The organism is Methanobrevibacter sp., from assembly GCF_017447225.1.
In the GTDB taxonomy this organism is placed as follows: Archaea; Methanobacteriota; Methanobacteria; order Methanobacteriales; family Methanobacteriaceae; genus Methanocatella.
The window spans coordinates 1-51,786 of sequence record NZ_JAFSNZ010000081.1; the positions used below are offsets into that span (position 1 = coordinate 1).

A 51,786-nucleotide genomic window follows, 5' to 3' on the forward strand; every position below is an offset into this window, starting at 1 on the left:
TGGTCCAATTATAAAAAGAGTTTCTAAAATTAATGGAAATCAGCTATATTTAACTAGCGACAATACCGATGTTGAATATGACTACATAAACGGTACGATGTATGAAACAAAAGGAATTTCAACATGGGTTGATATTGATGATGTTTATGGAGTGGTCGTACAGTACTAGACTGCACGATCTCCTTCTTCACCAGTTCTTATTCTTATTACATTGTCAATCGGATAGATGAATATTTTACCGTCTCCAATGTTTCCGGTATAGGCGGATTTTTTAATTGCGTCAACAATTAAGTCAACTCCTTCATCTTTTACGACAATTTCTACACGTGTTTTGGGGATTAAATCAATGCAATAACTTGAACCACGGTAAGATTCTCTTATTCCTCTTTGACTTCCTCGACCTTTTACTTCTGATACGTTCATACCTTCACAGCCTACATCAGATAAGGCTTGTTTAACTTCCTGATATTTTTCCTGTCTAATTATTGCAACTACACTTTTCATTTTCGTGGCTCCTAGTTAAAGTTATATGCTGATTCTTCATGGAGATTTGAATCTAATCCACCAATTTCTTGTGATTCGTCAACTCTTATACCATCCATTGCTTTATCAAGTATTTTAGCTAGAACAAAGCTGATTGTAAATGCATATACTATTGTAGCTAATACACTTATGATTTGGATAAGAACCTGTCCTGGATTTCCATAAATCAGTCCTGCTGTTCCGCCGATTGCAGGTACTGCAAATATTCCTGTAGCTATTGCTCCCCACATACCTGACATACCGTGAATTCCCCATACATCCAAAGCATCATCATATCCTAATTTAGCTTTGAGTGTGTAGATTGCAAAGTATGAAACTAACGGAGCAACTGCACCTATTATTAAAGCACCGAATACGTCAACGAAACCTGCTGCCGGAGTAATTGCAACTAAACCTGCTACTCCACCGGATATTGCACCTAAAATTGTAGGTTTTCCAACGATATATGTATCTAAAATACACCACACAACTAATGCTACAGCAGCTGAAACGTTTGAAACAATGATTGCATTAGCTGCCAGTCCGTCTGCCGCAAGACCTGATCCTCCGTTGAATCCCATCCAACCAAACCATAGTAATGCTGCACCGAGTACTGCATAACCTAAGTTATGAGGAATTAAAGCAGTGTTTCTTCTTTTTCCTAGAACTAATGCTACAGCAAGAGCGGAAATACCTGAATTAATGTGAACTACAGTTCCTCCTGCAAAATCAAGAGCATTCATCTGCATTAACCAGCCTCCACCCCATACCCAGTGAGCGATAGGGAGATATACTAGACAAGCCCATATCGGTATGAATATTACCCAAGCTTTGGTTTTCATCCTTCCGACAAGAGCTCCTGAAATCAGCGCTGCAGTAAGGCCTGCAAATGCGCACTGGAACATTACAAAAAGTAATGTTGGTATTGATCCTGTTAAATCATCAAGTCCAATTCCCTGTAAGAAGAAGTTGGACGGGGAACCTATAAAACCATATAGGGACGGTTCACCAAATGCTAGCTGATATCCGAAAATTACCCAGATTATACTTACAATTGAAAATGCTATAAAAGTTAAAAACATTGTGTTTAAGACATTTTTCCTTTTACTTAATCCTCCATAAAAAAATGCTACAGCCGGAATACTCATTAATAATACTAAAAGACTACAAATAAGGACCCAAGCAGTATCACCTGCACTAAAAATAACCATATTATCTTTTCTCTCATTATATATTAAATTTAAATTAATTTTTTTAACTAGTCGGAAGACGGCTTCCTACTTCCGACAAATATATTCTGTTCAAAATACTATTTAAATATTTGGATTTTTCAAAAAAGATTATATAACAGTTAATACAAAAATAGATTACAGTATAGTTTAAAAATCAAATTATACCAAAATAAAAATATCTAAAATCAAAATAAAAAAATGTGTTATTATGAAACAATCAATCAAAGTGAATTTATTAATATTTCTGATTATTGCTGTAATTGCATTTGTTCTAAGCACTGCATTTGCAAGTGTAGTTGTCATCGATAATTCCGATGCCAAAAAAATTACCGCAATAGAAAATGACTCATTCGAACCTCATCAGATTGAAGAGGTGCCTGTAATAATTCCTAAAGTTGAAAATACAACAGATAACACGACATTTGATAATATAACTTCAGACATTATTGAAGTGGCTGATGATACATGGAATAGCCTATTAGGGTGACTAAATTGAGTGAAAAAAGAAAATTCATAAGAGACAGCGTTTATGGAGATATAGAATTATCCGAATTTGAAGTTGAAGTAATGGATATGCCTCAATTCCAACGCATCAGAAGAATCAAACAATTGGGATTGATCAGTCTAATATATCCTGGAGCAAACCACACAAGATTTGAACACTGTGTCGGTACAATGAATTTAGCATCAAAATTGGCTACAAAATTAGATTTAAGTGAGGATGAGATTAATCTGGTCAGAATTTCCGGCCTTCTTCACGACATCGGTCACGGCCCATTTTCACATGTATCCGAAGGAGTGCTGTCATTTCCACATGAAGAACTCAGCAAATACGTGATTGAGAAGACATCAATGCATGATCTGCTTGATGAAAAATTCAATACCGATGATATCATTGACATAGTTAACGGAAAAGGATATTTAGGTCCAATAATATCTGGAGAATTGGACGTTGACAGAATGGACTACCTTCTAAGGGATTCACATAATACTGGAGTCGCTTACGGAGTAATTGATTATGAAAGAATCATATCAAATTTAAAATTAGATGACGGACTGGTTTTAGATATCAAAGGTGTTCAGGCTGCAGAAGGAGCATTGGTATCAAGATACTTCATGTATCCTAGCGTCTATCAGCACCACACCACAAGAATAGTTAATTCAATGTTCAGAAGGGCGCTTAAAAGAGAAATTGATTCAGGAAAAATCAAAGAAACGGACATGTACAAATACGATGATTCAGACATTATTTCCCTGTTCAGACAGAGCGATGATGAAATAGTCAGGGATATGATAAACAGACTAGACAACAGAATTATCCCAAAAAGAGTGAAAACCATAAGGCTGGATAATTTTAAAAATCCTGAAAAATTATATAAAATATCTCAGGAAACATTAAGAAAAGCTGAAGAGGAAATAGCCGAGGATTTCAATATGGATAAAAACTATGTTTTCATAAACATTGCAGAATATCCTCGTTTTGATGAAATGAAAACCCAGGTAAGCGTTGATGACAGACTATATCCTTTAACCGAAATCTCAAACATAATTGGTGCATTAAGCAAAGCAAGATTCAACATACCTGATATCAGCGTTTATGTGCCTGCAGAAGAAAAGGAAAGATTTGAAAAATTGAAACTGAATCATTACCTGGATTTACCTGAAGTGGATAGAGAAAAATTCCATGGAATCCACTATGACCAAATTAAACTGTTTTAGGAGAATAACATGATAGTTGTAGCAATAACCGGAGCGAGTGGAGTAATATATGGAATAAGATTACTTGAAGCTTTAAATGAATTGAAAATTGAAAACAGCCTAATCATAAGCGATGCTGCAAAAACTGTCATCAAATCCGAAACTGACTTTGAAATTGAAGATATTATTGAATTATCTGATAATTATTATGAGTTTAATGACCTGACTGCATCAATAAACAGCGGCTCATTTAAATTTGAAAGTTTAGCGATTGTTCCATGTTCCATGAAAACATTATCCTCAATAGCTAATGGATATGGGGACAATACCATTACAAGAGTTGCGGACGTTAGTCTTAAAGAAAGAAGATGCACAGTTATCGTTCCGAGAGAAACCCCTCTTAGAACGGCACATATAAAAAATATGCTTACCTTATCACAAGAAGGAGCTATAATTTTACCTGCAATGCCAGGATTTTATTCAAATCATGACACTGTAGATGAACAGATAAATTTTGTTGTCGGTAAGATATTAGATTCCTTGAATATAGAAAATAACTTATTTAAAAGGTGGGAATAAATGTTAGATGATATGGATTTTATTAAATCATGCAATGTTCCAGGACCTACAAAAGAAGCAATAAGGGCAATAATACTCTATAAATCAGACGTTAAAGACACAGACAATGTAGTTGATGTGGGATGCGGAACTGGAGGAATTACTTGTGAATTTGCACAAAGGGCAAATACAGTTACTTCTATCGATATAAATCCAGAAGCTATTGAAATGACTCAAAAGAATCTTAAGAAATTCGGACTTGGGCAAAACGTTACATTAATATGTGATGATGGGGCCAATGCAGTAAAGGATATTGACGATATTGATATCGCCATTGTAGGGGGCAGTGGCAGACAATTGGAAAATATTCTGGAATTGATTGACTCAAAATTAAATTCCAACGGCCGAATTATTGTTACTGCAATATTGGTTGACACAAAAGTGGAAGCAGTGAACAAGCTGAAAGAATTGAATTATAATCCTAAAATCATGGAAGTCAACATTTCAAACGGCAGAGTCCTTGACCGGGGGATTATGATGATGAGCGAAAACCCAATAGCCATAATATCAGCTAAAAAAAGATAAATTTGGAGATTATAAAATGGATGACCATAAAAGATGGAAAATCAAATTTTCACTTGTAATGGTTATAGCAATAATAGTTATTTATGGATCCAACATACTGATTTTAAAAGACCCGGAACATGTTGTATCATACATATGGACACATTTAGGATTCATTCCAGTAGATATTCTTGTTGTAGCATTTTTACTTGATGAAATAATAAGCAGAAAAGAAAAAGAAGCAATGATGGAAAAATTAGATATGATTATGTCCACATTCTTCTCAGAACTTGGAAATGACTTGATTAAACAGTTAAGCTCTGTAAATCAGCATAAAGCGGACACCAGTTATTTGGAGTCCATTAAAAACTGGACTGATAAAGATTATGAAAACAGATTAAACGAAATCAAAAATATAAACATTGCTTTTAAAGCAGATGTTGCACCGGAAGACAGGGAAGCATATCTAACTAACATGAGGAATTTACTTGTCAGCAAAAGGGAATTCATCATTGGACTGATAAATAACCCAAATCTTCTTGAAAAAGAAGAGTTTTCCGGATTATTGAATGCAATTCTCCATTTGGATGAGGAATTGGAACACAGGCCTGACTTGAGCAAAGTCACTGATGTCGATTTCAATCACCTGAACGGAGACATGCAAAGAATTTACAACAAGTTAGTTCACGAATGGATTTACTATTTGAAATACTTGAACAAACATTACCCATACATGATAGCATTGATTATACGTACCAATCCATTTGATGAAAAAGCGGACGCATATGTGAAGGAATAAGAAAATGAAATCTGGTATTATTTTATGTGGAGGGCAGAGCAGAAGAATGGGTCGGGATAAAGGATCTTTAATTATTAAAGACAAGCCCATGATTAAATACATACTTTCCACATTGAATAATGAAATAGATGAAGCGATAATTGTTTTAAATGATAGCGAAAGGATTGATAGATATAAAAAATTTATTAATCCTGACGACTATTCATATGACGTGAAATTTGTTGAAGACAAAATCAAAAACAAAGGCCCTATTTCAGGCATTTTAACCGGCCTTGAAAACATATCATCACAACATGCAATTGTATTTCCATGCGACAGCCCAAACATGACAAAAGGCACTATACAGACTCTTTTTAATGAAATAAGTGATGAATATCAGGCAATTGTACCATACCATGACCCGAAAAATAAACTAAAAACATCCGAACCTCTGCATTCAATATACGATAAGAGCATTATTCCATTAATCAATGAACTGATTTTAAATGATTCCCTGCACATCAAAGGAATAATAGAAAAAATAGAAACAAAATTTGTTTTAATAGACAATAAAAAAATATTAAAAAAAGAATTTGAAAATCTTAATCGTCCAGAAGACCTAAAGATATTCGATTAATTCTTTTGTTTTTGAAATTGCGGTATTTACAGCAGAGAATATATCATCTTTAGTTAACGGATGAGCTCCACCTTTTTGCATAGCACAAATTCTACCTTCTTTAGTAACTCCAACATTTAAACGTGCACTTGCAACACGTTCTTCAGATAAAGTTGGGTCTAAAACCATTTTATCACCTATTTTAACGAAAGTGCACATAGCCACTTCATTGTTAATAGGTAAATCAAAGGTATTTTCCTTATCGATTACAACTTCATCATCAACGATAGTTGCGGTTGGTATTTTTGTGCTTTTGAGTGCTGCCATTACAGCAAGCTCTGCAGTGTCAAAGAGATTACCGCAGTTGTCGATTACATGCAAGTCAATGAATAACATCCATACATGTTTACCTTCTTCAACACAGAGTTTATCCAATTCAACCAATTCACTTTCACGGATTCCTCTATCAACTACACGTGCAAGTTCAATAGAGTCATCACCAGGTGGTCCTGGTTCAAAAGTAGGATCAGCCATTGGCAACATTTCACAATTGGTCATTAATACTCCAAGATCCGGGGTGTCCGGGAATGGACTACCTAATTGAGGTTTAACACCAACAATAACTTGGGTTCCACCGATTTTTACTCTTGCAGAACCTTCAGCTTTAGAAATAACATTAGTTTCAATGGAAATATCCCTGTATTCATCAAGGGCTCTTCCATCTTCTCTTTTATCATTAAAAATAAGGTTTGTAATACTTTCTCTTGTAATTTCTGGTACTATATCCATATTAAACACCTATTCTGTAGAGTATTTTTTCATTAATGCTTCTTTTTGAAGCTCACTTACTTTCATACATCCTTCCATAGCTAAATCAATAGCTTTTTGGAATTCTTCTTCAGTTAAATCACCATCACTTTGGAGTAAAGTAATTTCTCCGGTTCTTGGCATGATAGCAATAGGAACATCAGCTTGACCTTCTTTATCTTCCACTTCTGATAAATCAAGCACTACTTCATCATTAACTTTACCTGCAGCACATCCTACAACAATATCTTTCATAGGGACTCCTGCATCAACAAGAGCAACAGAAGCTGCAGTAATACCTGCGCAACGAGTTCCTCCTTCTGCTTCAATTACTTCGATATAAATATCAACCATGGAACGTGGATAGTTTTCCAACATCAAAGCTGGTCTTAATGCATCAGCAGTGATTTTTGAAATTTCTGAAGATCTTCTGTCAGGACCTGGCCTTTTTCTGTCATCTACTGAAAACGGTGCCATATTATATCTGCATCTAATTACACCAGTATTAGGTTCAAGTAACCTTCTAATATATGATTCTCTAGGTCCATAAACAGCAACTAAAATCTTATTTCCACCTACTTCAAGGTAAGCAGAACCGTCAGCACGTTCAAGAACACCTGCTTCAATTTTTATAGGACGTAATTCATTGTACTTCCTACCATCCTCTCTAATCATTTCAGACATATTAATCAACCTCATTAATTGAAATTATCTATTATTTAAAATAAATGAATTATTTTTTGAGTTATCACTGTAGGATAAGTTTTTATCTTTTTTATTTTGGTTTTTCTTTTTTAACTCTTCAATAACATCATAAAAGTTAGGTTTATCCTCAGTTTCTTTTTCTTCTTCAGCTTCATCTTCAACATCATCAGATTCAGATTCTACTTCAATTTCTTCTTCAGCATCCTCTTCAACATCATCAGATTCAGATTCTACTTCAGCTTCCTGAATTTCTTCACTTTCATCTTTGAGTTTAGCTTCAGCTTCAGCTCTTTCTTCTTCTTCCAATTCTTCTTTAAAGTTTTGGAGTTTAGGTTTTTCTAAAACAAATTCTTCTTCTGTTTCTTCAACAGGCAATTCGCCGTCAATAGCTAAGCATAACTTGTTTTTGATTTTATTTGTTAAACCTGAAGTATGAGCTTCGACTTCAATAGTATGGATAATTTCACGGGTAAGTTGTTCCATGTCCTCGTCACCTTTGACCCAAACAAGACCATTCTGACCGACAACGATTTTACAGTTGGTTTTGTTTTTGATCATGTTAATCATAGAACCTTTTTTACCGATTAATCTAGGCACTTTAGTTGGGGAGATATCTACAATGATTCCTCCTTTGAATTTACCTAAACCACGGCCTTTTAAACCAAGTTTGGCTTTTTTAACTTCATCCACATCAATTACTCTTAAGAAAAGTACATCTCCAACATCATATACTTTATTAAGTTCTTTTTTATCCCTACCGAATACTTCAAAAGCAGGTAAAATTCCAGAATATGGAGAATTAATGTCTACATCCCACATTGAGAATCTAACATCATTAATCTTACCGATTACGACATCTCCTTTTTTAGGAACATATTTGCTTTTGAGAGGGATTACTCTAATTTTCTTATTTCTTAGAGAAACCAATCCTATTAAAGAAGAACAGATTTTGCCATCTTCTTTAAAAGTTCCTCTTCCCGGATAATAATCATCATCAGCTAATATTTGTCCAGGAATTACTAAATTTTTATCTTCCACATATATCATAAATATCCCACTCTATGAACATGATTATTTAATAGTTTTTGTCTCTGCTTCACCGCCTGAAATTTCAGCCATCTTAGCAGTGAAAGAGTTTTGAAGACCACCAGGCATTTCAACAATACCTATCCAAGAACCATCCTGTTGCCATTCCTCATTTAAAATTTCACCAAATCCGTGAATAACAGAATAAGCACCACCTGCAGCGGAACCAGGTAAACGAACAGCAACTTTAACTTTTTCAAATTTAATTGGAATAAGTGGTTTGATGGCTTTAAGGGCTGTTTGAACTTGCTGATTTACAGAAATAAATGGATCAAATCTGACTTTAGCCTCATCACATGCATTTTCAATTCTTTGAACAGGATGAGGAAGTCCATTTTGAGGGTTAATAGCTTCCTTAGCAATAGTATTAATAACCAGTTTCCTCTTATCAGCCTGCATCTGTCTTTTCTGATCTGCAGTTAATTGAACAGTTCCTTTCTCAAGGATTATTTTAGAAACTTCAATAGGATCTGTAGTTTCAAAAATTTTATTCATAGCTTCATCAGAAGCTTTATCTCCTTTCTTGGAGTCTTTAAAGATTTCTTCAACAGCTAAAAGATCTTCAATGGCAACATCCTGTCCATCAGGATTCCTAAACTCAGCTGCCAAATCTGGGTCAACCAATATCTCAAAATGTTCACCACTAAATTCATATTTAGCTATTATTGCTTCATCTACATTAACCATTGAAATATCTCCTAACTACGAAATTAAAAAATATTATTCTTCATCACTTTCTTCAGAATCTTCAATGTCTGCTTCATCTTCGACTTCTTCCTCTTCCTCTTCTTCAGCAAGAACGTCTTCAATGTAAGAAGCAACATCATCTTTGGAAAGTTTTACGTATTTACCATCTTCTTTTTTGATGACAGCTATTTCAACATTGTCTGAAGTAGTATCATGTTCAGTAGATTCGTTGATAGCTCTGATAGCTAAAGCAATAGCATCATCGATTGATAAATCATCTTTGTATTCTTCTTCGAAAATTTCCATTGCGGAGGATCTTCCAGAACCTATAGCGGTTGCTTTGTATTCTATTAATGCTCCACTAGGATCAGTTTCGAACAATTTACATTTATCATTATATACTCCACCAATGATTAAAGCAGAACCGAATGGCCTTACTCCACCATTTTGGGTATATAACTGTAACATGTCACATAATTTTTTAGATAAACTGTCTACCCTGATTGGTTCGCTGTAAGTAATTTTATTAATTTGAGCTTCCACTCTTGCTCTTTCGACCAATGCTCTTGCATCAGCTACAAGACCAGAGGTTGCAGCACCAATGTGTTCATCTATTTTGAATAATTTTTCAATAGATGAGGATTCTACTAAGGTAGAAGTAGTTCTTTTATCCACTGCTAAAACAATACCGTCAGGACATTTAATTCCTATAGAAGTGGTACCTCTTTTAACAGCTTCTCTTGCATATTCCACTTGGAAAAGTCTTCCATCTGGGCTAAATACAGTAATAGCCCTATCATATCCAGCATTTTGTAAAGGTTGCATAATATTACCTCACATTTAATAAATATTTATAAATATCAAATCTAATTCAACTACTAAAAAATACAAAATTAAAACCAAATCTCCATGAAAAGGTACTTTTAATTTTAATCATGAAATATAATTAAAATATTTTTTTCTTTTTTCCATAAATCCAATTGTTATTTATATATTTAATATATTAATAAAGTTTTCTATTTTAAAATAACAAAAAGTAATTAAATGAATTTTGAACATCCTTTTATGGTGCCTGAAATACCAATGCATGAAATTGAAATCTGTCTTCTGTTGAAGTTGTTAACAAGAGCCAGACTGGATCTTACCTCATCTTCAAAATCCCTTTGACATCTCAGAATTGCCTTATAGCCTTTATAAAAAGAAATTTCGGAATTTTCAATTAGTTCAATTGTCCATAAGTTAAAATTAGCGGTGTTATTTTCCCCCTGAAAACGCACACAGGCTTCCCATGCAATGGAAGTGAAATCATTTTTAGTCAGCTCCTCTTCAGACTTGATATCAAGCACAAGATAATGATTATGTTTTCTTTGTGATTTTGGAAGAACCTTGAGTTTCATTGTCCAACCACCTTAACTCCTGATAATATCAAGTTTTTTCTGTCCTTACTGAAAGCCAATATGTTTTTCGCCACATCAAAAGAATTAATTACCTCTGATGATGACAAACCGGTCTGTTCAAATACTGATTGAAAATCCTTTACCGTCCTAATGTCAAAAACAGATTCTGCTCCTGAGGACAATATTAAAGGAAATCCGTATTTTCTGTGTAAAGCGTATATGTCCCTGAAATTCGCAAGCACTTTTGACCTGTGGGACAAATAGGATTTGAGGATATCTGTAAAAAACAGCTCGATTGCAACATTGTTTTCCTTGGCTTCACGGGCCAGAATATGATTCAGACCTGAATCGTATCTTTTCAGATATGGCCTTGACAAAACATCAATCTGATTATTTTCAAGAGATGTTCTGTTTATCTTCAGATTTCCGCCTAAAACAGATATGCATGAAGATCTGTCCCTGTATTTACGGACAGTCTTTCTAATTTCTGAAGGATTATTTGATTCAATATATAAAGTGCAGTCAATGTCAATCAACTCTTTTAGCTCCTCTTTCAAATCATTCATGAATGTTAAAGCATCATCATATTCATTTTGATTATATGAAAAATTGATATGTCTCCAACCATAGTTGTGAGCCTGAACAGCCAGTTTTAAATTCATATCATAACTGCTGCCTTTAATATTTAAATCAAACATATTATCATTTTAATATTTCATATTTAATTAATCTTACTAAAAAAAAGAAGATGTGATTTGATTGAAATCACAAAAATTTTAACTATTGATATCTATAGAATTCAACTTGCCAGCTGACGGTTTCATAGTAATCTATAGTAAATGTCTGCGGAGATGAGGATGAATAAGACAGGGAATTGGATCTTGTTTCAACAGCACTTGTTGAACCCCAATCAACACCTGCAGACTCACCATTAGAACCAGTAACATACAAATGATTTGTCGCATAGTTCTTAATTGGATAAGCAGACAGTTTAATCATTATTTCACCTGCCGGAACACTAATAGATTGACTACCACTTCCCGAACCGGAATAAGAACCAATCAATTCCCAATCCTTTGTTTCACTTTCAGTTTTTGATATGGATTGGGTTGTAGCACCCTGGGAATCACCACTTTCACCAGCTGAAACTGAAGTATTATCAGAACTTGTGGAAGCCTGAAGCTGTGAATCACCACTCTGCATATTATTTAGTGCAAAATAACCTATAGATCCTGCTAAAATAACAATTACTATGATTAATGCAGCTATAATTAATTTAGAGTTTGAACTTCCCTCTTTTGGTGGAACATATTCTAAACTTTGACCGCATTTACTGCAAAATTTAGCAGATTCCTTATTTTCAAAACCACAATTATTACATTTCATGAAAATCATTCAAAATAATTCATTGTTAATTATACATTCTATTTTCTATAAATTATATATTTCTATAATCATCTTATCAATGTTTGAATTTAGTTATATACAAAATATGTACAAAATAACATATATGTAAAAAATATGTCTTTATTGTGTTTAAAAAATTATTTAAACATTTTTCTAATTATAAATTTAAAAAATTAAACAAAATAATAAAAATTTTAAAAATAACTAAAAATATAAGAAATAATGAGCATCTTTAACACAAGCAATATACATAATTAGTATATTAATTTAAAGTACATAATTAGACATTAATGTACAAAAATTTACATCAATCAAGTAAAAAATATGCTAAAATTCTAAAATCTTTTATATTAGAAACTATAAATTAACAACTATGAGTAAAGAAAATGACGAGCTTTTGAAATTAACGTCTTATGTTCAAATCTCAAAATACAGAGAAAAAACATTAAAATCAATTGGCGAAGATGTAAAAATACCTACCAACATCGCAAAGGACAGCGGTATTAGAACTAATCATATTTCAAAAGTACTTAGTGAACTTAAGAATAAGGAAATTGTAGAATGCATAAATGAAGAAGCTCGTAAAGGAAGACTTTACAGATTAACCGATACTGGAAAAGAAGTTTTAGATACTATTAAAGATAAAGAAGAAGATTAACTAAAATTTTCAAATTTTTTCTTTATATACTCTACTTCCTCTCTTGCTTCTTTATTATTAAATAAGAAATAGAAGTATGAAACAAACCATTCAATAAATATGCTATTTTTCTTATCATCATCCAGAACAGACTTATCGTAACCGTGAATAACATCCCTATTTACATCAGGAGTGTCCTTTCTGAATTGAAGTAGAATCAGTTCTCTTAAATTATCATCAATATACTTTTCTAAATTTTCAACAACATCATATGCATATGAATTACCAACCTGAATAAACTGATTCAACTGTTCAAAATCAATATCTCCTATTTCATGAAGACATTTATTGAAAGAAGAGAAATTCTGATAATCCAATGGAATAAAACGATTTTCTACAGTATGTGCATAATATTCATTCATTATCTTGATATCCGAAATAGTCAATACAAATTCCACAAAAGCCTTTAGGGCAGGAGATTCCTTAACATTTAAAATGTTAGATAAGAATCTTACACTTAATTCAAACAATAGAAAGTGAGCCAATTCATGAACAATAGCTCCAATTTGCAGAGAATCCTCTAAACGATCATCAAATAATATGAAAACATTAGCACTTTCGCCATGAGCTATACCGCTTGATTTGGGAATGACTGGAGTGAATCTGGTGACTATCTGCAATATCTTTTCTTTAGGAGTGATTCCTGTAATTTCAACATAATCCAACTTCTTAAAAATTCCCTCCAATATGTCCCTATATTCAATACCTGAAATTTTAGCATTTAACATCAATGCCAAATTACCCTCAGTGAATAAATCATCAAAATCAGCAATAGCTAAAGGAAAAATCTCATTATGGCATTTATCACAGCAATTACTGGAATCCGAATTTTTATGACCACAATACGGACAGATATTTTCCTCAACGAGATAACATCCGCAATGTGTGCAATAATTGTTTTTCTTAAAGTTAAATGTTCCGCAAACATCACATCTTTTCATTTAAACACCATTCAAGAAATTTTTAACAGAATTCACAGTATGTGAAAATGTCTTTTTGCGACTAAGGGTCCTTTTAATATTTTTTCCACAATTCGGACAGAATTCACAGCCATAATCGACAATTTTACCGCAGCTGCATACAAGCCTATTTTTTATGCTGCGATCAGGATTTAATCTTTTTCCACATGAAGAACATATTTTTTCCCCAATAGGATTTCTAGTACCGCAAACACATATTAGTTGAGTAATCTCTTCATTCAAACTATTTCCGCAGTCCACACAAAAATCAGCCACTAGATCATTTAAAACAGAACAGACACATCGTTTTTTCATTCCGTCAATATTCACATACCTATCTAAAGGAAGACCGCAATTATCACAAAATAGACTATCTTCATCATTTTCCTTACCACAATTGCAGAAGACTGAATTTTCATATTCCCTGTGGAAATTTATGTCAAAATCATCTTCTTCCTCTTCTTCATGCAATTTACGGCCACACATATCGCAGAATTCACTGTCTGGAGAATTATAGGCACCACATTTGCAGAGAATATCTTCTGTAATAAAATCGTTAATGTTGAATTTTGGCTTTTTGGTTCTTTTAATGAAACGGCCAACACCCTTTTTAATGCGTTTAACCCCACAATGATGGCAGAACTCATTATTGATTTCATTCAAATATCCACAGGAACATATGTCATATTTAAAATCAGAACCAATATTAATGGTTGGTGAAAAATCTATATTAAAATTAAAAAAGCCTATATTATGAATTGGGGGAGTGAATATGTAATTATCATTACTATCTTCAGAAAGTGTTTTAGCACCGCAATCAGGACAATGCTCATCATTTGGAGCTAATCTCTTTCCACATTCAGGACAATAATTCCAAAACCCCATAATATCATAATTTATAATTTGGATAAGGATTTAACCTCATTAACTATTTCTGATAATATCTCTTCACCCAATCCCTCAATATATTTTACAGAACCGGCACATTCATGTCCTCCACCATCTACACCTGCTGAAGGTACTTTAACGGCTAAATTTGAAACTATATCATTTACATTAAATCCGAACTCTGCATTAACCGCATCAGTGGCTCTGAATACACCGAAATCAGGGCCATGCCCTAAAGTCACAATTGGTTTATCCTCTCCGATTTCATGCAGCATCCTGTCATGGACAAAACCGCATGTTTTTCCAGGGGCAGGGAAAGTGAACTTATGAGCATATTTTTCAACATCAATAATATTGAAGTAAATTCCGTTTTCAAACTGTGTGCTTTTAATGTTCGGAAGCACCGCCTTAAGCTGAGTGTCAATTCTTTTCTCATATTCTTTATATAAAGCATCAATCATCTTATAATGCTTATCGAAATTATCTACCGCCAGAATTGTGTCCATGATTCCTCTACCATTCATGAATCTTAGGAAATATGATTCAAAGTCTATACATTCTGCAACTTTTGCCAAATGCTCTTTAGTGAAGTCTTTCTCATAAGCAAGTTCCAGATATTGGTAAACTTCACCACATTCGGCACGGTCTCCCAATGCAGCAATGGCAGGCAAATGCTGAATCAGCTGCTTAACATCAGGATTGATGATGTGAGCAACCTCTGTTGCCAATGCACCTGCAGTCAGCTGTGAGTCTCCTCCGACAAGATACGGATTAACATGAGTATCAACGTATTCATCTACAGCAACAGTTGCATTCATAATTTCACCGTCTTCCTCTTCAACTGTCAATAAATCTCCAGGAGAGTGGTGATCGATTACAACAACTTCAATATCATAGATTTTGGCCTGCATAAGTGCAACAATATCCTCTTCTGTGGAACCGTTATCCAATAAGACAATTAAAGGTAATTTCTGACCGTGTCTTTCCTGGTCTTCCAAAGCAAATGATAAATCTTTTACAACATCTTCAAGTTCGTAAAACGGAGCTTTGGATGGAGAACGTTTGAAATAATAGTATTGCGCATCATTGCTTGGATTAATTTCTTCAATCAATGGAACAACTGCTTTTTCCATTGCAACTCCAGCACATATTCCGTCAGCGTCATTGTGATGTCTGAGCAAAATTGTTCGCCCGTCAAGAATTGCCCTTCTGATTTTACGTGCAGCTTCCCTCATCTTAGGTTTAAGTTTGTTTAAAATATCACTTTTGACCAAGAAATCAACATCTTCAGGTTCAGCTTTCTCATTTAATGCATCGTCAATTAACTTATGTAATTGCTCTTTTTTAGAACCGTCAAGTTTTACCATTGAAGATGACTCGATTTGTGTCTTTCCACCGTGCTGATTAACGTCACCAATGATTTCAACGGCATCACCTTCAGCAATGTCAGGATATGCCCGGACTCCAGCTTCATCAAAAGCAGCGACTTCAGTAACCCCGCTTTCATCAGTGATTGTGAAAATTGTCGGACCGGAAGTCTGCTGAACCTGTAGAACCTCACCGTCAATTCGAACCATCTTACCCATCTTGCTTTCCAAATTATCGATAACAGTTCTTTTAATAGATTTTGTTAATTTAATGAGCCTGTGATTTCTGACATATGCCGGAGCAAAGTCAATTTTGCCTTCCCTTGACTTGATGGATGTGATAAATACAATTACCTCTTCACCTACAGAATATCCTGAGACTTCGCCTCTCATCAATCCCCAGACATTATTGTTCAGGCTGATGAAGGCACCATACTTTTCAATTCTTGTGATTTTACCTTTGTATAGCTTATCACGATCCATATCCCTCATTTCACATAAAGGATCCAATACATAGACATCTTTTACTTCATTTTCACGGGCACGACGTTTTTCTTCTGCTTCTTTTTTCTCTTTACGTTTTGCTCCGCATTCAGCACAGATATCATATTTTTCATCTAAAGGCTTGCCGCAGTCACGACAGACATTAACCTGGCCTGTACCTCCACAATATTGGCAATCCTCATAAACTTCAACCTGACCTTTTCCATTACATGCTTCACATGGAATATCCTGTTCTGCACCTAAATCAAATTTAGCTCTAGCGTTATTATTTACTCCTTTAAAATGATTTCCAACATCAAAAGAATCTTCTTCATAACCTGTTCCTCCACAGCTAGAGCATTCCTTGTAATCTACAACAACAGATCCAGAACCATTACACTTTGGACAATTTTTTTTCAATTTAAAAACCTCATTTAAATAAATCCGGATTATCTTTAACCAAGTCATTTCTGACTTTTTGGAATTCTAAAGCGTCATTCATTAATTCATTAGCTTCATATGCATAACTGTTACCTGTACCATTCTGATAGCTTTCAAAATAATCTATTGATTCCAACAGGTAATCCGTAGCGTTCATTTTAAGCTTCAACTCTTCCAACAAAGTATTTACATAACTCTTATAAACATCATCAGTAGTTGACGTGAAATTCTCCTTAATGCTGGTCAACTGAGAAATACTTTTATTAAAATTGTTTGACGCCGAAATAGCTTTATTCCTTGATTCATCATAATTTTTATCATTTAACAAGTCAACAGCTTCATTATAATCTGAATCTCCCGCAGCAATACTTTCACTGATATCCGGCATGATTTTATTGACAGAGCTTTCAGTATTATATAAATAAATAACGGAAGCTGAAAAAACAATTAAAATAACTATAAAAATTATTACTTTAGTATAATTTGACACATTATACTATCTATAAAAAGATATTATTAAAAGTTTTTATGAGAAAAAAAGTTAAATAAAAAAAGAAAATTTTAAGAAATAAATCTTAAAATCTATTCGCTGGACCAGAGTCCGTGCAAGTTACAGAATGCGTATGCAACTATACCATCAGTTGAGTTAACAGTGAAGGTTGCTTCTGCAACATCTCCTGGTTTGAAGCATTTTGCGTATTGTTCAGCACCTGCTTCAACAACAACAAACTGAATGTAGTGGTCATCATCCATTGGGTGAGCTGCTTCACCGACTTTTACGGTTACTTTGTCACCGTCGATTTCTACTACAGGTTTGTGTTTAGGTGATTTTTCACCTTCAGTTTGAACAGGGAATTCAAACATGTGATCGTTACATACGTTTTCATCGCCTTCAGCTAAAACTTGGATAATACTTCCGCATTCGTTACATTTTAATATTTTTGCCATAATAAACATCTCCTTATTTATTATAGTAATGTATAACTTTAAAAGTATTTAACTCTGATGGGTTTCGTAATAGTTTTCAATAGCTGCCTGAAGACCATCAGCCGCAAGGTTTGAACAGTGCATTTTGACTGGTGGGAGCCCATCCAACTCTTCAGCTACATCATTACGGGAAATCTGTAAAGCTTCATCCAATGTTTTTCCAACGGCAATTTCAGTAATCATACTGCTGGTAGCAATAGCTGCCCCACAGCCGAATGTCTGGAAAGAAATGTCTGCAATCTTATCATCTTCAACTTTGATGTAAATTGTCATTAAATCCCCACAGGTCGGGTTTCCGACTTGACCGACACCGTCAGCATCTTCCATTGGCCTACAGTTTCTTGGGTTTGCAAAATGATCCATTACTTTATCACTATAATCCATATTAACCACTCCTATTTTCTTCCTACAATAGCATTATAATCTAATTCATTATTCCATAAAGGTGACATTTTCCTTAATCTTTCAACAGACTGAGCAATAGCTTCAACAAATTCATCCACATCAAAAACATCACTTTCAGGAGCAAGTGATATTCTTAAAGAACCGTGAACATCTACAGGGTCAAGTCCCAAAGCAGTTAATACAGGGGATGCTTCAAGAGTTTTTGATGAACAGGCGGAACCTGTAGAAGTCTGATATCCTTTTGAATCTAAAAGAAGTATTAATGATTCACCTTCAATAGCTTTAAATCTGAAATTGATTACGTTAGGTAATCTTTGGTCTCTGTCACCGTTCAAATAGGATTCAGGAATAGTGTCTAAAACTTTTTCAATGATTTCATCCCTGATTTTGGATAATTTCTCCGCATGTTCGTCTAATTGACTACAAGCAAGTTCAGCAGCTTTTCCAAATCCGACAATTCCTGCAACATTTTCGGTACCTGATCTGATTCCTCTTTCCTGGCCTCCACCGTGGATGAGAGGAACTAATCTGACACCTTTTTTGATATATATTGCACCAACACCTTTTGGACCATTGATTTTGTGTGAAGATACGGACAGTAAATCGATATTCTGTTTTTCAACATCAACTTCCACTTTTCCAAAAGTCTGAACTGCATCTGTGTGGAATAATATATTATTCTCATGAGCAATTTTACCAATTTCTTCAATAGGCTGTAAAGTACCTATTTCATTGTTTCCGTGCATAATGGTAATCAATATTGTTTCAGGAGTTATTGCTTCTTTCAAGTCCTCGATTTTAATGATACCGTTATCATATACAGGCAAATAGGTTACTTTGAAATCTAAAGATTCTAAAAAGTGCAATGTCTCTTTAACAGCAGGATGTTCAATTTCTGAAGAAATGATGTGTTTTCCTTTTTTCTGTAATTTGAATGCTACTCCTTTAATAGCCAAATTATCAGATTCGGATCCGCCGCTGGTAAAGATTATTTCATCTTTTTTTGCATTGATGGAATCAGCTATTCTTTGTCTGGCTTGTTCCAATGCTTTTTTAGATTCACGACCAACTGAATATAATGTAGAAGGGTTACCGAATTCATCTTTTAAATATGGTAACATCTCTTCCAAAACTTCTGAACTAATTTTAGTTGTTGCTGAATTATCTAAATACATCCATATCTCCCCATTTTATATATTATTTTTAAATTTTATCTAAAGCTTGAGTTAAATCATCAATTAAATCATCAGCATCTTCCAAACCAATGGATAATCTGATGAAATCAGGTGTAACTCCAGTAGCTGCTTGTTCTTCAGGAGTTAATTGTTGATGAGTTGTACTTGCAGGGTGAATTGCTAAACTTTTAGCGTCACCGATGTTTGCAAGGATTGAGAATAAATTCAAGTTTTCAATTACTTTTCTTCCTGCTTCTTCTCCGCCTTCTACACCGAATCCTAAAATACCTGCAAAGTGATTTTTCAAGTATTTTTTATTGGTTTCGTAAGTAGGGTGTGATTCCAAACCAGGATAGTTTACCCAATTAACTTTCGGATGGGATTCCAGGAATTTTGCTACTTTCAATGCGTTTTCGGAATGTCTTTTCACACGTACATCTAAACTTTCAAGACCCTGTAAGAATATGAAACTGTGTACTGGTGCTTGAGTAGCTCCTAAATCCCTTAATAATCTTGCTCTTGCTCTTACAGTGAAAGCTAAGTTTCCGAGTTCAGGCACGTCTCCGAATGCATCCCAGAATACTAATCCGTGATAACTTGGATCTGGTTCGGAGAAATTAGGGAATTTACCGTTACCCCAGTTAAATTTACCGGAATCTACAATGTATCCTCCAACAGCTGTTCCGTGTCCGCCAACGTATTTTGTTGCGGATGCTGCAATGACATCAGCACCATGAGCTAAAGGTTGTACTAAACCTACACCGATGGTATTGTCCACGATTAATGGAATATCATGACTATGTGCAATTTCTGCTAATGCTTCGAAGTCAGGAACATCTAATTTTGGGTTACCGATTGATTCGCAGTATATTGCTTTGGTTTTTTCATCAATTGCATCTTCAAATGCCTGTAAATCCTGAGAATCAACAAATTTTACTTCTCTTGCCAAATCTTTGAATGTGTAATCAAATAATTGATATGTTCCACCGTAAAGATTGTCAGCTGACACTATGTTATCACCAGGTTGGGTAATATTTAAGATTGCGTATGAGATAGCAGCAAGACCACTTGATGTTGATAAACCGGAATGTCCACCTTCGATAGCAGCAATCCTAGCTTCAAATACATCACTAGTTGGGTTTGTAAGTCTGGAGTAAATTTGACCAAACTCTTGAAGGGCGAATCTTCTTGCAGCTTCGTCTGAATCTTTAAATACGTATGAAGTCGTCTGATAAATAGGTACAGCTTGAGCTCCAGTTGCCGGATCTGGTTCTTGACCAGCACGAACACCTAAAGTCGCTAATTTATAATTCTTTTCGTTACTCATTAAATTTCACCTTAATTATAATTTTTTTAAAAATATGTCATATGTTATATGACTAATATAACAATAGTTATTTTTAATATATAAATGTTTTGATTAACCTAAATATCAGGTTAAAAAAATAAATAAACACTGTTATATTACAATATAACATAAGTTATTTAATGTATATAAACATTGTTATATTTTTTAGAAAAATGAAACGAAAAATTCAAAAGTCAAAAGAAAAAAAGAAATAGAGATTTTAAATCTCTGAGTTTAGTCGTTTATTTCATAACCTAAACCGATTAGGTCATCACGTATTTTATCGGACAGGTCATACTGTTTGGCTGCCCTTAACTGGGATCTGACATCAGTGATTAAATCAAGCAATTCATCAGAGCCTGCTGAAACCTCTTCCAGATTAAAGTCAATTCCCAAAATATAGGATACATCATCCAAAAATGATTTGATAGCTATTTTATCGTTTTCGGACAATTCAATATTTTTGCAGTCGTTAATCAATACGAATATTGAAGCGATAGCCTTTGGAGTGTTGAAGTCATCATCCATACTTCCAAAGAATTCATTCTTAGCAGCTTTTAAGGATTCCAAATCAGAATCCGCATCACCTGATTCGACATCCAAAGAGGAATAGAATTTCTTAATTTTTTCCAGACTTTTTTCAGACTGGTGAAGTGAATCCTTAGAAAAGTCAATAGGACTTCTGTAATGGGTGGACAATACAAAGAATCTGAATGTGTCCGCATCCCAATCCTCTAACAGTTCACGGATTGTGATGAAGTTATGCAATGATTTTGACATTTTTTCTCCGTTAACATTCAAAAATCCGGTATGCAGCCAGTATCTCACCATTGGAGATTTTCCGCTTACAGCTTCCATCTGTGTGATTTCTGCCTCGTGATGAGGGAATATTAAATCCAAACCTCCTCCGTGAACGTCATACTGTTCGCCGAAGTAGTATTCGGTTATTGCTGTGTCTTCAATGTGCCAGCCAGGTCTTCCGTCACCCCATGGGGAAGGAAATACCGGCTCGTCAACACCATCACGTTTTTTCCACAAAGCAAAATCCTGTTCATTTCTTTTTGTGGTTTGAACCAGCTCTCTGTGGGATTCAAGTTCATCGACTTTACGGTTTGACAGTTTTCCGAATTCCTCGAATTTTTCTATTTCAAAGTAGACTCCGTCTTCACTTTCATAAGCAAAACCTTTGTCTATTAATCTTTGAATTTGGTCAATTATTTCGCCAAGATGATCAGTTGCTCTTGCAAATAAATTAACGCCTGTCACATTTAATTTGGTCATGTCTTCAATGTATCTTTTTTCGAATTTTCTGGCTATATCATGTGCCGGAATTCCTGACTCTTTTGATCTGTTAATGATTTTATCATCAATGTCTGTAATGTTTTGAATGTAAAAAACAGCATATCCTGAATATTCCAGATATCTTTTTATTGTATCAAAAGAGATGTAGGTTCTTCCATGACCGATATGTGCATCATCATAAACAGTAGGACCGCAAACAAATAAGTTTACACGGTCTTTATTAATGGTTTCAAAATTTTCTTTACTACGAGTTAATGTAGAATAAATATCCATAAAAAATTCCTCGAAAAATAAGTTGTATAAATAGAGGCAAGTAAGGGATTTGAACCCCTGTTTCATGGTCTGCAGCCACGCACCTAAGCCACTCGGTTAACTTGCCAATTAAAATTAAAGTATAATAAAATATTAGATTTTAATAGTATATAAATATTACTAAAAATCTCAATATTTCATTGTTTTATCTCAGACCCCATACAAGATTGACAATCTTCACTTAAATCGGCCTTATTAATGCCCAATTGATTTATCACATCTGATGGTTCAACATTCTTACAGATTGAACAGGTTCTTGGAATTAAATCTGCTTTGGTAGATTCGCCGGTAGACAACTCTAAAGCAAAATCCTTAACCATCTGTCTGACATGGTCATCCAATTTGATTCCGCTGCCTCTCTTATCTGTAATGTATTGGGATACTGCAGGTTGAGTAATATCCATAAGTTCAGAAACATCTTTCTGTTTCATCCCTAAATTTAACAATTCTTTAGCTAATTCTGATCTGATAGCAGGTATTACATACCATACGACAATTTCACAAGGCGGTTTCATAAAAATTACTCCTATTTTTTTAGTTTGATTTTATCCAAATCCTCAGTATTTGTATCTTCTGTAAGGCAAATTTCATTTTTCTCAAATAAAATTTTAATATGCTCGTCATTTTCTTTAAGATGTTTTGTTAAAGTGTTAATAGCATCAGCAACAGGGTCAGGCAACTTATTGTGATCCAAATCAACCAAAGAGGTTCTTTTTGATTTGACAATTCTTCCGGGAACTCCAACACATGTTGATTCCGGAGGGACATCCTTCAGCACAACAGCACCAGTACCTATCTTTGAAAATTCACCGACAGTGATATTTCCCATCACTTTAGCTCCAGCGCCAATAATCACTCCTCTTTCAATGGTAGGATGTCTTTTGGTTTTTTGGGTTGATGTTCCACCAAGGATTACTCCCTGATAAATCAATACGTCATCGCCGACTTCAGCGGTTTCTCCGACAACAACACCCATTCCATGGTCAATGAAAACACGTTTACCGAAAGTTGCTCCAGGATGAATTTCGATACCCGTGAGAAATCTAGCTAAATTAGAATTCATCCTTGCAAGAAGCTTAAAAGAATGAGTCCAGAGATAATGGCTAACCCTATGCATTATAAGTGCATAAAATCCAGGATAACATAAGAATATCTCAAGAGTGCTCCTTGCTGCAGGATCCTTATCCTTAATCGCTTGAATTTCACTTTTCAACCTGTCAAACATCAATAAACCCCAAAAGTTTAAATAAATAAAATTTATTCATGGCATAAAAATATTATACCATATGTTATAATTCATTTAGTATTAAATATTTATACACCATGTTATATTTAAATGTTTTTTAGTATGAAGCTTATTCGAACAACCAATCTACAGAGAGATATCTTTCACCGTTATCCGGTAAAATAGCGATGATTCTTTTACCTTTGTTTTCAGGTCTTTTAGCTAATTCCAATGCAGCAAATGTTGATGCACCTGAAGAGATTCCTGAAAAGATACCTTCTTTTTTAGCCAATGCAATTAATGTATTACCCGCATCCTCATTAGCTACAGGGAAAATTTCATCAATTACGTTTTCATCATAAATTGACGGTACGAAACCTGCACCGATTCCTTGGATTTTGTGAGGTCCTTTTTCACCTTTCCCTAATGTTTGGGAGTCTTTTGGTTCGACTGCTACAATCTGTACATCAGGAACTTCTTTTTTAAGGACTTTACCGATACCTGTGATTGTTCCGCCTGTTCCGACACCTGCAACGACAATGTCAACATTTCCTTCAGTGTCTCTTAAGATTTCCTGAGCGGTTGTCTTTTCGTGAATTTCCACATTAGCCTGATTATCGAATTGACCTAAAATAATAGCATCAGGATTTTCATCAGCAATTTCATTAGCTTTTGCAATAGCTCCACCCATCCCTTCACTACCAGGTGTTAATACTATTTCAGCTCCGAAAACTGCTAATAATTTTCTTCTTTCAACAGACATGGTTTCAGGCATTGTTAAAATTAATTTATAACCTTTTGCCGCTGCTGCAAAACCAAGTCCGATACCAGTGTTTCCACTGGTAGGTTCAACAATAACAGAACCTTCTTTAAGTAATCCTTTTTCTTCTGCATCTTCAATCATTGCAACTGCAATACGATCTTTTACGCTTCCAGTCGGATTGAATGATTCAATTTTTACATCTACTTCTGCGTCCAAATCTTTTGTCAAGTTATTTAATTTAACAATTGGAGTGTTACCTATAGCATCAATGACACTATCTAGAACTCCTCTTTTTAATTCAGGTACATTTACCATAGTTTTTATCTCCTAATTTTTATTTTTTAAAAAGGCATAATAAAAGGGTAATTATAACAATAGTTATTTTTTTATAACCAATGTTATATAACATTGTTTTAATATATAAATATTTCTAAAAATCAGCTCCCATCATAGTCACACAAGTAACTGACCGGACACATTTCACATTGAGGAGATGTGGGCTTACAAATATTCTGACCAAATTGTACCATCAAATCATTCAGTTTAATCCATAAATCCTTTGGAGCAATCTTGGATAATTCAATCTCTGTTTCATCAGGATTTTTAGTGTTTACCAAACCCATTCTGTTGGAGATTCTGTGAACATGGGTGTCAACAGGAATTGCCGGAAGCTCAAAAGCAAACACCAGCACGCAGTTAGCAGTCTTGCGTCCAACTCCCGGAAGCTTGACAAGTTCCTCCAAAGTGTCCGGCACTTCACCATCATATTCATCAATCAATATTTGTGAAACTTCCTGAATACGTCCCGCTTTGACACGGTAAAATCCTGCTGGCTTAATCAGTTCCTGAACATCTTCTGTTGGGGCTTCAACAACTTCATAAATGTCTTTATATTTTGCAAAAAGATTATTGGTGGCCTGGTCAGTGTTCTCATCACGGGTCCTTTGAGACAAAATGGTTCTAATCAGTACCTTATACGGATCATGGTCCAGAAAAACCCTAATTTCAAAAACATCATTCAGCTCTTCAACAATTTTGATAATCCTATCTGTTTTGCTCATTATACCAGCTCCAATTCAAAACCGATTTCTGCCATTGCCTCAATAAAATTAGGAAATGACACATCAAATACTTCTCCATTTATGATTCCAATTTCATGTCTTAATCCGACTAAAGAAAATGCCATAGCTAATCTGTGATCACCGCAGGAATCCACAGTTCCTCCGTTAATGCCACCAGTGATGCTCATGCCGTCTTCAAACTCTTCCAACTCACAGCCAAGTTTTCTGAGCTGCTTGCAGGTAGTGTCAATTCTGTCTGTTTCTTTTACACGGGCATGCTTTACTCCAGTGATGTTTGTAGTTCCTTCAGCCATTGCGGCAAGAACAGCTACAGTAATCAGTAAATCAGGAGCATTGGACAGATCAACGTCAATTCCCTTAAGGTTGCCGTCAGAGGATATTTCCACATAATCGTCATGAACTGTTATATCTGCACCCATTCTTTCCAATATTTCCAATATTATCTTATCCCCCTGTTTGGACTTTTTAAACAGGTTTAAAATCTTAGCATGACCGCCATTTATAGCAACAGCTGCAAGAAGATATGATGCAGATGAATAGTCACCTTCAACAGTATACTCGCAGGCATTATAGCACTGTTTTTTCACTTTAAACTCATCGATACGGCAATTCTGATATTCCTTAGCGCAATCCTCATGTTTAATGTAAAAACCTTTTAAGACCTTTACACCGAATTTTTTCATGATATCCAATGTCATGTCAACATAAGGACGGGACTTGAAATCCGGCAACACAAATAAAGTAACTCCTTTTTCAGACAGAGGGGAAGAAATCAGGATTGATGAAATGTACTGTGAACTGACACTTCCGGAGATATTTGTCTCGCCGCCAGCATACCCCGGACTGATTAAAATAGGTGCTTTTCCGTTGTCATTGACGGATTTTGCATCAACGCCAAGATATTTTATGGAATCCATAAGCAAATCCATAGGACGGGTCTGTAAAGACTCATCACCAGTTAAAATAACATCATTATCAGATAAGGCAGATACGCTGGTCATCAGACGCAAAGTAGTGCCTGAATTAGCCAGATCTATTGGTTCTTCACTGGAATTATGCAGTTTTCCGCCAGTACCAACAACTTCCAGACAATCATCATTTTGAGTTATCTTAGCCCCTAACGCTTTACAGACATTAATTGAAGCTAAAGTGTCTTCGGAAAATAGCATATCATATAATTTGGAGGTTCCATTAGCCAGTGACGCTAAAATAACTGCCCTGTGAGAATAACTTTTTGAAGGAGGCGCTTTTACAACACCACCGATATCAGAAATATTTTTTACCTTAAGTTTCATTTTTATCTAAAAATAGTTATGAACTAAATAAATAATATAATTTACCCAAATTTAAAAAAAAGTGTATGAAAAAATCATACAATAGAAAATTTGAAAGGATGAAATCCATTTGCAAAAAATGGAATTTCAACAGTTGAAACAGCATTGTTACAAACAATACTGAATGAATAATTATTAAAATCGAAATTAAATTCCATAATTGACGTTTTCAATGAAACTGAATGATAATTGAAATCAATGAAAAAATTGAAAAATGAATTTTCAATATTTGCACAATTATCCCCAACATCAAAATTAACCAGATATGGCATTTCACAGACATCTGCAAAATCCATGCTTTGATTTAAGGAATATGAATTAATAGAAATGACATTTTCAAAATCATTGAAATTTAAAGTATCCTTCACGAACAGATTCAAATCATTCACTGAAAAATTGAAAGATAACGCCTTCAAATCAATTAGCTCAGCAAATAAGCTAGTTTTCCCGTAACATAGGATAAATTGATAATTTCCATCACAATCCAGTTGAATATTATAATCAATTATGTTGAGCTTGAAATCATCATTCAGACCCGACGACCGCATATTAAATTTTGACTTATTCATCGAAATATCCATTAGAAACTTGAAGAAATCATTAATCTGGCCCGGAATAAATTTATCCAGTGAAAAGAAATTATAAACTTCTTTTAAGATGTTGACTTCAATTATTTCAAAATGCACATAACTGCCAATAGTTTTAAGGCAATTATCTATCAGAATGAATGAATGTTCGCCGAAAATGCTGCCGGTGAAATAGTCATGAATTATTTCATTCTGTTTGTTTGAAATAGAGAATATAGCTTCACCATAATTGGCTTTATTTGAAATAAAATAAGAGTTTTTCACAACCAATGAAGCAGAAATTCCAGTGAATATGGCACCACCATAATCTGCAGAATTATATGCAAAATATGATGAATCAACTTCAAGCAAACCACTATTTTTATAAACGGCACCACCAGCATATGTTGCTGAGTTATTTATTGCAACAACATTAGTCAAATATGAAATAGAGCCATTATCATAAATAGCACCACCATATGATGCTTTTGAATCCTTGAATAGTGAATAAGAAACGTTTAACTTGGAACAATTTGAATATACTGAACCACCTAATTCAATAGCTGTGTTATTATAGAAGTTTGTATTATGAATAATTACCTTGGATGCACTAGCGACATAAACCGCACCACCAGCATAAGTTGCATGATTATTAATGAAAGTGGAATTATCTATATCTGTAAGTGAAGCATAATTTCCAACATTAACTGCACCACCATAATCTCCGAAATTATTCTCGAAAATAGAATTAAAGGCATACAGCTTAGCATTATTCTTTATTGACAGATTATTTAATGTCAAAGAGGATATTGATAGAAATCCCTCAGACACTAAAGAATTGCCCAAACCATTAATAACAGTCATATTTTTTGATTGTCCAATAAGGGTAATGTTTTGAATAGTTATGGATTGATCCAAATTATACTCACCATCGGCAAAATAAACTACAGAACCATCAACAAGTTTATCTGCAGATAAGAACTTATATGGTGAATTCTGAGTTCCATTACCATCATTCAATGATGAAGCATCAAAATAAATGTTATTTGATATCTGATTATCAGCATCAACAGATTGTGAATCCAATGAAGTGACATTATCATTAGCAAAGCTAATTGGAATACAGAATAATATTAAAATTATTATTAGAAACATTATGTATTTTTTCAATGAAAGACCTCCATGAATTCTACATTATATAATATGACAGTTATCGTATAAATAATATTACAATCCATTTAAGTAGATAATTGGATAATTATAATACATGAAAGAAATTGAAAAACTAAGAGCCGGACTTGAATACTGTTTTGATGATGAGGAAGTAGCTGATTTGAAACTTAATGCAGTCAAAAACTGTCAGATATACAATAATATTGATGAAACAGACAGACAAGCAAAATACAATTTTTTAAAAGAAATGCTTGGAAGCATTGGTGAAAATTCAGGAATTGAAAGAGGATTTAACTGCGACAATGGAAAAAACATCTTTATCGGAAACAATTTCGTTGCAAACTACAATGTGACAATCTTAGATGTCAAGGAAGTATATATCGGAAATGACGTGATGATCGGACCTGGCACGACAATAACCACAGTAGGCCATCCGATCAATCCGAACGGAAGAAGAAAAAGACTTGCACAGGCAAGTGAAATTAAAATTGGAAATGACGTCTGGATTGGTGCAAATGTTTCAGTGCTGCCTGGTGTGACCATCGGAAATAATGTTATAATAGGTGCCGGAGCAGTCGTTAATCGGGACATACCGGACAATTCAATGGCCGTTGGCGTGCCTGCAAAGGTAATTAAAGAGATTGAAAAACCCATATAAATACTTTTTGTTATGAGTGAGGACAATATTTATCAGTCAGAACAATATTTATCAGTGAGCTCAACAAGCTTTAAATATGTAAATAATCATAAAAACTAATTGACATCTTAATTGATGTCAAAATATATACCAAAATTCAACATTTAAGTCTAATGGATAAACCATTAGATGAATAGGGTGAGATTATATTAATTAAAATAGGCTCATGTGAATCATTAACAACAACAAAGTGAAAGGTTTTCAAAAATGCTTTTCACTAACACATCACCACATACATTAAAATGTATGTTTAATCTCACCCTATAACTTGTTTTATTATAATACTTATTTAAACTTTTTTTACGTTTAAAAGCAATATTACAATGACTTTAGAAAAAAATAACAACATTAGAATATTGTTTGAATCTAGAAAAAATAGCAATTAAAAATTATAAGTGGGATGAGAAATACAATAAATTCATAATTTAATGTTTATTTCAATTAGGAATTCAAAAAAAGAAAAACAATAAGAAGTAACCTATCTGATTACTTCTAAAATCATATCTAAGTTTTCAGATTGCAAGATATCTACTTTTTTACCTGATGCTCCCACAATCTCTTTTTTAATATTCAACATATCTTCACTTACTACCAGTTCACCGATAGCCAGTTCATGATTTTCAGCCAATATTGAATCAATTTCATCCAAAGGAGTTGATTTTAGATAACCTATGATTTTACCTGCGTCCCCTTTGAATTTAGGTCCGATTTGAGACATGTCAGGTTCCACTTCGATGATTTTTTCGTGAACTTCCGGTTTTCCTGATTTGATAGCTAAATCTTTGATTTTTAAGGTACCTTCAATATCATCAGCAAAGTCTTCAAAGATGCTTATTAACTCATCATCTGTGGTGTAGACATTAACTTCTGCAAGTTCAGCATTTAAAGGTATTTTAGAAGCGGATTTGAATCTTCTTACTTCATCTATTAAATCAATAGTAGTATCTCCTTTAGTTTCAAATTCTTCACTTATGAGTTTGCTGTTAACTTCAGGCCAGGAAGTGGTGTGTATTGATTCATCATCAAAGTACTGATAGACTTCTTCTGTAAAGAACGGTGCGATTGGAGCCAATAGTTTAAGTGAAGTTTCCACAACAGTCCTTAAAGTATATTTGGCCGCACGTCTTGATTCATCACTGACATCACTGTATAGTCTGTATTTTACTGCTTCAATATATTCGTCACAGAAATCGTGCCAGAAGAATCTTTCTATTGATGTGATTGTATCTGCGAAGTTATATTCTGCAAATGCGTTATCCACTTTAATGTTTAGGCTGTTTAATTTGGATAAAATCCATAAATCAAGAGGTCCCAAATTATCTTTAACTTCATCATATAATACTTCCTCATCGAATATCTGCATGCTGATAAATCTGAATGCATTCCAGAATTTTCTTAGGAATCTGTATCCGTGCTTGATGTCTTTCCAGTCGAATATTACATCAGATCCAGGAACGCTGTTTGCTGCCCAGGTTCTTAAGGAGTCAGCACCATATTTTTCAATTACCTCTTCAGGTCCGACTACAAACTCAGGTCTTGATTTACTCATTTTGTTTCCGTCTTCACCGAATACCATACCATTGATTACGATATCATCGAATGGTTTTTTGCCAGTTAAAGCAAGACATCTGAGTGTTGTATAAAATGCCCATGTACGGATAATGTCATGTCCCTGCGGACGGATATTTGATGGGAAATGATTGACGTAATCCTCATTTGGCCATCCTGCAATGGACAACGGTGAAATTGATGAGTCCATCCAAGTGTCTAGGACATCTTCTTCAGGGATGAATTCTTCACATCCGCATTCGCAGGCATGTTTAGGTTTGTCTTGAGTTGGATCAATTGGTAAGTCTTCAACTTCAGGTAGAATTACAGCTCCGCAGTCTTTACAGTACCATACTGGGATTGGAGTTGCAAATATTCTTTGTCTTGAGATACACCAGTCCCATTCCATTGAATCTGCCCAGTTTATCATACGGGATTTCATGTGTTCAGGCACCCATTTCATTTCATCGGCTGCGACTTTGGTTTTTTCAATCAAATCCCTTACAGCTACAAACCATTGTTTTTTAACGAGAATTTCAATAGGAGTTTTACATCTCCAGCACTGTCCGACATTTTGGTCTACCTGTTCCTGTTTTAACAGATATCCTTCACTGTCCAAGTCTTCTATGGTTTGTTTTTTACAGGTCTGCAAGTCCATTCCTTCATATCTTCCAGCAGCTGCAGTTAATGTTCCGGTTTCATCGATTGCATTGATGATTTCCAAGTCGTATTTTTGAACCCAGCTTACGTCAGTTTTATCCCCAAATGTACAAATCATTACTGCACCTGTACCAAATTCAGGATCTACTTCTTCATCTGCAATGATTTTTACTTTCTGATGTGATAACGGTACTTCAACATATTTTCCTAAAAGGTGAGTGTATCTTTCATCTTCAGGGTGAATTACAACAGCAACACATGCAGACATCAATTCAGGACGGGTGGTTGCAATAAGGATACCTTCATCTGAAGGGTCAGCCTGTTTTCCTGATGCCTGTGATGATACTATATCTTCATATGAATCTTCAACTGCAGGAGGGAAGTTGACATAGTTCAAAAATGTTGTGTTATCCGAATATTCAACTTCTGCAAAAGCAATAGCTGTCTCACAACGAGGACACCAGTTTACCGGGTGAATTCCCTGATAAATCAATCCTTCTTCATACATTTTTAAGAATGAATACTGGGTCTTTTTCATGTATTCAGGAGTCATTGTTACGAATTCACGACTCCAATCCTGTGAATAACCCATTGCCTGCATCTGAGCTTTCATTTTAGCAATGTTATCAGTAGTTAAATCAACACAATATTCTCTGAATTTTGCACGTGAAACATCATTTTTCTTGATTCCGTGAGTTTCTTCAACCTTTACTTCAGTTGGAAGACCGTGGCAGTCCCATCCCTGGGTGAACAATACATCATTGCCTTTCAGTCTTCTGTATCTTGCGTTCATATCAATGTAAACCCAATTCAATACGTGACCCAAGTGAATTGAGCCTGTTGGGTATGGAGGGGGAGTATCGATTACATATCTGGGACGAGAGCCATCTCCAAGGTATTTGTAGATTTCTTCATCTTCCCATTTCTTCTCCCAAACCTTTTCTTTTTTGAAATCATAGTCTTTAGGAATTTCTTGGTTTGACATAAATTTTCTCCTAATTATAGATAAAAATAATATTATTAGTTTTATAATTTATTGTTTATAAAAATATTCAATTTAATATTCAAAACATTTATATATGATAAAAGTCTAATAGGTACCTATAAAAAATAATTTGGAGGTACCTATGAGAAATATCTTAAGACCGCTTAAAAGCAAAATTCCACAAATAATAATGGTAATAATCTTTCTGATAATTCAGGCATACTGTAACCTTACATTACCTTCATACACCGCAAATATTGTAAATATCGGTATTCAAAATGCAGATATTGACTATATAATGAATACAGGTATGATGATGTTGGCAATGGTTGGAATTTCAGTTCTGGCTGCAGTTTTTTTATCATACTTTTCAAGCAGAATATCCTCAGGGTATGCAAAAGACTTAAGAAAGATAGTTTACAGGAAAGTTCTCAAGTTTTCAAACCATGAACTCAATGACATATCCAGGTCATCACTCATCACCCGTACAACAAATGATATCAATCAGATTCAAAGTGTTATCGGCATGGTATTGACAACACTGTTATTTGCACCAATTCTTGGAATAGGAAGTGTAATTAAAGCATTTGAGCTTGGAACCGACCTGTCATGGATTATTCTAATCACATTCATAGTGGTCGCATCACTATTGCTTATAATAATTACAAGAGTGTTGCCGTACTTTAAGGTAACGCAGGAAATAATCGACAAGATGAACAGGACTTCAAGAGAAATCCTTCTTGGAATTCCAGTTATAAAAGCATTTGTAAAGCAGAAAGTAGAACAGGAAAAATTCGAAAAGATAAATCGGGAATTTGTTGACGTTAACTTATATGTTTACAGAAGAATTTTCATTCTGATACCGTCAATGAGTTTAATTATGAATGTAATGATTGTTTTGATACTCTATTTCGGAGCATACAATGCCCTCAGCTCATCAATTTTAACAGGAGACATTATCGCATTCATCCAATATTCAACACAGATTGTAACGTCCTTTATCATGATGGGCGGATTTTTAATCATGCTTCCAAGAATCATTGTTTCCGGAAGACGTGTTGCGGAAGTTCTAAACACTGAAATCACAATTACCGACGGTGAACTAACAGAAATTAGTGATAAACCCAGTTTGGAATTCAAAAACGTTTCATACAAATACCCTAGAAGTGAAAAAGAAACATTAAAAGACATCAATTTTAAATTGGAGCCGGGAAAAACCACAGCAATCATAGGAGGAACAGGAAGCGGAAAATCCACAATCCTCAACCTGATTCCAAGGCTGCAGGATCCGACTTCAGGAGAAATCCTGATTAACGGCAGAAACATTAAAGACTACACTCTAAAAGCGCTGAGGGATAAAATCAGCTTTACGCCACAAAAAGCAATTCTTTTCCAGGGAACTGTCAAATCAAACATGCTTACAGGAAAGGATGATGCGAGTGACAGCGAAATTGAGGATGCATTAAAATTGGCACAAGTCGATTTCATTGATTCGATATATGACAAAGTTTCACAGGAAGCGTCAAATTTCTCAGGAGGACAGAAACAAAGACTGTCAATAGCCAGAGGAATAATTGGAAAGCACAGCTTTTATCTGTTTGATGACTGCTTTTCAGCACTTGACATGAACACGGAAGCAAAAGTGAAAGACAACCTGTACTCACTGTCAGAGGACTCATCCATATTGATTGTATCCCAAAGGATTTCAACAATAAAGGATGCTGATGAAATTATCGTAATGGACAACGGTGAGATAATTGATAGGGGAACACATGACGAGCTGAATGAAACGTGTGATGTATATCACGAGATAGTATCTTCACAAATCGACAGCATGGAGGTGACATTATGAGCCCGCCACCGGCAAGAAGAAAACCTCCTGAAAAGGCAACAGACAACAGAAAAGCAATAAAAAATATATTATTCCTATTGAAAGACTATAAACTGAAAATAGTGCTCACAGTAGTGTTCGGTATTGTTTCAACTGTGTTCAGCGTCATTTCACCATTATTGATTGGTCTTGCAACAACCACAATATTTGATGGAATCAACAGAATTATGAATAACACAGGAACAATAGACTTCAATTCCTTATTATTCTATTTAAGTGTGGTTGTAGTCCTTTATATCATAAGTTCAGTGTTTTCATACCTTCAAAGCTATGTATTAATTGACATTTCAACAGACATCAGCTATAACTTAAGATCAAGGATAATGGAAAAGATCACATCACTTTCAATGGACAATGTTGATGAAAACAAAAGGGGAGACATATTATCAAGGATTACCAACGATGTCGATTCACTCCAAAATGGAATTACACAGGCTTTCCTTCAGATGCTGACCGCAATAATAACAATCATAGGCGTTTTTGTAATGATGCTCTACATCAATGTATGGATGACGCTTGCAACAATAATTCTCGTGCCAGTATCATTTTTAATGATAATTCTCGTTACAAGATATTCCCAAAGCTATTTCCTTAAACAACTTGTCTTTAAAGGCAGTCTGAATGCGCAAATCGAAGAGACATTTACAGGTCATGACATCATACGCGCATTCAACCAGGAGGAAAAATCAATTGAAAAATTCGAACAGGACAACGATGAATGGTACACACAGGAATGGAAATCACAGTTCTTCTCAAGCCTTACAGGTCCTGCAATGAACTTCATTTCAAATTTTGCATATGTTCTTATTGCAGTTCTTGGAGCAATATTCGTGCTTGAAAAAGCAATAGCTGTTGGAGACATTTTAGCATTCTTCCAATACATTGAAAACTTTACAAGACCAATCCAGCAAATCACAAGAGTGATGAGTCTTGTTCAAACAGCAATGGCGGCTACTGAAAGGATATTTGAATTTCTGGAACTTGATGATGAGGAAAACCCATCAGACAGACAAATCACAGATATTGAAAAGGAAATTACCTTTGAAAATGTCAGCTTCGGGTACACTCCAAATGAAAAGATCATTAAAAACCTATCATTCAATGTCAAAAAAGGTGAAAAGATAGCGATTGTCGGAGAAACAGGAGCAGGAAAAACCACAATAGTCAAACTGCTAATGAGATTCTATGATATTGATGGGGGAGAAATAAAAATTGATGGAGTAAACATAGAAGAATACGATAAACACTCAATAAGATCACTTATCGGAATGGTTCTGCAGGATTCCTGGCTGTTTTCAGACACCATTGCAAACAATATCCGTTACGGAAAACTGGATGCAACTGATGAGGAAGTTATGGAAGCGGCAAGCCAAGTTTATGCTGATAACTTCATTAAGCAATTACCTGACGGATACGACAGCCTTTTAAATGAGGATGTTGACAACATTTCCCACGGACAAAAACAGCTCCTAACAATAGCTAGAACAATACTGTCTTCCAAAAAGATATTGATTCTGGATGAAGCAACATCAAGCGTCGATACAAGAACCGAAAAACTGATTCAAAAGGCAATGGACAGGCTTATGGAAAACAGAACCAGCTTCATTATAGCACACAGGTTATCCACCATCAAGAATGCGGATAAGATTATAGTTATTGAAAATGGTGAGATAATAGAATCCGGAAACCATGAAGAACTGATTGCCAAAAAAGGATATTATTACAATACACTAAATACACAAAATAAGGAGAATATAATATGAACAACGAATTGTTATATCTCAAGCTATTCAGATTAAGCCATATGATGGATATAAACAATAAACGATGCAATAAAAAGACAATAACTAAAGGTCAGGGCAGAATCTTGATGATTTTACAAAAAAAAGATGGAATATCAACAAAGGATCTGGCTGAGATAATGGACATCAGAGTAACATCTCTTAATGAAACACTCAACAAGTTAGAACAGAAAGGATATGTGAAAAAGGTAAAATCTGAAACGGATAAAAGGATTTTACTCATATATTTAACAGACAAAGGTCGTGAATTTGAATTCATTAAACTAAAGGATGTAGATATCTTCAACTGCTTGAATGAAAAAGAAAAAGAGGAATTCAACGAATATCTGAATCGTGTGACCCTGACATATCACAATAAGCTGAAAAATGAAAATCCCGAATTTGAAAAAATGTTTAAACACAGACAAGAGCTGTTTAAAAAGCATTTTGGTGATATTAATCCTGATGAAACATGGTTTTTAAACAAAAATATTAAATAATCCACTTTAGGATTATTTAATGTTTAGTATACTTTTTATAGGTAATTCTGTGATTTCAGCAATTTCATCATTTGCAAATCCTTTACGCACCATATTTTTAGCAATTTCAAGTTTACATTCCACAAATCCTACTTGCCTTCCTTCTTCCCTACCAATTTGTATGCCTTCTTTTATTCCATCTTTTCGTCCTGCTTCTTCCGCACGACATATCATACCATCGATTCTAGCATTTAATATATCTTGACTTGTAACTTCACCTCTTTTTTTGTCATGTTAAACCTCTTTATAACATACCTTAAGAAATTAGTGAAACTAAAAAAGATGACACCCTAGTTAAACAAAAGAAATATTAAATAACCACTAAGGATTATTTAATATTTAACACACTTAATCTAGGTAATCCAGTGATTTCAACAATATCATCCGTCGCAAACCCTTTATTCACCATATTTCTAGCAGTTTCAAGCTTATTTTCTTCTCTTCCTTCTTCTCTACCTTCTTTTCTTCCTTCTTCTCTACCTTCTTTTCTTCCCACCTCTTCTGCACGACATAACATTCCATCAATTCTAGCATTAATAATATCCTGACTTGTAACTTCAACTTCTTTTTTTGTCATTTTTAAACCTCTCATAGCTTTTTTAATGTTCTTTTCAGTAGTTAGATGTTTTCCTGACCATAAAATTAAACATTTTCTTAATATTTTCAACAAATCCTCATCAATAATTAGATTATTATATATTTCAATTAATTCAATGATGATGTTTTCTTTATTCTGGTTTGATCGGTATGTTGGCATCCAAATTATGTCTAATGCATCATATGCATTAATTACTTGATTGTTTTGTATTTTGTATTTTATATTATTTAGTTTTACTGATTGCTCTTTTTCTTTTGAGTTAATCCATGTAGGATTATACACTGATGTCGGACTTGCATAATCCACTTTGAATTCTGGTATATGTCCAGTGTTGAATATGAATGGATATACCAGTTTTTTTGTAGCAGCATGCAGCACAGTCTGATACTGGAAATTTCTGCGCATCAAATCCTCTGTTATGTTTGTGTGATGTTCAATATGAACAACATCACCGTTTTTTAGAAGATATGCATGATCAATATTTAGATCCCTGAAATCCTGTGAAAGATATCTTTTAGGCAGCAATTCGGCAATATCTTTAATATTTGTTAGAAATTCCGTGAATTCTTCAATTTCATTATCACAAATGCTGAAAATCTTATCTTCAGTATCGTATTTATTAGGAAGTGAGGAATCAACAAGTTTATTTTTCATATATTTTTCACCTCAAACAATTAATTATTAAATGTGTTAATATTAAATAAATTAATATATAAACATTTCTTTTTTAATATAAAAAATGAATAAAGGAAATTTTTACAAATCAAGTGAAAATTACCGCATTAAAGCAATATTAACATGAGAATATAATTTTTATAAATGATGATAGAATTTCAAACACGGAACAAAAATTACAAATCAATAGATAAATATATTATATTTAATAATCATAGATAATTATATTATAAATTTTTAAAGGACTGTTAAATAATGCACTTACTATGGTTTTACGTTGCAATTGTTTTAGCTTTAAGCGATATACTGCACACACAACTGATGTGGAAAGTATTGAATAACTTTTACATCATATTAGGTGGTTTAATCTATCATTCCGTAGACAATTCCCCTTTAAAGACATGGGTAGTCCACGAATTGATGGAAGCGGCATTTCACTTTATTGTCTTGTCAATTGTATTCCTATCACCGACCGTAGGTATATTAGCAGCCACAATTCATTTTATAATAGATGTAAGCCACACGTTCTTAATTGGCCATATGGGCGAATTGGAACACAGAGCTTTGCATTTTTTAATTGAATCAGTATTTTTCATTTTAATTTATGGACTGTAAATATTAAAATTAATGGAGTATATTAAATGCCAGTTATTACATTCAAATACCAGGATTTAAAAGATTTAGGAATAGATATGGAAAAAGATGAATTAATAGACACATTGCCTATGATGTCCAGCGACATTGAGGACTTTGATGATGAAGAAATCAAAGTGGAATTCTTCCCTAACCGTCCGGACAACTTGTCTGTTGAAGGAGTAGCCAGATCTTTTAAAGGTTTTATTGGTCAGGAAATTGGTATTCCAAAATATGAAATCACATCCTCCGGAGAAAGCGTTATTGTAGAAAATGATGTGGCTGAAATCAGACCATACATTGCTTTTGCAAAAATTGATGATGTCGATTTTACCGGAGACAAACTCAAATACATAATGGATTTCCAGGAAAATCTCCACTGGGTAATCGGTAGGGACAGAAAAAAAGTGGCTATAGGTATCCACAATGCAGATGTTGTAAAAGCTCCATTCAAATACATTGCAACTCCAAAAGAGGAAAATGCATTCATTCCTCTTGAAAAAGATACTCCAATGACTCCAGATCAAATCTTAACTGAACATGACAAAGGTAAAGATTACGCTCATCTGATTGAAGACTTTGAAAAATACCCATTGATTTTAGACTGTGATGACAATATCCTTTCAATGCCACCGATCATCAACGGTGAGCTAACAAAAATCAAGGAAGACACTAAAAACATCATTGTTGATGTAACAGGTACTGATGAGCGAGCAGTTAACCAGGCATTGAACATTATCTGCTGTTCATTTGCGGAAGTTGGAGGAAAAATAAAAAGCATGGAGGTTAAATATTCCGACAAAACCATTGTCAGTCCCGATTTAACTCCACAAGAAATTAACGTTCATGTAGACACTGCAAATGAACTTATTGGTGGAATTAACCTAAATGCTAAAGACATTAAGGAATTGTTATTCAAAGCAAGGTTTGATGCCGAAATATTAAATGACAATGAACTGAAAGTTTATGTTCCAGCATACAGAGTAGATATTTTACATGAAGTGGATATCGTGGAAAACATTGCTGTACAATACAGAATCAACTCAATTGAAGCTGAATTGCCTGATATCAATACCGTTGCATATGAAAATGACTGGTTTAAGGCTGAAGGAACAATCCGTGAAGTCATGGTCGGTTTAGGCTTCCAGGAAGTAATGAGCTTGATGTTAACCAATGAGGAATCACATTACGAATTCATGAAACAGGCTGAAGAGGATCACGTTCAGGTAGCAAGACCGATCACAATTGACAGAACCATGATTCGTACAAGTCTAATCAACAGTTTAATGGAATTTTTAGAAGACAACAAGCACGAAGACCTGCCTCAAAAGATATTTGAAATTGGTGACGTTTTATATATGGACGAATCCAGAGAAAATAAGGTCAGAACTTCTAAAAAATTAGCTGCGTTAAGTTGTCACTCAACTGCAAACTTCACTGAAATCAAATCAATTGTAACAAGCGTTCTTTCAAATTTAGGCTATTCAATGGAAATAGCTGACAGTGAAAATCCATCATTTATTGAAGGAAGAGCTGCTGATGTGACTGGAGAAGCTGAAAACGGATTCATTAAAGGATTCTTTGGTGAAATTTCACCTGAAGTCATTACAAACTTCACATTAGAATATCCGGTTGTTGCATTTGAAATTGAATTTATTAACAAAGAGTAATCACTCTTTTTAATAACCATACCATTTATTTTTTTAATACCATGTCTTTTTCATCTGTACATCTATCTGTTCATAGCTGACATTTGTATTATGTGAAATATCAAACGGCAGATTAGTTAAAAGTATTGCTATTGCAATGATTACAATGACAAGTATTAAAATTATCAACCATTTTTTCATTTTAATCACTGATGAATTTTAAGCTGACTGTTCTGTTTTTTCTAGGCCCGTCAAGTTCTATGAAAAATACTGACTGCCAGGTTCCCAGGTCCAGTTTTCCCCCAGAAATTGGCAATGTTTCACTTGAAGACAGCAAAAATGATTTCAGATGAGATTTTGCATTGCTATCTATACGGTCATGCTTCCATGAATATTTATCTGAGACCAAATCATTCAGCATCACTTCCAAATCATCCAGAAGTCCGCTTTCATTTTCATTGACAACAATAGCTGAGGTGGAATGCCTGGAGAAAATATTAACAATACCCGAATCGATATCTATCTCCCGATTAATCATGGATGTGATATCAATTATTTCAAAATGCTTGTTTGAATTTAGAATAATTTTTTTAGATGACATTGATAATTGATTTATAAAAACTAGTATAAAAAAATAAGAAAAAAGAGTTAATTTTAATCGAACTCATTTTTACGTCTATATCCATATAAAAATACTGCAACGATAAATAGAAGCGCCAATACAATAACAATTGAATTGTCCTGTAATGGATTTGCTTTTTTACTTACCTGAGATAAATCATAGGCTTTTCCATCATTTTCAGAATCCCCTGGAGAAGATGAATCACCAGACTCAACACTGCCTGATTCAGCAGCATTTTCCTGACCTCGTGACTGTTCCTGTTCACCTAACTGGGAACTGGATTCAGACATGACATTGGAACTGTTGGTTCCGTAATTGGCAATGATATTGCCCTGATTATTAGATACGGTAGTGGAATTACTATTGGTATTGGAAGTATCGCTACCGCTATTTGAAGAGGAGCCCCCCTGTCCATCATTTGAACCATCAGTTGAATTTGATGAACCGCTGTTGGAACCTGAACCTGATGATGAGCCGGAGCCAGATCCAGATCCACTTTCACCATTAGAATTTGAACCTGATGAAGAACCTCCGTTATCGCTGGAAGATGGAGAATACTTTTCTACAGTTTCCTTACGGTAATCAGGTACTTTTTCACCATGCTTTATTTCAACTTCATGACTTTGACTTGAATCAGTTTCAACTACTCCTTTACCGTTTTGAATCTTTACACTGTATTCCTTACCGTCGACAGAAATCTTTTGGTCAAAGAATGCGAAATCATTAACAGGTTCGCCGTCTTCATAAATCTGAATACCAATACCGTTTGATATGGATGTGAAATCCATGGTTAATATCTTTGCAAGAAGCATCGGACATATAAATGTATGGACATCATCATTTGAATCAAAATAATTAGGACCTAGCTTGAACTGTTCTTTTGATGGGTTGTTTTTAGCCTGGAAGTTTTCATTATGCATTAAAGCATTATATGAAATGTCAGGTTTTTCTTTGTTGACAGTTTCATATTCTTCTCCGAATAAGAAACCGTTTCCTGTTTCAAAACCACCCAATTCAGAATCTGGATCCATACGGTTGAATTCCAATGTATTATACATGAATTTGTCGCCGCTTGACTGTGCATCCATATAGATACCATTAGTATTCTCGTAAACATGATTATAGGTAACATTATTGTTGGAAGACCTGTTGTACATGGAAATTCCGTTGAATGAATTGAAAAAGACTTCATTCCACCAGATGTTAGAGGAATACATGTTTGATGTTTCAATTCCTGATCTTCCATTGTTTCCTATAGTATTATTGAATATAGAGATATTTCTTATATCCTGCACCTGAATACTGTTTAAAAGGGCATCATGAACATAATTGTAGTTTATCTGCACATTATCTGAGTTTTTAACCAAAATATTGTTTACTGCCTGAGATACAGTGTTGTTTTCAACAATAGTATTAGATGATTTATCTAAAATGACAGCATAATCAGCGCCGGCAGCAATTATATTAAATCCTGATAGGATACTGCCTGAACTGTTTTGAGTAAAATAGAATCCGAAAGTATTGTCAATGCCTGCCTTTTCATTGACGGAAGGACTGACATTTATTGTACTATTTTTATTTGAAAATATTTTCAACTGTTTGTCGATGACTAATGATATATTATCATAACTTTCGGATATGAATTCAAATGCATCTCCATTAGTAGCACCGGAAATCATTGTCTGAATTTCATCATTGGACAAGTCAGAAGTTATAATATAATTCGTTCCATTGTCAAAATTACTAATAACACTCTCATCACTAGCTGAAACAGTAGAAATTAAGCATAAAGCAAATAAAAATATAATAAGCACATTAAATACAATATTAAATTTTTTTGTAATCATGTAAAATCTACTCTCGATATGTATTTTAAATCATAACAATATGACTGATTTACACTTAATTTTATTAATCGTTATGTAATATAAAGTTTTGTAATAATACAATCAAAATAAAAGATATGCTTACCTTATTTTAAAAAATACTGAAATATAACATAGTTATGATAATTTATTTAAATAAACATGTATAAACAATATAACATTAAATGTATATCGAAATAATATTTTTTACATTTAATAATATTCAAATCGAGGAATAATATGAATACTAAAAAAATAATTTTATCAATATTTTTAGTTTTTATTGTCCTTTTGAGCTCAAGCATGGTATTTGCTGAAGATGTATTAGATAACAGCTCTTCATCAGATGATGTGCTTGCCATAAGCGAAAATGACAATATTCAAACATCTTCCCAACAGACAATCAGTGCTGGTTCAAACAGTACGACCATACAAGACACTATTAATGGCATGTCTGACGGAGATACATTAAATTTTGAAGAAGGAACATATACAGATATTTGTATATATATTGACAAAAGCATCACAATCAACGGAAACGGTGCAACCTTAATCGGATACTCCTCCCCAGGTGTCAATAATACAAATATCCCTGAAAAAGTTAGAGCAACCACCGCTGAAGGAGGATATGCTGTTACAAACTTTGCAACTGTATACCTATTGAATGCGGAAAATATCGTAATGAGCGGATTGAAAATTGTAGGTCTTGATGATTCAATCTACTCCAACGCAGCATTATACATCAGTCAAGCAAAAGGAGTAAAAGTTGACAACAACACAATCGAAGGTTCATCATGGGGTATTTACATGACAAGTTCTCCTGATGGAACTGTCTCCAACAACTTGATTGAAAACCAGAAAACCACAGGATTTTTAAATTTCGGTTCTGCAAGAACTTTAATTACCAACAATACCGTAATCAACGCTAAAAACCATGGTATTGACGTAAGACACGGAACCGGACCAAATGTACAGGTAATTAACAACACAGTAATCGGCTCAAAAGAAGGAATTTATCTCATGCACTCCAAAGGCCATACTGCAACCCAAAACACACTTATTAACTGTTCAATCAGTTCAATAACCTGTTACGGATCATCAGATGTTAACGTATATGACAATACAATGTACAAATCAAGAATTGGTGTATTATTAGGTGGAGGATACTCTGATATTACTATTGGGGAAAACAAATTCCAATTAGATAACTTGCCATTCCCACCAACATTCGTCTACTATGTAGCAACTGCACAATCAGATTATCAAAGTGCAACCAATGATATTGGAGTTTATACTGATTCCAGTTCAACCAACGAAACATATTCAAATATAACAAATATTCCAACTCCAAAAGAAATTGTAATTGATTATAACACCATCTTAGCTCCAACAGGAACTACATACAATGTTTCTGCTGATGCAAGTTCAACCGAAATACAATCAATTATCGACTCAATGGCAGATGGAGACACTTTAAGCTTTGCTGAAAATGCAGTATATGAAAACATTTCCATCTACACAGATAAAAACATCAAAATAATCGGTAACGGTGCAACATTAATCGGATATGATAGCCTCAACAAGGAAAATGTGCCTGAAAGAGTAAGAAACCAAAGCAGTGAAGGAGGATATGCAGTTACATATTATGCTGTATTATACACATTAAACAACACAAATGTTGTTATTTCCGACTTAAACATCATAGCCAGATTCCCTGGATACAACACTGCAACTGTAGGTGCGACAACTGAAGAATATAAGACCGCAGGAATTTACGCTGATGCAAGTACCAACTTAACAATAACTGGATGTGAAATTGAAGGTGCATCATTCGGTATATTCATGCAATACTCAGGTGATTCAGTCATTACAAACAACAAGATTCATGACCAATACACAAACGGTATGATTAACTTCGGTTCACCTAGAAACATAATTGCAAACAACACAATTTCAAATGTAGTAAACCACGGTATTGACGTAAGACACGGAACCGGACCAAACGTCATCATATTCAATAATACAATCAACGGTGCAAAAGAAGGAATTTATCTCATGCATTCAAGAGGACATATGGTTTACAACAACACCATCATGAACGCAAAAATCGCTTCAATTACTGCATACGGATCTGGAAACGAATACATCTTTAACAACACCATGATTCAGAGCAGAATCGGTCTTTTACTTGGTGGAGGATACTACAATGTAACTATCGGTCCAAATACTTATAATTTAGACTTCTTACCATTCCCACCAACATTCGTAACATACATTGCATTTGCGGATGACCAATACCAAGGAGCATCTAAAGTTCAAGGAACATACAGTGACGGTGCATACTTACCTCCTGCAACAATCATTGCAGAAGATTTAACCAGCAATTCTACTAAAATCACATACAGTGCTATTTTAAAAGATAACAGTGGAATAGAACAAGCTAATGAAACTTTAATCTTTGCAATCAATGGCGAAATATTGACTGCAGTCACTGATGAAAACGGAACTGCTAGTGTTAGTACAATTTTACCTAATGGAAACTATACTGTTGTCGTTGACTTTTATGGAAATGACAAATTAGGTAAAAAAACCGAACAAGCAACAATTGCAGTCAACAGTCCTATTGCAGTTGATTTAGAAGCTCCGGAAATTGAAATGTATTTCAAAAACGGCACTAAATTTAAAGTAACATTAACTTCAAACGGAACCGGAATTGCTAACCAAAGTGTAATCATTACACTCAATGGTGTAAACAACACCCGTACAACAGACGAAAATGGTACTGTTAACATGAACATTAACTTAAGAAGCGGAGAATATGATGTTGCTGTTTACTATGATGGTAACGGCAGCTATGACCCAGCAAAAGTTAATTCCAAAATAACTGTTTTAAGTACTATTTCTGGAAAAGACATTACTAAAATCTTCAAAAACGGCACTCAATACTACGCTACCTTTGTTGATGGTCAGGGAAATCCTTTAGCTAACGGAACCGAAGTAAAATTTAACATTAACGGTGTAATGTATCAACGTAAAGTTAATGAAAATGGTACTGCAAGATTAAACATTAATTTAGCTCAAGGAACTTACATTATTACTGCAACCCACCCTGAAAACGGTGAAACTGCATCCAATACCATCACAGTTCTTCCAAAAATCACTGAAAACAATGATTTAGTCAAATACTTCAAAAATGATTCACAATACGTTGTAAAAGTATTGGATGATGAAGGTAATCCTGTTGGTGCAAACGAAACCGTTACATTTAACATCAACGGTGTAATGTATGAAAGACTAACCAACGAATCCGGATACGCCAAATTAAATATCAACCTACAAGCAGGAGATTACATAATCACTGCAATGTATGGTGGATGTAATGTAGCAAACAACATTACCGTAAAACCAATATTAAATGCAACAAACATTAACATGACCTACAAAGACGGAACCCAATTCAAAGCAACATTAGTTGACGGTCAAGGAAATCCATATTCAGGTCAGAATGTTACATTCAACATTAACGGAGTATTCTACGACAGAACTACAGACGGTAATGGAACTGCTGCTCTAAACATTAACTTAATGGCTGGAGAATACATTATAACCTCAAGTTATAACGGATGCAATATAGCAAACACCATAAAAATTACCGCATAAGTGAATGAAATACCATTCACTTCTTTTTTTATTTTTTTGTAAACCTTAAAAATTCATTATATTAAGGAATAACTAAATTTAAAGCTAATTTTTAGTTAAAACTAAATAATAAATAGAATAATTTAAATATAACAAGTTTTAAAATAAGATTAAGTGATTATATGGAAAAAACAAATTATCTAATCAGAGAAAATAACACACAAAAAGTATATCTGACAGAAAGCACTATAGATATAATTCCTCTTTTAGAAGAAACATATCCATATATCATTAATTCAATTAAAAAAGAAGATTTTATACTTAAAAGTGAAAAATGCAATTTATTTAAAGAATTAGTTTTTGAAAATAAGGTTGTTGGCTTCTGCTCATATGACTTTTCAAGAGAATTTATGACAGCTGCAATGAATAACATTTACATATTGCCGGAATTTCGAGGCAATGGCCTGTTTTTGGAAGAGCTTGAAAAAACAATGAAAGAACATAATAAACCAAGCATAATAGAACCTACAAGACATATTGTGGAATTATTGATTAAATATGGCTTTGCAAAAAAAATCAATGATAATATAGTCGCCAGTGCCATTGAATTTATTGTTCCTGGAGAGCATGTGCTGACAAATAATGAAATAGAAAACGAAGAGGAACTGTCAACCCATTACTACGATTTAAATATCTGTGCCAGCATACATCTATTGGACAGCGAAAAATGTACAATAGCATATAGCTTGCCGTTAAATGACGATATACTAAGGTATGATTGCATAGAAAGCAGATCTAAACTGAATGAAGACTACTTCAAGAATATCAAAAATGTTTATGTGAATAACCAGGAAGAAATACTTGAGATTTTAGTTGATTTGGAAGAAAATCTTCCTTTAATAGAATATAGCCTTGAAGAGGTAATTGGAAGTGAAGATGAATTGTCTCCTTATATAGAAACATTGATTGATGATGCACACATCACACACAACCAAGCATTGCAGATTAGAAATCAACTGAAAGAAGAATATGAAGCCGGAATGATTTTAAACGAATCACTATTAATAAGATTGGCATACCTTTTCAATGTTCCCGAAGAGCCAAGGCTGATTACCCATGATGAAAAATGTCCTTATTGTGAAATGCCTGTTGATGATCATGACAGATATTGTCATTACTGTGGAATAAACTTAAGTTATAATCCTGATGATGTTAAAAATACACTAATCAGCTCCATTGACCAATTCAACAATAATTTGAATATTTCCGAAGACATTAGATACATCGCATATAAATTTCTGAAAATGATTAACGAAAAAATAGACTTTGAATATGCAATGTTTATGAGCAAAAGCAATTACAGTATTGACTTTAAAATATTGAAAAGGTTTCTGGATGAAAACAATTTCATAAAAAACAATGAAATAACTGATGAAGGGATTGATTTTATAAACAGTCATCCTTTACATTACTATGAAAAATATCACATGAATATATTAGATTACACAAAATTTGAAGAATATTTCTGGCAAAATTCAGATTTGGATGGTAAAGAAATATGTTTAAAGTTTCTCGACAAATACGATGACGAATATATCGATGAAATAAAAGAAGAAATTAAAAAAAGTCATTAATAGGACTTTCTTTTTGATAATGCAATATATACAATGAATATTCCAATCAATAGCAAGACTATTTGTGGGAAAATTGCAAATAAAATCACTGGAATTAACTTTAACTCAGCCAATATCCATAAGATAGCATATATAATAATCACAATTCCCAAAAGAAGTAAAAATTTGTTAAGATAGCTTCTTATCGTATATTCATCCAAACCAGGAATAGGCATCGAATCACCCTATAGCTCTTTTGTACCTTCAGATGTTCCTACAATTACACGATCAACCATTTGTGAGAATATTCCGTTTTCAACAACCCCTGGAATAGAGTTCAAATCAATTTCCAAATGTGCTGGACTTTCAATCTCATCGAATTTGGCATCAATTACAAAGTTTCCGTTATCAGTTATGACAGGACCGTCTTTTCTTTGGGCCATTCTGATTTCACATTCAGCACCCATATCCTCCAAAGCCTGGATGACAACACGGGATGCGTCAGGAATTACTTCTACCGGAACTGGGAAAGTTCCTAAACTTTCAACGACTTTAGACTCATCCACAATTACAATAAACTCTTTTGCGGCATAGTCTACGATTTTTTCTTTAGTGTGGGCTGCTCCACCGCCTTTAATGAGATTAAAGTCACCGTCGACTTCATCTGCCCCATCAACAGATAAATCAATGTCATTTTCTTCCAAGGTAGTTATTGGAATATTCCATTTTTTAGCAAGCAATAATGATTGGAATGAAGTAGGGATTCCTTTTACTTTAATTCCTTCTTCAGCCATTCTCATACCAACTTTTTCAATGAAATAATGTGTTGTGGAACCAGTTCCTAATCCTAAAACCATTCCATCTTCAACATATTCGGCAGCCTTATATCCTGCGTTCTTTTTACTGGAATCATTTTTACTAGCATTTTTCATGACAAACACCAAAATTAAATAACAAAGCCTAAAGTAAGTTTATTAAGAATTAATCCTTTTTTACAGCCTTCCTTATGTTTTCCTTGATTCTTTAAAACAATACATTTATCATTTTCGATTAAACCTTCAGGGAAACACAAGTCATGATATTCACAATAATCATCACAATCAGGAGCATTGTAAGTGAAAGTTGATCCTTCAAAGATATTTTTGGAAGTGGTCAGCACTTCAATTTCAGCTCTTTCAACTTCAACTGGAATTACAGCATTTTCGGCATGAATCGGACATTTTTGCTCATTATCCTTAACATCAGTAATCACATATTTTCTGTTTACTTCCAGACTGCCTACACAAGATGATTTGAATCTGCAACTTTCACATTCTTCAGCCGGACCTAAGAAAACAAATTCTGTTCCTTCACTTGCCAAATCCTTACCAATCAATGTAATCATCTAAATCACCTCAGTATTATATGCCAATTCATATGCGGCATCTTTTGAAATTCCGTTATCTCCCAAAATAGTATATCTGTCAGGTCTTATTTTATGAGCCATCAATAATGCTTCAATAACATCCTCATCGGAAATTCCCAATTCCTTAGCGTTTATCGGTGCTCCGACAGCTTTAAGACAATCCCTTATGAATTTCCAGTCATCACCATAAAGCGCCATCATCAATATGCTTCCGACACCGCACTGTTCTCCATGTAATTTAGGTTTTTCAAGTATCTTGTCAAGAGAATGTGAAAACATGTGTTCAGATCCGCTGGCAGGCCTGCTGGAACCTGCAATACTGATTGCAGTGCCGCTGCTGAATAAGGACTTCATAACAATCCGGGCACTCTCTTCAAGTCCCGGTTTGATATTATGAATATTATTTGTAATCAGTTTAGCAGACATTATTGATAGTGAAGCCGCAGATTCACTATACTCAACAAATTTCAGCCTATGAGCCAGTTCCCAATCCTTGACTGCAGTGAAGTTGGATATCAAATCGGCACATCCTGCAGACAATAGTCTGAATGGGGAATTTGCAATGATGTTACTGTCCCCGATAAGTGCAATCGGTGCATTTGCCTTAACTGATGTGGATCTGTCAGGATTTTTTATTGAAGCTAAAGGAGATACAATACCGTCGTGTGAAGCTGTTGTAGGCATGGAAACAAAATAAACATTCTTATTGAAAGACGCATATTTTGCAACGTCAATTATTTTTCCTCCGCCAACACCAATGACCAGCGTGTCGGAGTCGATGTATTCTTCCACTTCACTTACACTTTCAAATGAAGCATCATCAATAATTTTGACATCAACTTCATAATCATTCTCTTCAAGGTTTTCAACTGCATATTTAGCTCCGGCATCATAAGTATGATGGCCTGTGATAATTAAAGCCTTTTTTGACAGGTGTAAACCTTCCAAAATCTCAGCGGTTTCATAGATGACGTCAGGTCCTATGTAAACCTCACGAGGCATTTGTATTTTCCTATGATTCATAAATATCTCCTAAAAAAATAACTATACATTTTTATATATGAAATCATTATATTAAATAACTTTTCTTTTGAAGTTTAATAGAAAAATTCCCTTAGGAATTTAATGATGTTAATATGCTCAATCCCTTCCATTGAATGATCTTCTTTATCCATACTTAAAACATACTTGGGATAATTATCTTTTATTAACATCAATGGCCTGAATTCACGTTCTATAACATCATCATCTTCCAAATGATAAGCTACCTGAACATAGAACTTCTTATTATTTTTTCTACAAACAAAATCAATTTCATAATCGTTAAAACAACCTACAGTAACTTTACAATCATTTCTAAGTAATTCCAGATATATGATATTTTCAAGAATTTTACCAACATTTCGTTGTTTTTCCTCAAGTTGAGATTTTTGAACCTCCCCTCAGTAAGACGGAGGGGATTCGCATACCTAAAAAAAAAATATTTTGTATTTATTTTTTAGGATAATTTTACTGCACCGGCGCACCGACGGCTAAATCTTTTTAATCCTTCGTTAAGAATGTTGATTGCTGCATTGACATCACGATCATGGTATGTGCCGCATTCGGGACATTTCCAATTTCTTTTGTTTAAGTTCTTTGGGCCTTTTAGTTTTGTGTTTTTGTATCCACAGTTGCTGCATTTTTGTGTTGTGGGAATATTGGCCGGTATTTTTTCGAAGTCAGTATTGTTCCATTGTGCTTTGTATTGGATTTTGTCCATGAATTTTCTGGGTGAGTTTAATTGTATTTTCCTACTCAAGTACGGATTGTGTTTCCAGAATATGATGTTTTCGTTTTGTACTGCTATAAATGAACTATTTTCGATGATTTGATGTGATTTTTTATCGTAATAGTCTTTTTGTTTGTTTTTTAGTTTTGCCCACCATTTGTTATATAGTTTTTTTGCTCTGCGGTATCTGTTTGAGTTTTTTTTATGTGTGCTCATTATTTTTTGGTAGTGGATGATTCTATCTGTTTCTTTCGTTAAATCTAGATTGGCTATCTCGTTTTCGTTGGAAAGAACTGCTAGTTTTTTGCATCCGATGTCAATGCCTATTTGTTGGTTGCCCTTTTTTTCAACAGGAGTGTGAATACATTTGACGTTAATTATTGCGTAGTATTTCATGTTTTCTTTTTTAATGGTTGCATTCTGTATTTTCACGGTATTGTCATGGGAATCACTTCCTTTTTTTAGTAGATCTTTGTATTCTTTGCTTGTTTTAAATTTTACTAATCCTAATTTTGCTAATTTTAATTTAGGATATCCATTTTTGTCATTGGTTATTCTTACATTGTTTTTGTTGTTTTGGATTCTGATGCTGTCTTTTTTATTCTTTTTACATTTAAACCTAGGATAATTTGATTTTAAATTAGGATTAAA

52 protein-coding genes and 1 tRNA gene are annotated in these 51,786 nt (G+C 34.1%); 15 read left to right on the plus strand and 38 right to left on the minus strand.

The window, feature by feature from the left end; translation table 11 throughout:
• Positions 1-165: 165 nt before the first annotated feature.
• Together IJQ68_RS07800 and IJQ68_RS07805 are read right to left on the minus strand one after the other, a co-directional pair.
• Entirely contained in the window at positions 166-504 is a 339-nt protein-coding gene (locus IJQ68_RS07800; protein ID WP_292798926.1) for a P-II family nitrogen regulator, read from the minus strand.
• Positions 505-515: 11 nt separating this feature from the next.
• Entirely contained in the window at positions 516-1,733 is a 1,218-nt protein-coding gene (locus IJQ68_RS07805; RefSeq protein WP_292798928.1) for an ammonium transporter, read from the minus strand.
• Between the two features lie 229 nt (positions 1,734-1,962).
• On the opposite strand from IJQ68_RS07805, the gene IJQ68_RS07810 reads away from it, so the two are divergent.
• From IJQ68_RS07810 to IJQ68_RS07835, 6 genes are read left to right on the plus strand one after another with little or no spacing between them, the layout of a single operon-like run.
• Positions 1,963-2,241 (plus strand): hypothetical protein, encoded by a 279-nt coding sequence (locus IJQ68_RS07810; RefSeq protein ID WP_292798930.1) that lies wholly within the window; start codon positions 1,963-1,965, stop codon positions 2,239-2,241.
• A 5-nt stretch (positions 2,242-2,246) separates the two neighbouring features.
• On the plus strand, positions 2,247-3,473 hold the full coding sequence (locus IJQ68_RS07815; RefSeq protein ID WP_292798932.1) for an HD domain-containing protein: 1,227 nt from the start codon (positions 2,247-2,249) through the stop codon (positions 3,471-3,473).
• Positions 3,474-3,482: 9 nt separating this feature from the next.
• Positions 3,483-4,031, plus strand: a complete 549-nt coding sequence (locus IJQ68_RS07820) for a UbiX family flavin prenyltransferase (protein ID WP_292798934.1) — start codon at positions 3,483-3,485, stop codon at positions 4,029-4,031.
• A complete protein-coding gene (gene cbiT / locus IJQ68_RS07825) occupies positions 4,032-4,595 on the plus strand; it encodes a precorrin-6Y C5,15-methyltransferase (decarboxylating) subunit CbiT (RefSeq protein ID WP_292798936.1) in 564 nt (187 codons plus the stop codon).
• Positions 4,596-4,611: 16 nt separating this feature from the next.
• Complete coding sequence (locus IJQ68_RS07830; RefSeq protein WP_292798938.1) at positions 4,612-5,373, plus strand: hypothetical protein; 762 nt, start codon at positions 4,612-4,614, stop codon at positions 5,371-5,373.
• Between the two features lie 4 nt (positions 5,374-5,377).
• The gene (locus IJQ68_RS07835; RefSeq protein WP_292798940.1) at positions 5,378-5,989 is read left to right on the plus strand and encodes a molybdenum cofactor guanylyltransferase; all 612 of its coding nucleotides are present in this window, start codon (positions 5,378-5,380) and stop codon (positions 5,987-5,989) included.
• Here the strand turns inward: IJQ68_RS07835 and rrp42 are convergent.
• The 8 genes from rrp42 to IJQ68_RS07875 form a co-directional block, all read right to left on the minus strand.
• Complete coding sequence (rrp42, locus tag IJQ68_RS07840; protein WP_292798942.1) at positions 5,972-6,757, minus strand: exosome complex protein Rrp42; 786 nt, start codon at positions 6,755-6,757, stop codon at positions 5,972-5,974. The two genes, IJQ68_RS07835 and rrp42, sit on opposite strands and share 18 nt — an antisense overlap.
• A 9-nt stretch (positions 6,758-6,766) precedes the next feature.
• Entirely contained in the window at positions 6,767-7,459 is a 693-nt protein-coding gene (gene rrp41, locus IJQ68_RS07845; RefSeq protein WP_292798944.1) for an exosome complex exonuclease Rrp41, read from the minus strand.
• A 24-nt stretch (positions 7,460-7,483) separates the two neighbouring features.
• Entirely contained in the window at positions 7,484-8,527 is a 1,044-nt protein-coding gene (rrp4, locus tag IJQ68_RS07850; protein ID WP_394355666.1) for an exosome complex RNA-binding protein Rrp4, read from the minus strand.
• Positions 8,528-8,551: 24 nt separating this feature from the next.
• Positions 8,552-9,253, minus strand: a complete 702-nt coding sequence (locus tag IJQ68_RS07855) for a ribosome assembly factor SBDS (RefSeq protein WP_292798946.1) — start codon at positions 9,251-9,253, stop codon at positions 8,552-8,554.
• A gap of 33 nt (positions 9,254-9,286) precedes the next feature.
• A complete protein-coding gene (gene psmA, locus IJQ68_RS07860; protein WP_292798948.1) occupies positions 9,287-10,078 on the minus strand; it encodes an archaeal proteasome endopeptidase complex subunit alpha in 792 nt (263 codons plus the stop codon).
• Positions 10,079-10,293: 215 nt separating this feature from the next.
• Positions 10,294-10,650 (minus strand): Rpp14/Pop5 family protein, encoded by a 357-nt coding sequence (locus tag IJQ68_RS07865; protein ID WP_292798950.1) that lies wholly within the window; start codon positions 10,648-10,650, stop codon positions 10,294-10,296.
• The gene (gene rnp3, locus IJQ68_RS07870; protein ID WP_292798952.1) at positions 10,647-11,348 is read right to left on the minus strand and encodes a ribonuclease P protein component 3; all 702 of its coding nucleotides are present in this window, start codon (positions 11,346-11,348) and stop codon (positions 10,647-10,649) included. The genes IJQ68_RS07865 and rnp3 overlap by 4 nt, the downstream gene beginning before the upstream one ends.
• Before the next feature lie 82 nt (positions 11,349-11,430).
• Positions 11,431-12,036: a zinc ribbon domain-containing protein gene (locus IJQ68_RS07875; protein ID WP_292798954.1), complete on the minus strand. Its 606-nt coding sequence runs from the start codon at positions 12,034-12,036 to the stop codon at positions 11,431-11,433.
• 394 nt (positions 12,037-12,430) lie between these two features.
• Here IJQ68_RS07875 and IJQ68_RS07880 point away from each other — a divergent pair, with 394 nt between their 5' ends.
• Positions 12,431-12,715: a winged helix-turn-helix domain-containing protein gene (locus tag IJQ68_RS07880; protein ID WP_292798956.1), complete on the plus strand. Its 285-nt coding sequence runs from the start codon at positions 12,431-12,433 to the stop codon at positions 12,713-12,715.
• Here IJQ68_RS07880 and IJQ68_RS07885 read toward each other — a convergent pair.
• The 16 genes from IJQ68_RS07885 to IJQ68_RS07960 form a co-directional block, all read right to left on the minus strand.
• Complete coding sequence (locus IJQ68_RS07885; RefSeq protein ID WP_292798958.1) at positions 12,712-13,695, minus strand: zinc ribbon domain-containing protein; 984 nt, start codon at positions 13,693-13,695, stop codon at positions 12,712-12,714. The genes IJQ68_RS07880 and IJQ68_RS07885 overlap by 4 nt on opposite strands.
• A complete protein-coding gene (locus IJQ68_RS07890) occupies positions 13,696-14,598 on the minus strand; it encodes a zinc ribbon domain-containing protein (RefSeq protein WP_292798960.1) in 903 nt (300 codons plus the stop codon).
• An 11-nt stretch (positions 14,599-14,609) separates the two neighbouring features.
• Entirely contained in the window at positions 14,610-16,871 is a 2,262-nt protein-coding gene (locus IJQ68_RS07895) for a DHH family phosphoesterase (RefSeq protein WP_292798962.1), read from the minus strand.
• Between the two features lie 10 nt (positions 16,872-16,881).
• Positions 16,882-17,382, minus strand: a complete 501-nt coding sequence (locus IJQ68_RS07900) for a hypothetical protein (protein ID WP_292798964.1) — start codon at positions 17,380-17,382, stop codon at positions 16,882-16,884.
• Between the two features lie 92 nt (positions 17,383-17,474).
• On the minus strand, positions 17,475-17,840 hold the full coding sequence (locus tag IJQ68_RS07905) for a desulfoferrodoxin family protein (RefSeq protein ID WP_292798966.1): 366 nt from the start codon (positions 17,838-17,840) through the stop codon (positions 17,475-17,477).
• Between the two features lie 48 nt (positions 17,841-17,888).
• Entirely contained in the window at positions 17,889-18,263 is a 375-nt protein-coding gene (nifU, locus tag IJQ68_RS07910; protein ID WP_292798968.1) for a Fe-S cluster assembly scaffold protein NifU, read from the minus strand.
• A gap of 11 nt (positions 18,264-18,274) precedes the next feature.
• Positions 18,275-19,459, minus strand: coding sequence for a cysteine desulfurase family protein (locus IJQ68_RS07915; protein WP_292798970.1), 1,185 nt, complete (start codon positions 19,457-19,459; stop codon positions 18,275-18,277).
• A gap of 28 nt (positions 19,460-19,487) precedes the next feature.
• Positions 19,488-20,786, minus strand: coding sequence for an O-acetylhomoserine aminocarboxypropyltransferase/cysteine synthase family protein (locus IJQ68_RS07920; RefSeq protein WP_292798972.1), 1,299 nt, complete (start codon positions 20,784-20,786; stop codon positions 19,488-19,490).
• A 255-nt stretch (positions 20,787-21,041) separates the two neighbouring features.
• On the minus strand, positions 21,042-22,382 hold the full coding sequence (cysS, locus tag IJQ68_RS07925) for a cysteine--tRNA ligase (protein ID WP_292798974.1): 1,341 nt from the start codon (positions 22,380-22,382) through the stop codon (positions 21,042-21,044).
• Positions 22,383-22,416: 34 nt separating this feature from the next.
• A tRNA-Cys gene (locus IJQ68_RS07930) sits at positions 22,417-22,488 on the minus strand.
• A 70-nt stretch (positions 22,489-22,558) separates the two neighbouring features.
• Entirely contained in the window at positions 22,559-22,936 is a 378-nt protein-coding gene (locus tag IJQ68_RS07935; protein ID WP_292798976.1) for a transcriptional regulator, read from the minus strand.
• Between the two features lie 11 nt (positions 22,937-22,947).
• Positions 22,948-23,646, minus strand: a complete 699-nt coding sequence (gene cysE / locus IJQ68_RS07940) for a serine O-acetyltransferase (RefSeq protein WP_292798978.1) — start codon at positions 23,644-23,646, stop codon at positions 22,948-22,950.
• A 130-nt stretch (positions 23,647-23,776) separates the two neighbouring features.
• Positions 23,777-24,724 (minus strand): cysteine synthase A, encoded by a 948-nt coding sequence (gene cysK / locus IJQ68_RS07945; protein WP_292798980.1) that lies wholly within the window; start codon positions 24,722-24,724, stop codon positions 23,777-23,779.
• A 122-nt stretch (positions 24,725-24,846) separates the two neighbouring features.
• The gene (gene nth, locus IJQ68_RS07950) at positions 24,847-25,470 is read right to left on the minus strand and encodes an endonuclease III (protein ID WP_292798982.1); all 624 of its coding nucleotides are present in this window, start codon (positions 25,468-25,470) and stop codon (positions 24,847-24,849) included.
• Positions 25,470-26,786 carry a 3-phosphoshikimate 1-carboxyvinyltransferase gene (aroA, locus tag IJQ68_RS07955; RefSeq protein WP_292798984.1) on the minus strand — a complete coding sequence of 439 codons (1,317 nt, stop codon included), beginning with the start codon at positions 26,784-26,786 and terminating at the stop codon, positions 25,470-25,472. Before aroA ends, nth begins: the two co-directional genes overlap by 1 nt.
• Before the next feature lie 74 nt (positions 26,787-26,860).
• On the minus strand, positions 26,861-28,561 hold the full coding sequence (locus IJQ68_RS07960) for a hypothetical protein (protein WP_292798986.1): 1,701 nt from the start codon (positions 28,559-28,561) through the stop codon (positions 26,861-26,863).
• Positions 28,562-28,658: 97 nt separating this feature from the next.
• Here IJQ68_RS07960 and IJQ68_RS07965 point away from each other — a divergent pair, with 97 nt between their 5' ends.
• Positions 28,659-29,222 carry a sugar O-acetyltransferase gene (locus IJQ68_RS07965; protein ID WP_292798988.1) on the plus strand — a complete coding sequence of 188 codons (564 nt, stop codon included), beginning with the start codon at positions 28,659-28,661 and terminating at the stop codon, positions 29,220-29,222.
• 517 nt (positions 29,223-29,739) lie between these two features.
• Here the strand turns inward: IJQ68_RS07965 and IJQ68_RS07970 are convergent.
• The gene (locus IJQ68_RS07970; protein WP_292798990.1) at positions 29,740-32,454 is read right to left on the minus strand and encodes a valine--tRNA ligase; all 2,715 of its coding nucleotides are present in this window, start codon (positions 32,452-32,454) and stop codon (positions 29,740-29,742) included.
• A 142-nt stretch (positions 32,455-32,596) separates the two neighbouring features.
• Between IJQ68_RS07970 and IJQ68_RS07975 the strand changes: the two genes are divergently transcribed.
• From IJQ68_RS07975 to IJQ68_RS07985, 3 genes are read left to right on the plus strand one after another with little or no spacing between them, the layout of a single operon-like run.
• Positions 32,597-34,306 (plus strand): ABC transporter ATP-binding protein, encoded by a 1,710-nt coding sequence (locus tag IJQ68_RS07975; RefSeq protein ID WP_292798992.1) that lies wholly within the window; start codon positions 32,597-32,599, stop codon positions 34,304-34,306.
• Positions 34,303-36,108 carry an ABC transporter ATP-binding protein gene (locus IJQ68_RS07980; protein WP_292798994.1) on the plus strand — a complete coding sequence of 602 codons (1,806 nt, stop codon included), beginning with the start codon at positions 34,303-34,305 and terminating at the stop codon, positions 36,106-36,108. The genes IJQ68_RS07975 and IJQ68_RS07980 overlap by 4 nt, the downstream gene beginning before the upstream one ends.
• Positions 36,105-36,626 carry a MarR family winged helix-turn-helix transcriptional regulator gene (locus IJQ68_RS07985; RefSeq protein ID WP_292798996.1) on the plus strand — a complete coding sequence of 174 codons (522 nt, stop codon included), beginning with the start codon at positions 36,105-36,107 and terminating at the stop codon, positions 36,624-36,626. Before IJQ68_RS07980 ends, IJQ68_RS07985 begins: the two co-directional genes overlap by 4 nt.
• 12 nt (positions 36,627-36,638) lie before the next feature.
• Here IJQ68_RS07985 and IJQ68_RS07990 read toward each other — a convergent pair whose 3' ends face one another.
• Positions 36,639-36,839, minus strand: a complete 201-nt coding sequence (locus tag IJQ68_RS07990; RefSeq protein WP_292798998.1) for a hypothetical protein — start codon at positions 36,837-36,839, stop codon at positions 36,639-36,641.
• A gap of 154 nt (positions 36,840-36,993) precedes the next feature.
• Complete coding sequence (locus IJQ68_RS07995; RefSeq protein ID WP_292799000.1) at positions 36,994-37,917, minus strand: hypothetical protein; 924 nt, start codon at positions 37,915-37,917, stop codon at positions 36,994-36,996.
• Positions 37,918-38,193: 276 nt separating this feature from the next.
• Between IJQ68_RS07995 and IJQ68_RS08000 the strand changes: the two genes are divergently transcribed.
• Both IJQ68_RS08000 and pheT read left to right on the plus strand, forming a co-directional pair.
• Complete coding sequence (locus tag IJQ68_RS08000) at positions 38,194-38,553, plus strand: hypothetical protein (RefSeq protein ID WP_292799002.1); 360 nt, start codon at positions 38,194-38,196, stop codon at positions 38,551-38,553.
• Between the two features lie 26 nt (positions 38,554-38,579).
• A complete protein-coding gene (gene pheT, locus IJQ68_RS08005; protein ID WP_292799004.1) occupies positions 38,580-40,241 on the plus strand; it encodes a phenylalanine--tRNA ligase subunit beta in 1,662 nt (553 codons plus the stop codon).
• A 33-nt stretch (positions 40,242-40,274) separates the two neighbouring features.
• On the opposite strand, the gene IJQ68_RS08010 is transcribed toward pheT, so the two are convergent.
• Genes IJQ68_RS08010 through IJQ68_RS08020 form a run of 3 tightly spaced genes read right to left on the minus strand, consistent with a single transcriptional unit; the run spans position 40,275 to position 42,689 of the window.
• Entirely contained in the window at positions 40,275-40,421 is a 147-nt protein-coding gene (locus tag IJQ68_RS08010) for a hypothetical protein (RefSeq protein WP_292799006.1), read from the minus strand.
• A 1-nt stretch (position 40,422) separates the two neighbouring features.
• The gene (locus IJQ68_RS08015) at positions 40,423-40,821 is read right to left on the minus strand and encodes a secondary thiamine-phosphate synthase enzyme YjbQ (protein WP_292799008.1); all 399 of its coding nucleotides are present in this window, start codon (positions 40,819-40,821) and stop codon (positions 40,423-40,425) included.
• A 53-nt stretch (positions 40,822-40,874) separates the two neighbouring features.
• Entirely contained in the window at positions 40,875-42,689 is a 1,815-nt protein-coding gene (locus IJQ68_RS08020) for a right-handed parallel beta-helix repeat-containing protein (RefSeq protein WP_292799010.1), read from the minus strand.
• Between the two features lie 258 nt (positions 42,690-42,947).
• Here IJQ68_RS08020 and IJQ68_RS08025 point away from each other — a divergent pair, with 258 nt between their 5' ends.
• Entirely contained in the window at positions 42,948-46,367 is a 3,420-nt protein-coding gene (locus tag IJQ68_RS08025) for a nitrous oxide reductase family maturation protein NosD (protein ID WP_292799012.1), read from the plus strand.
• 161 nt (positions 46,368-46,528) lie between these two features.
• Positions 46,529-47,980 (plus strand): hypothetical protein, encoded by a 1,452-nt coding sequence (locus IJQ68_RS08030; RefSeq protein WP_292799014.1) that lies wholly within the window; start codon positions 46,529-46,531, stop codon positions 47,978-47,980.
• On the opposite strand, the gene IJQ68_RS08035 is transcribed toward IJQ68_RS08030, so the two are convergent.
• The 6 genes from IJQ68_RS08035 to IJQ68_RS08060 form a co-directional block, all read right to left on the minus strand.
• Positions 47,977-48,195, minus strand: coding sequence for a hypothetical protein (locus IJQ68_RS08035; protein ID WP_292799016.1), 219 nt, complete (start codon positions 48,193-48,195; stop codon positions 47,977-47,979). The two genes, IJQ68_RS08030 and IJQ68_RS08035, sit on opposite strands and share 4 nt — an antisense overlap.
• Positions 48,196-48,204: 9 nt before the next feature.
• Positions 48,205-48,891, minus strand: coding sequence for a ribose-5-phosphate isomerase RpiA (rpiA, locus tag IJQ68_RS08040; RefSeq protein ID WP_292799018.1), 687 nt, complete (start codon positions 48,889-48,891; stop codon positions 48,205-48,207).
• Positions 48,892-48,905: 14 nt separating this feature from the next.
• Entirely contained in the window at positions 48,906-49,343 is a 438-nt protein-coding gene (locus IJQ68_RS08045) for a UPF0179 family protein (RefSeq protein WP_292799020.1), read from the minus strand.
• A complete protein-coding gene (locus IJQ68_RS08050; RefSeq protein WP_292799022.1) occupies positions 49,344-50,387 on the minus strand; it encodes an NAD(P)-dependent glycerol-1-phosphate dehydrogenase in 1,044 nt (347 codons plus the stop codon).
• Between the two features lie 74 nt (positions 50,388-50,461).
• Positions 50,462-50,620: a hypothetical protein gene (locus IJQ68_RS08055; protein WP_292799024.1), complete on the minus strand. Its 159-nt coding sequence runs from the start codon at positions 50,618-50,620 to the stop codon at positions 50,462-50,464.
• Between the two features lie 242 nt (positions 50,621-50,862).
• Positions 50,863-51,786 (minus strand): transposase (locus IJQ68_RS08060; protein ID WP_292799026.1); only part of this gene is annotated, 924 nt, incomplete at its 5' end.

What these genes read in the sequence shown, in the direction of transcription:
- IJQ68_RS07985 (WP_292798996.1), top strand. Translation starts at nt 36,105, where the DNA reads ATGAACAACGAATTGTTATATCTCAAGCTATTCAGATTAAGCCATATG.
- cysK (WP_292798980.1), bottom strand. Translation starts at nt 24,724, where the DNA reads ATGGTAAATGTACCTGAATTAAAAAGAGGAGTTCTAGATAGTGTCATT.
- IJQ68_RS07875 (WP_292798954.1), bottom strand. Translation starts at nt 12,036, where the DNA reads ATGAAATGTAATAATTGTGGTTTTGAAAATAAGGAATCTGCTAAATTT.
- IJQ68_RS07975 (WP_292798992.1), top strand. Translation starts at nt 32,597, where the DNA reads ATGAGAAATATCTTAAGACCGCTTAAAAGCAAAATTCCACAAATAATA.
- rrp4 (WP_394355666.1), bottom strand. Translation starts at nt 8,527, where the DNA reads ATGATATATGTGGAAGATAAAAATTTAGTAATTCCTGGACAAATATTA.
- cysS (WP_292798974.1), bottom strand. Translation starts at nt 22,382, where the DNA reads ATGGATATTTATTCTACATTAACTCGTAGTAAAGAAAATTTTGAAACC.
- cysE (WP_292798978.1), bottom strand. Translation starts at nt 23,646, where the DNA reads ATGTTTGACAGGTTGAAAAGTGAAATTCAAGCGATTAAGGATAAGGAT.
- IJQ68_RS07865 (WP_292798950.1), bottom strand. Translation starts at nt 10,650, where the DNA reads ATGAAACTCAAGGTTCTTCCAAAATCACAAAGAAAACATAATCATTAT.
- IJQ68_RS07835 (WP_292798940.1), top strand. Translation starts at nt 5,378, where the DNA reads ATGAAATCTGGTATTATTTTATGTGGAGGGCAGAGCAGAAGAATGGGT.
- aroA (WP_292798984.1), bottom strand. Translation starts at nt 26,786, where the DNA reads ATGAAACTTAAGGTAAAAAATATTTCTGATATCGGTGGTGTTGTAAAA.
- pheT (WP_292799004.1), top strand. Translation starts at nt 38,580, where the DNA reads ATGCCAGTTATTACATTCAAATACCAGGATTTAAAAGATTTAGGAATA.
- nifU (WP_292798968.1), bottom strand. Translation starts at nt 18,263, where the DNA reads ATGGATTATAGTGATAAAGTAATGGATCATTTTGCAAACCCAAGAAAC.
- IJQ68_RS07995 (WP_292799000.1), bottom strand. Translation starts at nt 37,917, where the DNA reads ATGAAAAATAAACTTGTTGATTCCTCACTTCCTAATAAATACGATACT.
- IJQ68_RS07935 (WP_292798976.1), bottom strand. Translation starts at nt 22,936, where the DNA reads ATGAAACCGCCTTGTGAAATTGTCGTATGGTATGTAATACCTGCTATC.
- IJQ68_RS08020 (WP_292799010.1), bottom strand. Translation starts at nt 42,689, where the DNA reads ATGATTACAAAAAAATTTAATATTGTATTTAATGTGCTTATTATATTT.
- IJQ68_RS07920 (WP_292798972.1), bottom strand. Translation starts at nt 20,786, where the DNA reads ATGAGTAACGAAAAGAATTATAAATTAGCGACTTTAGGTGTTCGTGCT.
- IJQ68_RS07885 (WP_292798958.1), bottom strand. Translation starts at nt 13,695, where the DNA reads ATGAAAAGATGTGATGTTTGCGGAACATTTAACTTTAAGAAAAACAAT.
- IJQ68_RS07980 (WP_292798994.1), top strand. Translation starts at nt 34,303, where the DNA reads ATGAGCCCGCCACCGGCAAGAAGAAAACCTCCTGAAAAGGCAACAGAC.
- nth (WP_292798982.1), bottom strand. Translation starts at nt 25,470, where the DNA reads ATGAGCAAAACAGATAGGATTATCAAAATTGTTGAAGAGCTGAATGAT.
- rpiA (WP_292799018.1), bottom strand. Translation starts at nt 48,891, where the DNA reads ATGAAAAATGCTAGTAAAAATGATTCCAGTAAAAAGAACGCAGGATAT.
- IJQ68_RS08015 (WP_292799008.1), bottom strand. Translation starts at nt 40,821, where the DNA reads ATGTCATCTAAAAAAATTATTCTAAATTCAAACAAGCATTTTGAAATA.
- IJQ68_RS08025 (WP_292799012.1), top strand. Translation starts at nt 42,948, where the DNA reads ATGAATACTAAAAAAATAATTTTATCAATATTTTTAGTTTTTATTGTC.
- IJQ68_RS07890 (WP_292798960.1), bottom strand. Translation starts at nt 14,598, where the DNA reads ATGGGGTTTTGGAATTATTGTCCTGAATGTGGAAAGAGATTAGCTCCA.
- cbiT (WP_292798936.1), top strand. Translation starts at nt 4,032, where the DNA reads ATGTTAGATGATATGGATTTTATTAAATCATGCAATGTTCCAGGACCT.
- IJQ68_RS08050 (WP_292799022.1), bottom strand. Translation starts at nt 50,387, where the DNA reads ATGAATCATAGGAAAATACAAATGCCTCGTGAGGTTTACATAGGACCT.
- IJQ68_RS07810 (WP_292798930.1), top strand. Translation starts at nt 1,963, where the DNA reads ATGAAACAATCAATCAAAGTGAATTTATTAATATTTCTGATTATTGCT.
- IJQ68_RS08000 (WP_292799002.1), top strand. Translation starts at nt 38,194, where the DNA reads ATGCACTTACTATGGTTTTACGTTGCAATTGTTTTAGCTTTAAGCGAT.
- IJQ68_RS08010 (WP_292799006.1), bottom strand. Translation starts at nt 40,421, where the DNA reads ATGAAAAAATGGTTGATAATTTTAATACTTGTCATTGTAATCATTGCA.
- IJQ68_RS08035 (WP_292799016.1), bottom strand. Translation starts at nt 48,195, where the DNA reads ATGCCTATTCCTGGTTTGGATGAATATACGATAAGAAGCTATCTTAAC.
- IJQ68_RS07805 (WP_292798928.1), bottom strand. Translation starts at nt 1,733, where the DNA reads ATGGTTATTTTTAGTGCAGGTGATACTGCTTGGGTCCTTATTTGTAGT.
- IJQ68_RS07965 (WP_292798988.1), top strand. Translation starts at nt 28,659, where the DNA reads ATGAAAGAAATTGAAAAACTAAGAGCCGGACTTGAATACTGTTTTGAT.
- rnp3 (WP_292798952.1), bottom strand. Translation starts at nt 11,348, where the DNA reads ATGTTTGATTTAAATATTAAAGGCAGCAGTTATGATATGAATTTAAAA.
- IJQ68_RS08045 (WP_292799020.1), bottom strand. Translation starts at nt 49,343, where the DNA reads ATGATTACATTGATTGGTAAGGATTTGGCAAGTGAAGGAACAGAATTT.
- IJQ68_RS07830 (WP_292798938.1), top strand. Translation starts at nt 4,612, where the DNA reads ATGGATGACCATAAAAGATGGAAAATCAAATTTTCACTTGTAATGGTT.
- psmA (WP_292798948.1), bottom strand. Translation starts at nt 10,078, where the DNA reads ATGCAACCTTTACAAAATGCTGGATATGATAGGGCTATTACTGTATTT.
- IJQ68_RS07880 (WP_292798956.1), top strand. Translation starts at nt 12,431, where the DNA reads ATGAGTAAAGAAAATGACGAGCTTTTGAAATTAACGTCTTATGTTCAA.
- IJQ68_RS07820 (WP_292798934.1), top strand. Translation starts at nt 3,483, where the DNA reads ATGATAGTTGTAGCAATAACCGGAGCGAGTGGAGTAATATATGGAATA.
- IJQ68_RS07990 (WP_292798998.1), bottom strand. Translation starts at nt 36,839, where the DNA reads ATGATATGTCGTGCGGAAGAAGCAGGACGAAAAGATGGAATAAAAGAA.
- rrp42 (WP_292798942.1), bottom strand. Translation starts at nt 6,757, where the DNA reads ATGGATATAGTACCAGAAATTACAAGAGAAAGTATTACAAACCTTATT.
- rrp41 (WP_292798944.1), bottom strand. Translation starts at nt 7,459, where the DNA reads ATGTCTGAAATGATTAGAGAGGATGGTAGGAAGTACAATGAATTACGT.
- IJQ68_RS07855 (WP_292798946.1), bottom strand. Translation starts at nt 9,253, where the DNA reads ATGGTTAATGTAGATGAAGCAATAATAGCTAAATATGAATTTAGTGGT.
- IJQ68_RS07800 (WP_292798926.1), bottom strand. Translation starts at nt 504, where the DNA reads ATGAAAAGTGTAGTTGCAATAATTAGACAGGAAAAATATCAGGAAGTT.
- IJQ68_RS07970 (WP_292798990.1), bottom strand. Translation starts at nt 32,454, where the DNA reads ATGTCAAACCAAGAAATTCCTAAAGACTATGATTTCAAAAAAGAAAAG.
- IJQ68_RS07905 (WP_292798966.1), bottom strand. Translation starts at nt 17,840, where the DNA reads ATGGCAAAAATATTAAAATGTAACGAATGCGGAAGTATTATCCAAGTT.
- IJQ68_RS08030 (WP_292799014.1), top strand. Translation starts at nt 46,529, where the DNA reads ATGGAAAAAACAAATTATCTAATCAGAGAAAATAACACACAAAAAGTA.
- IJQ68_RS07915 (WP_292798970.1), bottom strand. Translation starts at nt 19,459, where the DNA reads ATGTATTTAGATAATTCAGCAACAACTAAAATTAGTTCAGAAGTTTTG.